General features: G+C 51.9%; 52 protein-coding genes and 1 other annotated feature (2 of these 53 running past the window's edge). Of the genes, 15 read left to right on the top strand and 37 right to left on the bottom strand.

What is annotated here, in order from left to right; genetic code table 11:
- A protein-coding gene (locus tag CBW65_RS01965) for an nSTAND3 domain-containing NTPase (RefSeq protein WP_087455352.1) crosses the window boundary here: on the top strand, positions 1-2,446 show its 3' portion. The gene continues 977 nt to the left of window position 1, outside the view; 2,446 of the gene's 3,423 nt are visible here — the last part of the coding sequence; its start codon lies beyond the left edge, outside the window; the stop codon is at positions 2,444-2,446.
- 195 nt (positions 2,447-2,641) lie between these two features.
- Here CBW65_RS01965 and CBW65_RS01970 read toward each other — a convergent pair whose 3' ends face one another.
- A complete protein-coding gene (locus CBW65_RS01970; protein WP_087455353.1) occupies positions 2,642-2,941 on the bottom strand; it encodes a hypothetical protein in 300 nt (99 codons plus the stop codon).
- Between the two features lie 672 nt (positions 2,942-3,613).
- Here CBW65_RS01970 and CBW65_RS01975 point away from each other — a divergent pair.
- The gene (locus CBW65_RS01975) at positions 3,614-3,853 is read left to right on the top strand and encodes a hypothetical protein (RefSeq protein ID WP_087455354.1); all 240 of its coding nucleotides are present in this window, start codon (positions 3,614-3,616) and stop codon (positions 3,851-3,853) included.
- 187 nt (positions 3,854-4,040) lie between these two features.
- Here the strand turns inward: CBW65_RS01975 and CBW65_RS24505 are convergent, their stop codons facing one another.
- Together CBW65_RS24505 and CBW65_RS01980 are read right to left on the bottom strand one after the other, a co-directional pair.
- Positions 4,041-4,172 carry an FDLD family class I lanthipeptide gene (locus CBW65_RS24505; protein ID WP_198299728.1) on the bottom strand — a complete coding sequence of 44 codons (132 nt, stop codon included), beginning with the start codon at positions 4,170-4,172 and terminating at the stop codon, positions 4,041-4,043.
- A gap of 313 nt (positions 4,173-4,485) precedes the next feature.
- Complete coding sequence (locus CBW65_RS01980; protein WP_087455355.1) at positions 4,486-5,976, bottom strand: recombinase family protein; 1,491 nt, start codon at positions 5,974-5,976, stop codon at positions 4,486-4,488.
- Positions 5,977-6,188: 212 nt separating this feature from the next.
- On the opposite strand from CBW65_RS01980, the gene CBW65_RS01985 reads away from it, so the two are divergent.
- Positions 6,189-7,031, top strand: coding sequence for a hypothetical protein (locus tag CBW65_RS01985; protein WP_087455356.1), 843 nt, complete (start codon positions 6,189-6,191; stop codon positions 7,029-7,031).
- Positions 7,032-7,114: 83 nt separating this feature from the next.
- On the opposite strand, the gene CBW65_RS01990 is transcribed toward CBW65_RS01985, so the two are convergent.
- The 5 genes from CBW65_RS01990 to CBW65_RS02010 form a co-directional block, all read right to left on the bottom strand.
- Entirely contained in the window at positions 7,115-8,041 is a 927-nt protein-coding gene (locus tag CBW65_RS01990) for a restriction endonuclease (RefSeq protein WP_087455357.1), read from the bottom strand.
- A gap of 57 nt (positions 8,042-8,098) precedes the next feature.
- Positions 8,099-9,559: a recombinase family protein gene (locus CBW65_RS01995; RefSeq protein ID WP_232463426.1), complete on the bottom strand. Its 1,461-nt coding sequence runs from the start codon at positions 9,557-9,559 to the stop codon at positions 8,099-8,101.
- 393 nt (positions 9,560-9,952) lie between these two features.
- A complete protein-coding gene (locus CBW65_RS02000) occupies positions 9,953-10,909 on the bottom strand; it encodes a tyrosine-type recombinase/integrase (protein ID WP_087455358.1) in 957 nt (318 codons plus the stop codon).
- 1,144 nt (positions 10,910-12,053) lie between these two features.
- A complete protein-coding gene (locus CBW65_RS02005) occupies positions 12,054-12,449 on the bottom strand; it encodes a hypothetical protein (protein WP_087455359.1) in 396 nt (131 codons plus the stop codon).
- A gap of 24 nt (positions 12,450-12,473) precedes the next feature.
- Entirely contained in the window at positions 12,474-13,556 is a 1,083-nt protein-coding gene (locus tag CBW65_RS02010) for an amidase domain-containing protein (RefSeq protein WP_087455360.1), read from the bottom strand.
- A gap of 343 nt (positions 13,557-13,899) precedes the next feature.
- Between CBW65_RS02010 and CBW65_RS02015 the strand changes: the two genes are divergently transcribed.
- Positions 13,900-15,186, top strand: a complete 1,287-nt coding sequence (locus CBW65_RS02015) for a helix-turn-helix domain-containing protein (protein WP_157721719.1) — start codon at positions 13,900-13,902, stop codon at positions 15,184-15,186.
- 36 nt (positions 15,187-15,222) lie between these two features.
- On the opposite strand, the gene CBW65_RS02020 is transcribed toward CBW65_RS02015, so the two are convergent.
- Positions 15,223-15,399, bottom strand: a complete 177-nt coding sequence (locus CBW65_RS02020; RefSeq protein WP_087455362.1) for an aspartyl-phosphate phosphatase Spo0E family protein — start codon at positions 15,397-15,399, stop codon at positions 15,223-15,225.
- Between the two features lie 423 nt (positions 15,400-15,822).
- Between CBW65_RS02020 and CBW65_RS02025 the strand changes: the two genes are divergently transcribed.
- Positions 15,823-16,404: a helix-turn-helix domain-containing protein gene (locus CBW65_RS02025; protein WP_157721720.1), complete on the top strand. Its 582-nt coding sequence runs from the start codon at positions 15,823-15,825 to the stop codon at positions 16,402-16,404.
- Between the two features lie 18 nt (positions 16,405-16,422).
- Here CBW65_RS02025 and istB read toward each other — a convergent pair whose 3' ends face one another.
- Positions 16,423-17,151 (bottom strand): IS21-like element helper ATPase IstB, encoded by a 729-nt coding sequence (gene istB, locus CBW65_RS02030; RefSeq protein WP_087455364.1) that lies wholly within the window; start codon positions 17,149-17,151, stop codon positions 16,423-16,425.
- Entirely contained in the window at positions 17,148-18,647 is a 1,500-nt protein-coding gene (gene istA, locus CBW65_RS02035) for an IS21 family transposase (RefSeq protein WP_087455348.1), read from the bottom strand. Before istA ends, istB begins: the two co-directional genes overlap by 4 nt.
- 150 nt (positions 18,648-18,797) lie before the next feature.
- On the opposite strand from istA, the gene CBW65_RS02040 reads away from it, so the two are divergent.
- Complete coding sequence (locus CBW65_RS02040) at positions 18,798-19,607, top strand: hypothetical protein (RefSeq protein WP_087455365.1); 810 nt, start codon at positions 18,798-18,800, stop codon at positions 19,605-19,607.
- A 21-nt stretch (positions 19,608-19,628) separates the two neighbouring features.
- Entirely contained in the window at positions 19,629-19,820 is a 192-nt protein-coding gene (locus CBW65_RS02045; RefSeq protein ID WP_087455366.1) for a hypothetical protein, read from the top strand.
- Between the two features lie 174 nt (positions 19,821-19,994).
- Here the strand turns inward: CBW65_RS02045 and CBW65_RS02050 are convergent, their stop codons facing one another.
- The 6 genes from CBW65_RS02050 to CBW65_RS02075 all read right to left on the bottom strand — a co-directional run bounded on the left by CBW65_RS02050 (position 19,995) and on the right by CBW65_RS02075 (position 26,228).
- Entirely contained in the window at positions 19,995-20,393 is a 399-nt protein-coding gene (locus CBW65_RS02050) for a hypothetical protein (RefSeq protein ID WP_198299729.1), read from the bottom strand.
- Between the two features lie 184 nt (positions 20,394-20,577).
- Positions 20,578-22,080: a 23S rRNA (uracil(1939)-C(5))-methyltransferase RlmD gene (gene rlmD / locus CBW65_RS02055; protein WP_332457829.1), complete on the bottom strand. Its 1,503-nt coding sequence runs from the start codon at positions 22,078-22,080 to the stop codon at positions 20,578-20,580.
- Positions 22,081-22,101: 21 nt separating this feature from the next.
- Positions 22,102-22,467 carry a MazG-like family protein gene (locus CBW65_RS02060; RefSeq protein WP_087455368.1) on the bottom strand — a complete coding sequence of 122 codons (366 nt, stop codon included), beginning with the start codon at positions 22,465-22,467 and terminating at the stop codon, positions 22,102-22,104.
- Positions 22,468-22,470: 3 nt separating this feature from the next.
- On the bottom strand, positions 22,471-24,387 hold the full coding sequence (locus tag CBW65_RS02065) for a RecQ family ATP-dependent DNA helicase (RefSeq protein WP_087455369.1): 1,917 nt from the start codon (positions 24,385-24,387) through the stop codon (positions 22,471-22,473).
- Complete coding sequence (locus CBW65_RS02070) at positions 24,380-25,237, bottom strand: hypothetical protein (protein ID WP_087455370.1); 858 nt, start codon at positions 25,235-25,237, stop codon at positions 24,380-24,382. Before CBW65_RS02070 ends, CBW65_RS02065 begins: the two co-directional genes overlap by 8 nt.
- Before the next feature lie 103 nt (positions 25,238-25,340).
- Positions 25,341-26,228 carry a 5'-3' exonuclease gene (locus CBW65_RS02075; protein ID WP_198299730.1) on the bottom strand — a complete coding sequence of 296 codons (888 nt, stop codon included), beginning with the start codon at positions 26,226-26,228 and terminating at the stop codon, positions 25,341-25,343.
- A 164-nt stretch (positions 26,229-26,392) separates the two neighbouring features.
- Here CBW65_RS02075 and CBW65_RS02080 point away from each other — a divergent pair, with 164 nt between their 5' ends.
- From CBW65_RS02080 to CBW65_RS02090, 3 genes are all read left to right on the top strand, one after another.
- Positions 26,393-26,908, top strand: a complete 516-nt coding sequence (locus CBW65_RS02080; RefSeq protein ID WP_087455372.1) for an RNA polymerase sigma factor — start codon at positions 26,393-26,395, stop codon at positions 26,906-26,908.
- Between the two features lie 101 nt (positions 26,909-27,009).
- Positions 27,010-28,422 carry a hypothetical protein gene (locus CBW65_RS02085; protein ID WP_157721721.1) on the top strand — a complete coding sequence of 471 codons (1,413 nt, stop codon included), beginning with the start codon at positions 27,010-27,012 and terminating at the stop codon, positions 28,420-28,422.
- 118 nt (positions 28,423-28,540) lie between these two features.
- Positions 28,541-29,917 carry a hypothetical protein gene (locus tag CBW65_RS02090; RefSeq protein ID WP_087455374.1) on the top strand — a complete coding sequence of 459 codons (1,377 nt, stop codon included), beginning with the start codon at positions 28,541-28,543 and terminating at the stop codon, positions 29,915-29,917.
- Between the two features lie 49 nt (positions 29,918-29,966).
- Here CBW65_RS02090 and CBW65_RS02095 read toward each other — a convergent pair whose 3' ends face one another.
- The 12 genes from CBW65_RS02095 to CBW65_RS02150 all read right to left on the bottom strand — a co-directional run bounded on the left by CBW65_RS02095 (position 29,967) and on the right by CBW65_RS02150 (position 42,662).
- Positions 29,967-30,788, bottom strand: coding sequence for an enoyl-CoA hydratase-related protein (locus tag CBW65_RS02095; protein ID WP_087455375.1), 822 nt, complete (start codon positions 30,786-30,788; stop codon positions 29,967-29,969).
- Between the two features lie 10 nt (positions 30,789-30,798).
- Positions 30,799-31,689 (bottom strand): nitroreductase family protein, encoded by an 891-nt coding sequence (locus tag CBW65_RS02100; RefSeq protein WP_087455376.1) that lies wholly within the window; start codon positions 31,687-31,689, stop codon positions 30,799-30,801.
- Positions 31,690-31,746: 57 nt separating this feature from the next.
- A complete protein-coding gene (locus CBW65_RS02105) occupies positions 31,747-34,479 on the bottom strand; it encodes an ABC transporter permease (RefSeq protein WP_087455377.1) in 2,733 nt (910 codons plus the stop codon).
- Positions 34,476-35,177 (bottom strand): ABC transporter ATP-binding protein, encoded by a 702-nt coding sequence (locus CBW65_RS02110; RefSeq protein WP_087455378.1) that lies wholly within the window; start codon positions 35,175-35,177, stop codon positions 34,476-34,478. Before CBW65_RS02110 ends, CBW65_RS02105 begins: the two co-directional genes overlap by 4 nt.
- A 73-nt stretch (positions 35,178-35,250) precedes the next feature.
- Positions 35,251-36,264 (bottom strand): sensor histidine kinase, encoded by a 1,014-nt coding sequence (locus CBW65_RS02115; protein WP_087455379.1) that lies wholly within the window; start codon positions 36,262-36,264, stop codon positions 35,251-35,253.
- Entirely contained in the window at positions 36,261-36,968 is a 708-nt protein-coding gene (locus CBW65_RS02120; protein WP_087455380.1) for a response regulator transcription factor, read from the bottom strand. Before CBW65_RS02120 ends, CBW65_RS02115 begins: the two co-directional genes overlap by 4 nt.
- Positions 36,969-37,005: 37 nt before the next feature.
- Positions 37,006-37,614 carry a LysE/ArgO family amino acid transporter gene (locus CBW65_RS02125; RefSeq protein WP_087455381.1) on the bottom strand — a complete coding sequence of 203 codons (609 nt, stop codon included), beginning with the start codon at positions 37,612-37,614 and terminating at the stop codon, positions 37,006-37,008.
- A gap of 84 nt (positions 37,615-37,698) precedes the next feature.
- Positions 37,699-38,766 (bottom strand): HD-GYP domain-containing protein, encoded by a 1,068-nt coding sequence (locus tag CBW65_RS02130; protein WP_087455382.1) that lies wholly within the window; start codon positions 38,764-38,766, stop codon positions 37,699-37,701.
- Between the two features lie 78 nt (positions 38,767-38,844).
- Positions 38,845-39,615, bottom strand: coding sequence for an SDR family NAD(P)-dependent oxidoreductase (locus CBW65_RS02135; protein ID WP_087455383.1), 771 nt, complete (start codon positions 39,613-39,615; stop codon positions 38,845-38,847).
- Positions 39,616-39,730: 115 nt separating this feature from the next.
- Positions 39,731-41,086 (bottom strand): lamin tail domain-containing protein, encoded by a 1,356-nt coding sequence (locus CBW65_RS02140; RefSeq protein ID WP_087455384.1) that lies wholly within the window; start codon positions 41,084-41,086, stop codon positions 39,731-39,733.
- A gap of 37 nt (positions 41,087-41,123) precedes the next feature.
- Positions 41,124-41,951 carry a motility-associated ABC transporter substrate-binding family protein gene (locus tag CBW65_RS02145; RefSeq protein ID WP_087455385.1) on the bottom strand — a complete coding sequence of 276 codons (828 nt, stop codon included), beginning with the start codon at positions 41,949-41,951 and terminating at the stop codon, positions 41,124-41,126.
- Positions 41,952-42,110: 159 nt separating this feature from the next.
- Entirely contained in the window at positions 42,111-42,662 is a 552-nt protein-coding gene (locus CBW65_RS02150) for a hypothetical protein (protein ID WP_087455386.1), read from the bottom strand.
- Between the two features lie 99 nt (positions 42,663-42,761).
- Between CBW65_RS02150 and CBW65_RS02155 the strand changes: the two genes are divergently transcribed.
- Positions 42,762-44,357, top strand: coding sequence for a M2 family metallopeptidase (locus CBW65_RS02155; protein WP_087455387.1), 1,596 nt, complete (start codon positions 42,762-42,764; stop codon positions 44,355-44,357).
- Between the two features lie 135 nt (positions 44,358-44,492).
- Here the strand turns inward: CBW65_RS02155 and CBW65_RS02160 are convergent, their stop codons facing one another.
- The 4 genes from CBW65_RS02160 to CBW65_RS02175 form a co-directional block, all read right to left on the bottom strand.
- A complete protein-coding gene (locus CBW65_RS02160; RefSeq protein WP_157721722.1) occupies positions 44,493-45,671 on the bottom strand; it encodes a hypothetical protein in 1,179 nt (392 codons plus the stop codon).
- Between the two features lie 372 nt (positions 45,672-46,043).
- Positions 46,044-47,186 (bottom strand): two-component system sensor histidine kinase NtrB, encoded by a 1,143-nt coding sequence (locus CBW65_RS02165; protein ID WP_087455389.1) that lies wholly within the window; start codon positions 47,184-47,186, stop codon positions 46,044-46,046.
- A 139-nt stretch (positions 47,187-47,325) separates the two neighbouring features.
- Positions 47,326-49,041 carry an arginine--tRNA ligase gene (gene argS / locus CBW65_RS02170; RefSeq protein WP_087455390.1) on the bottom strand — a complete coding sequence of 572 codons (1,716 nt, stop codon included), beginning with the start codon at positions 49,039-49,041 and terminating at the stop codon, positions 47,326-47,328.
- 69 nt (positions 49,042-49,110) lie between these two features.
- Positions 49,111-49,337: a binding site (T-box leader), on the bottom strand.
- Between the two features lie 50 nt (positions 49,338-49,387).
- The gene (locus CBW65_RS02175) at positions 49,388-49,627 is read right to left on the bottom strand and encodes a YkvA family protein (protein ID WP_087455391.1); all 240 of its coding nucleotides are present in this window, start codon (positions 49,625-49,627) and stop codon (positions 49,388-49,390) included.
- 52 nt (positions 49,628-49,679) lie between these two features.
- Between CBW65_RS02175 and CBW65_RS02180 the strand changes: the two genes are divergently transcribed.
- Positions 49,680-50,366: a hypothetical protein gene (locus CBW65_RS02180; protein ID WP_087455392.1), complete on the top strand. Its 687-nt coding sequence runs from the start codon at positions 49,680-49,682 to the stop codon at positions 50,364-50,366.
- Positions 50,367-50,404: 38 nt separating this feature from the next.
- Here the strand turns inward: CBW65_RS02180 and CBW65_RS02185 are convergent, their stop codons facing one another.
- From CBW65_RS02185 to CBW65_RS02195, 3 genes are all read right to left on the bottom strand, one after another.
- On the bottom strand, positions 50,405-51,946 hold the full coding sequence (locus tag CBW65_RS02185) for a fumarate hydratase (protein WP_087455393.1): 1,542 nt from the start codon (positions 51,944-51,946) through the stop codon (positions 50,405-50,407).
- Positions 51,947-52,094: 148 nt separating this feature from the next.
- Entirely contained in the window at positions 52,095-53,393 is a 1,299-nt protein-coding gene (locus CBW65_RS02190; protein WP_087455394.1) for a hypothetical protein, read from the bottom strand.
- Positions 53,360-53,908, bottom strand: a complete 549-nt coding sequence (locus tag CBW65_RS02195) for an RNA polymerase sigma factor (RefSeq protein ID WP_087455395.1) — start codon at positions 53,906-53,908, stop codon at positions 53,360-53,362. Before CBW65_RS02195 ends, CBW65_RS02190 begins: the two co-directional genes overlap by 34 nt.
- A gap of 596 nt (positions 53,909-54,504) precedes the next feature.
- Here CBW65_RS02195 and CBW65_RS24695 point away from each other — a divergent pair.
- Genes CBW65_RS24695 through CBW65_RS02210 form a run of 3 tightly spaced genes read left to right on the top strand, consistent with a single transcriptional unit; the run spans position 54,505 to position 57,225 of the window.
- Positions 54,505-55,032, top strand: coding sequence for a DUF6431 domain-containing protein (locus tag CBW65_RS24695; RefSeq protein ID WP_232463427.1), 528 nt, complete (start codon positions 54,505-54,507; stop codon positions 55,030-55,032).
- 44 nt (positions 55,033-55,076) lie between these two features.
- Positions 55,077-56,432 (top strand): DDE-type integrase/transposase/recombinase, encoded by a 1,356-nt coding sequence (locus CBW65_RS02205; RefSeq protein WP_087455396.1) that lies wholly within the window; start codon positions 55,077-55,079, stop codon positions 56,430-56,432.
- Positions 56,425-57,225, top strand: coding sequence for an ExeA family protein (locus CBW65_RS02210; protein ID WP_087455397.1), 801 nt, complete (start codon positions 56,425-56,427; stop codon positions 57,223-57,225). The genes CBW65_RS02205 and CBW65_RS02210 overlap by 8 nt, the downstream gene beginning before the upstream one ends.
- 305 nt (positions 57,226-57,530) lie before the next feature.
- Here the strand turns inward: CBW65_RS02210 and CBW65_RS02215 are convergent, their stop codons facing one another.
- Positions 57,531-57,671, bottom strand: the final stretch of a protein-coding gene (locus tag CBW65_RS02215) for a hypothetical protein (RefSeq protein WP_087455398.1). 189 nt of this gene lie beyond the right edge of the window; 141 of the gene's 330 nt are visible here — the last part of the coding sequence; its start codon lies beyond the right edge, outside the window — the gene reads right to left on this strand; the stop codon is at positions 57,531-57,533.

Here is a 57,671-nt window from a genome sequence, read left to right on the forward strand (position 1 = left end):
TGAAAAAGCCAGTATTCTGTATAGTCACCTCTACGCCTCATCTTTAGAATATGATTACGTTTATTACCTGTTTACTCAAACGGAATGGATTGTCCATCATGAAAACTATAATCCTAGAGTACTTGCTCTTTTTTTGAGCAACACATCGACTAGTGATCTCTCTCCTGAGGATTATCACGAAGAATTGATTGTCTATTTAGATAATCCAGAAGAGTTTTGGAGATCTATCTTTTTAGACCTTTCAAATGAAGCTCAAATTGTAGCAATGCTTCTGTTAATCTCATCAACCCCAATGCATCTAGAGAGTATGGAACATTGTTATGATAAATACGTCCATACTTGTAACTTTCATATGACGGTGAAGAACTTAGGCGAATGCATATCAGAGCTTGAAAAAACAATGCTTAATACCGTTTTCAGCGAAGATTACGAAGCCATTTTATTGAAGTTCAGTATGCCAGCTGTACAGGACTTTTTGTATACGTACTTACAGAAAAATTGTGAACTCCTTGTACCGAAGCTGATAGAGTGTTGCGTTTACTATAACCAACTACAATTCTTATTAGAACATTTAACTAAGTTCTGTAGCCGAAGGGTTACAGATCTAATCGTTCAGCATTGCATGGTACATTACCACAACTATAGCAGCAGTTTATTGGAGTATGATGGGAGTTGGAACTGGGATGTTCCTCTCCTTGATGAAGACAAAGGACAATTGAGTCGTTTTTTCCATTTACTTCGCTGTTATGAGCTCACGAAACATCCAACACTGTATCGATTTCTAGAATTCGAAATTGATGCCTATTGCACAACCTTGGGAATTGATGACCCAGAAACAAGTTACAGAGATTTACATAACTTCCCTGGGATTATCGTTCGTTGTATAAAGAACGGTATGCGATTTGATAGTGGCCTAATTGAGAAATATTATACGAGTGCATTTAGTATATTCCATTATGTTGAAATACAAAAGTTCCAGAATGTATTCCCCGAAGCATATGATTTGTTTCATGAGACCTATCACGAAACAATCAAAAGGAATGTTAAGAGTACCATCCTTGCTGAGTTGGACTTTCTCTTCGACTACGACATGGAATTTGAAATTGACGTATTGATTGATAATATTCCAGATCTTCTACAGCAATTTGAGCTTGAATATACTGAAAAGTTCAGACTAACAGTCTTGGAAGCTAGCGGTAGAAATCCTATTGTAATTGAAGAGAAGGACCGCTCAAATATGTTAAGCTCTGATTGGGAAGATCATGAACAACATTCCCTGAAAAGCATCAAAGCAGATGCTAGAGATTGGCTCTTTGGCCCTTCTGAGACTTATTTCGAAGATGATGATGAAATCGCCGAATACATTTTGGAAAGTCACCTTAGTTCCGACATCAAAAAAGATTTGATTAAAGTTCTCAACAACGCAACTCCTCAACATATCTATGACTGGCTCCATACCATGGAATCGATAAATCTGCTTTTTGCAACGTTAGACAAGAATCCCTCTCATATCTGGCAGCAAGAAGGTGGGCTTATCTTCTCCATGTTGCGGCACATTGCTCAAGACGATCAAGATATAGCACAAAAATTGACTTTATTTTGTTTTGAAAGTACCCACTCGTTTTTGTATAGTGAAGAACCCATAATGCGGTTACAACATTTCATGGAGAGTGAAGTCTACAAAATGCACTTGGAAAATAACCCCCGACTTTTGGAGGTTGTTTTCGAACACTTACTACTTAGAGACGAACAGTGGATACGTTTTATACATTTGCCACTATTCTTTTTTTGTTATGCACTTGGCATATGTCTTGGGAGCGAAGAAGAAGAATTAGAGACCTGCTATCCTGAGATATGGGGAGCTAACTTTAATAAATTGAAACAAGTTATCCGGCATGGTTCCAAGAAACAAATCAACATTCTTTATGCAGAATCCTTGCCATATTACTTAAAAAACTATGAATGGGAGGGATACTTGTACAGGATGATTGAGGAGATAAATCCATATCATTTTAACCGATATTTTGTTGGTCCGAGAATCAAAAGTTTTCTCAAGAAACTAGGTGATGGCGACGAGAATAGTAAACTGATCAACTTACTATCTCTCAGTAAATTGCAGTTCGCTTATAACACGTCAGATGATCATTTTTTCTCAGCCGAGATGAGTGATGCGATCTGCATGATAGAACATCTGGGAATTGCAGAAATCTGGGATGGTGAATTTCCAACGACTATATTGATGGAGAGATTATTGGAATTGCAAAAAGAGGGCATAGTACACCAATCAGGCGATACATGGAGCTTAATGATATACAAGATTACGAATATTAGGTTGCTGCAGGAACTCGGTGTATATGATGCTGCGATAACATTTCTATCAAATGTAGAAGCCACATCTTCGCGATTTGAAGACGGTGATTACTCACCAATAATTCGACTCTGTTAAGTACGGATATATCCATCACCATCACTCCAAACAACAGCCTCGGCAATTGCCGAGGCTGTTGTTGTCCTGTACAGGATCAAAACTTCTACTTTGCCCTTCTAACAAAAAGAACCGCCAACCATGTGTCAAATAACCTTGGACATTGAATCTGCAATTTCTCGCATCTTATCTGGGGTTATATCTAATTTCGTGGTGTTAGGTCAGAGAATCACTTGACAGCTCCGAAAGAAAGTAGATGTACATCGCAGTTCCTTTTCGATCAGGAGCACTCACGATTTCTCCCTTTTTCATGATCACTTGGCTGGGGAATATGGTCAGTAGCTCCAGCTTGGTTTTGTTCTTAGACTCGAAAATTTGTACAGCTTCATCTACAGACATATATCCATTTTTCTCAGTGTACAGTTCGTCGTAATATTGTTTGGCCGTTTTTGGCTGCTTCACATCTTCAGACCGATCCTTAGTATCAGAATCCCCTGTGAAATGTGGCCTTTTCATATCAATTTACCCCCAAGGCTTGAACGAATGTGTACAACCTCCCCTTGGTAACAACTAGAACAACTAGCTATTCCCGAATAATCTAACCGGATCCTACGGATTGATAGCTTCCTTTGTGTTATAATAATCAGTACTAGTAAGATCATACTTTCAAAGCAGGTACCTATATGTTGCTGGACCTTCGAACAAATCGGTCAGTCCCAATCAACATGTCTAATTTCGTTCGTTTACGATTAGCCGATCTGATAAAGTATAAGGTCCATCCTCAATATGGCTGGCTCTTTAACTGGTCGCAAGAATTCACAAACGGACGGGCAGTCTACGGACTTTTTGTAGCGAACCATCTACAAGGTCTAATCTCAGTTCAACCATTTCCACAACCGGGATACAGATTTCTAAGGATACACCTCTTAGAAGTTGCTCCTCACAACACCCACAATGCTATCAATCAAGTCTATAAGTCTGTCGGTAAACATTTGGTTGCTTTCTCCTGCAAGTATAGTGATTTGTTGAACTTAGACGCCACTGTACAAGTCATAGCAAAGACAAACAAGGTAAAGTACTATGTAGGATTAGGCGGTAAAGCATTTGGTCCTCAATTGGTTATCCTTGAACCGCCAGTTTCAAGAACATTGTACAAAGATTGCGGTTTATAACAGGAGGTGCTTCATTATGGCCCTGAAAAGACATCTTGAAAGCACAGTTAGTGGTTACAAAGTGCTTTTTGAAAAGGAAAGACCTTCCGACGTTTATGATGATAAAGACTTTGATTCTGGCTTTGAAGATGGCATGTATGTTGATCCTGCACATGATGTAACCTATGACTTCAAGGCTGCAATGAAATATTGCAAAGACCACGGTATAAACCCAGAAGACCTATCCGCTACTGAGATGAAGCAGTTCGAAATCTAATCTTAACCGATTAAACGGATTATACAAAAAGGCAGACCCTATTACAGGGTCTGCCTTTTTCGTCTAGGTACCACAAATCTCTCCACAACCAAACCGCTTAACTTCCCTTCATCACCAAGCTTCCGATCTCCAATTTCTACAAAATAAAAAAACCATCACCCGTTAGAAACAAGTGATGGCAGGTTTATTAGTACGCTTCTTCTTCGACGCAATCTTTGACGAAGATCGATTTGAAGCACTCGCTGGACCAATCATCCGGGGTTACCGTAGACGGAGCGATCGAATTCACTTGCACATCGAGATCAAAAAACTTTTCCATGGAAAATTGCCTCCTCATAATTGTAATTCGACATAGGATACATGTCTCGGTTAGTAATTTTATTATATCATATTTGACCAATGAATTTCTAGTAAAATTAAATATAGATTACTCAGTAACAAATGATTGAAGTCGATAATGTTGTTTACCATTTTTACATCGAGTCTGAATCACTCTCGGTTCAATGATATGTGTGCAGATAAAAAAGCGCCTTTTATTGAAAGGCGCTTTTCCTATAAGACTACATCACCGAATTAGTCTTTTCTCACGAGTAGTGACACACTCTCCACATGTGTGGTGTGTCGGTCACTACTCAACTTGCCTTATAAAAAGGGTCTGCGAATCGGTACTGCACTGTGATTTCCCGATTCTCACCCACGTCTATTCTCTCCACCAAACGGTGCAAAAGTTCCTCGTTCAGATCATTCATTTCCAGTGCCTTTTCGAAGTGCTTAAAGATCGCCTGCATCGTTGCCTTCTGGCTGCCTTGCATTTCAGCACCCTTCTTTGCTTTGACAATCTCTCGTTGGAGTTCTTCAACCTTGTTGCGATTGAACTCGGTGATCTCCTTGTACTCGTCTTTCGAGATCGTGTCATCCGCCAGCAGTTTCAGGAACCTGCGGTTCTCAGCCTTTAGCTTCTCGATCTCCTTCTCCAACTTCTGTACCCGCTTCAACTTTTCCTGACTCTCCTTTGTCACATTTAATTCAAGTCGAGTCAATACATTCGCACGGTCTACACCTGCATTCACCAGTTCCCGAAGTTCGCTCAAAATCAGTTTCGTCAAATGATCTTCCTTCATGGAATGACTTGTACAAGCGTTTTGCCCATGCTTCTTAAAGCGTCCGCAGACATAAGCTTTTCGGTTTTGGAGATACCAAAGCGCTGTTCCGCAATCGGCGCAGAACAGGTAGTTTGTGAAGAGGTGCTTCTTCGCCTTGGGCCGTTTCACATATCGGCTCTTCATAAGTGCTTGGACGGCATCAAAGTCTTCTCGGGAGATGATCGGATCATGTGCATCTTTGATCACGATCCATTCATCCTGCGGCAGCGTATCCCTCACCTTGCTTGTGACACTTCTGGTTTGGGTTCTGCCTTGTACAAGATCACCGACATAGTGCGGGTTCTGCAGAATCAACTTGACGGACGTTCCCTGCCAGTACACTCCAGCATTCTTACGCCCAGACACTTGACCCGGCGTTGGGTAGCCGCGAGCATCCATTTCCTTAGCAATCGACTCGATGCCCTTGCCTTCAAGATACAGTTGGAAAATCAACCTGACCGCTTCTACAGTCTCGTCATTCCGCTTGTAAAGGCGTTTTTCATGCACGTTGTAGCCGTATGGGGGGATCGAACCTTTGAACTCTCCCCGTTTGGCCATCTGGCGGAACACCACTTTGATCCGCTTGGAAATGCGACGGCTCTCTTCTTCATAGAGCCAGGCGTACAGACCAAACTTGTCAGTGTTGCCTTCTAAAGTATTGATCGCTCCATCCAATGTAATGATGTGAATACGGTTTTCTTCCAACACTCGACGGATCTTGTACGAAAGCTCCCCGTTCCGGGCAAGTCGAGATAATTCTTTTGCCAAAATGCAGTCAAACTTCTTCCGCTCTGCATCCTCAATCAGCCTTTTCAGGCTATCCCGCTTGTCATGCGTCCCTGTCTCAACATCAATGTAAAAATCGTGCAGATCCCAACCTTTTTCCGCGATGAAGCTATAGAAAAGCGACATCTGGTTGTCGATACTGGTTTTCTGTTCCTCTTTGTCGGTAGAAACGCGAAGATATGGTGCGCACCTCATGATTCGGAATCCTCCTCATGAGATGTGGCCTGAAAAATTGGTTGTGTACCCTCTATTATACAAAAAAAGATTCTATGTACTAACAGTTATAAATATTCGATATTTCATATTGATAATTATATAACCACATAAACACCCCCTTGCAATCAGTGAATAATCATCGATATTCCGGATAAATATATAAAGATGTTATACAGAGAGGGGTTAATTTTATGACAGAAAAGGCGCTTGTCAAACAACTTTGCATTTGTTGTGGGGAATCAGGAAAGGCAACAAATAAGGAGCATGTGTTTCCGCAATGGATACTTAAAAAAACTAATACTTTCAACAACCCCATTAGCGGCTTGTTTTCCGACAAAAAACTACCCGGTAAAAATTGTGTTATCCCCATCTGCATTGAGTGCAATTCGGAATTAGGATTAAACCTTGAAGCACCTGCATCCCAAATTTTCGAAAGAATTGAAAGTGGTGCAGGTTTTAACGACCATGAAGCAGAGATTCTCGTACGTTGGCTCTGGAAAATCACAGGGATGTTTTACTGGATTAATCACTCGACCGATAAAGATCAGTATGGATTTATTTCACTGAAAAATAAAGTACTAAAACCCATTGAATCACCTAGAGACCGAATTACTTTAGCAATAACTTTAACAGAAGATGAATTTGAAGAAGATGTAGATTCCCCTATGGGTATAGATGTCTTACCTAGATTATCTAATGTTCTTGCAGCTGGTGTGTTTTCTAAGACAGCAATTATAGTAACCAACACCGATTTTGCTGGTTCGATACCCGATAATTACACTAAATATACCCTTTCATCAGTTCCCATGATGATGTCCCCTAATTATAAAATCCATCCTAAAGTTGGATTTCAAACAGGGACGGAAGCAGTAGGGATAACAATTACAACTGCGATGAGTTTATTACACCCGCATGAAATGTATGCGGCAAATGAATGGCTGAGCTTTATTCGGTTAACTAGAGAAGACTCAACCTTCTTGCCAAATGAATTCAAAGATTACACGCGAAGAGTAATGATGAAAGATAGAAATTGAGTAGTCCATTATAACAAAATCGCCGATAGTCAAAGAAAAGCCTCTTTAAGTGACATTTGACAGTCACTCAAGAGGCTTTGTTACTAGAGATATGGGAGTGAGATTAGCGTCCTAAATCTCTCAATCTGTTCTTCCGACTGCTTTCTTACTACTAATTGTGAACTTCTCAAAATAAATTTCTTCAATTCTTCATACGCCACATTAGAATACTCGTCGTCTTTATCACGTAGGCGGTTCATGATTGACATAGTCCATCTTAAAAAGTGACTGGGTATTAAAATATCCGGAATATCTTCCCATCCAGTTACTAATCCTTTTGACAAATAATATTGTTCGAGCGATTCATCGCATACTCCCTTACATGCCCAATACACATGTTCGATTTTCTCAGGGTTTTCTGTCTCAGGGTCGAATACTAATGCGATCAGCCCGCTGCGGTCTGCTAACAAATCTTTCCCGCAAAATTTACACGGCAAAGGCTCATACTGACTAAATATATTTGCTGGTTCGTTATTTGACATTTCCCAAGCAGAATAAGATTGAGGGAAAAATCGTCTTGCCAACTCTCTACCAAACTCGCTATCTAATAGAATTTTTTCGATTTTTTCATGATCGAAATAATACACTTTTATCTCCCCGGTATCCTCTAATCGTTTGAGTTTCCGGTTCAATGCAGAACTAATTATTGTTGAATAAAAGCCCATGAATCCTTCAGCCCCATGAGATTTTACCCGATCTGTAATATCGTTTTCATCCGGATCTTGAACTGATTGACCGGAATGTGCCTTATGCTTGCAACTGACCAACCACCTCGTCTCCGTAATCCCAATAATACCCTCTCTTTTTTCAATAAGGATTAGGTCTCTCCCATCATCTTGACCGCGATCAGGACCAACTTCTACCTCAAATCCCATTAATTCAAAAAAGTCACGAGCAAACAGTTCAAAAGTATCTTGATGCCCATTAGCCAAGTTAGCTTGCGGAATTTCTTTAAAGTTCAGAACTGGCATCCTAATTCCTCCTTGATCATTTTGTAATTCAATACTAGACTACTCTACACGACACTTTTACACTGGGTCAGCAAATCTATACTGTACAGTGATCTCTTGATTTTCCCCAACATCAACTCTTGCTATCAAACGCTGCAAGATCGCCTCATAAAGTTCATCCAATTCCAACAACTTATCCAAGTGCTGCATAAAGGCTTTCTGGCTCACTTGCATATTTGCAAACTTTTTCGCTTTGACTGTTTCTCTTTGGAGTTCTTCAACCTTATTCCGATTGAACTCGGTGATCTCCTTGTACTCGTCTTTCGAGATCGTGTCATCCGCCAGCAGTTTCAGAAACTTACGGTTCTCAGCCTTTAGCTTCTCGATCTCCTTCTCCAACTTCTGTACCCTCTTCACCTTTTCCTGACTCTCCTTTGTCACATTTAATTCAAGTCGAGTCAATACAGTCGCACGGTCTACACCTGCATTCACCAGTTCCCGAAGGTCGCTCAAAATCAGTTTCGTCAAATGATCTTCCTTCATGGAATGGCTTGTACAAGCGTTTTGCCCATGCTTCTTAAAGCGTCCGCAGACATAGGCTTTGCGGTTTTGAAGGTACCAAAGTGCTGTTCCGCAATCGGCGCAGTACAGGTAGTTTGTGAAGAGGTGCTTCTTCGCCTTGGGCCGTTTCACATACCGGTTTTTCATAAGTGCCTGGACGGCTTCAAAGTCCTCTCGGGAGATGATCGGCTCATGTGCATCTTTGATCACGATCCATTCATCCTGCGGCAGCGTATCCCTCACCTTGCTTGTGACACTTCTGGTTTGGCTTCTACCTTGTACAAGATCACCGACATAGTGAGGGTTCTGCAGAATCAATTTGACGGACGTTCCCTGCCAGTACACCCCAGCATTCTTACGCCCAGACACTTGACCCGGCGTTGGGTAGCCGCGAGCATCCATTTCCTTAGCAATCGACTCGATGCCCTTGCCTTCAAGATACAGTTGGAAAATCAACCTGACCGCTTCTACAGTCTCGTCAGTCCGCTTGTAAAGGCGTTTTTCATGCACGTTGTAGCCGTATGGGGGGATCGAGCCTTTAAACTCTCCCCGTTTGGCCATCTGGCGGAACACCACTTTGATCCGCTTGGAAATGCGGCGGCTCTCTTCTTCATAGAGCCAGGCATACAGACCAAACTTGTCAGTGTTGCCTTCCAACGTGTTGATCGCTCCGTCCAGAGTAATGATGTGAATACGGTTCTCTTCCAGCACTCGACGGATCTTGTAAGAAAGCTCCCCGTTCCGGGCAAGTCGAGATAATTCTTTTGCCAAAATACAGTCAAACTTCTTCTGCTCTGCATCCTCAATCAGCCGTTTCAGGCTATCCCGCTTGTCATGCGTCCCTGTCTCAACATCAATGTAGAAATCGTGCAGATCCCAACCTTTTTTCCGCGATGAAGCTATAGAAGAGCGACATCTGGTTGTCGATACTGGTCTTCTGCTCCTCTTTGTCCGTAGAAACGCGAAGATATGGCGCACACCTCATGATTCGGAATCCTCCTCATGAGATGTGGCCCTGAAAGCAATTTGTTGTGTATCTCTATTATACCTGAAATCGGTAGTATCTTGGGAAGCCATACATTTTTTCAACTCTGATTCAATGTATGGAAATAGCGCATCCACCAGTTGTTGAGTCCCGTTGAACCGTCTTTTGATCATGTCATTCCCTCCTCTCAACAAGCAGCGCAAAAGTATCTGTATCGGGTGATAACGGCACCCCTCCCGGTCGTCTCGGCAAAACATAGCTGGGAGACGGCAACCAGCCTTAGAAAATAGAAAAGCCCCTAGAAACGGCTCACCAGCCGCTCCTATGAGGCTTTTTACACGATCTATAGATAGGTGATGGTTCCGATCTGGAACACCAACCATTGCTTACGTCTTTGTATAAATCCTTGTCACATCATCACGACCATGCCCTAAAAGGGCGGCTACTTCCTGCCGCGCTTCGCGTTGTGTAAACCCGGCCTCAACACGAAGTTCGTACTGTTCTCTCGCATAAGAGTGCCGTAAGCCGTGATAAGTCAAATCAGGACGTTCGTCGATCTTCATCTGACCGGCATACCCACTATCGAGGATAACCCGCTCTTGGAAATGCTCGCGATTGTTGTAAATCCAATTTTGTATGCTTTTGAAGGCTTGATGGTGCGTCCTGCCATGCCGGACAAAGACACGTTCCGAGCTGTTAGGTACTTCAAGGATTTCACGAAAAATCATCCGTACCGGAGCAGCCAATGGTACGTCCCGTGGAATGCCCCCTTTTGTGACACGTAATGTGATATACCCTTTTCGGAGTGCATCACGTATTTGGGTTTTCGAAAGTGCTGTGGCTTCCTCGATCCTCAAGCCTCCGTACCGGGCGATCCCCAATGACCAAGCTACATCATATCTTCCCGAGCTGCGAGCTAATGCAATTGCATTCCTCACTTCTGAATCACGCCAGGCACGATCTACGCCGCGACTTGATCTTTTCTCGTGATAACCGATCCCCTGATTGTCACTCAATTTGTACCTTGTTCGATCTACTTTCATATGAAGTTTGCGAATAGCTGCAAGGTCGGTTTTGATCGTCTTCGTTGATACGCCCGCTCTTTGTGATGCGCCGATGAAACTCTGCAAATGCTGATCCGAGATATTGCGGAAATTCTTCGAGCCGTAATGAATCGCAAGGTATTTGCAAAATGCTCGTAACCCTTCCCTATAACGTTCTGTTCCTCTAAATCCTTGATCGTGGTTCCGATAGTTAAACAACTTCTCGACCTGATGCCAAAGGTTCTCATAGATTCGTTTTTGCTTTTCTGTCATGGGCCAGTCACGTCGCTTTCGTCCCATCTCGCACCACTCCCTTACTTAATCGGTCATCCTGTCCGAATTTGGACAGACTTCACCCACCGGCATTCACTACCGTCTCACACCTTTCTCATGCCATTTTGGGCTGCCAGAGGCGAGCTTGCGAGGTTTTTCGCAAGCCGTCTCATTCCAACGCAGCTACCGCTTGCGCTCGAATGAGACGGCTTGCCAAGCTTGCGATCCAGCGATGAAGTTGTGCATGTCCGTTAAGTACCAGCGCCATCCACCTGCTGCCGCAGGTGCAACCTAGCAGGTTGCTATGGCATCGCGATCTACCCGACATCGGGCGGGATATCCCCTATCGCATGTACGAGAGTGGAAACGAGTGAGTGTACAACGCTCATTCGTCCGGACTGTTTCTAAATCCCCGTCCAAGGGATCGGCTGTATCGGTGCCTGCATCCGTTACGCTTACAGTACAAAAGCCCCCAGCCAGGGAGGTCACTCGACCACACCATAACTCAGAGGCTTCACAAACTACTTGACTGCAATTTTGAACACAGCCCTTCTCCCTCACTCCATTTCCCATTTGGAATATCTATAAAAATAAAAAGGGCGCAGCAAGTCCGATTACTTTCAATCAGACGAACTACACCCTTGTAATTGATTCTTTCATAAAATACTACCAGTGATAAAATCCACTGCACCAGAACTCCATCTAATGCGTGCATGTGCTGGAACATGCGACACGCTTGTAGCTACTAGTTCGAGGTCTTCGCAAGGTTTTACCCGTATTACCTCACGACTTAGGCACATCCTCGACGGCCTGCTGAAACCAATGTGTCATCAATCGGGTTGGCTAACTTGGATTAGCCCGGAGTCGATGAAACTCCGTTTCGTCCGTTCCATACTCGATGAACAGTTCAGCGCTACTACCGAAACTGAACTCTCTCATGGAAGTTCCTTGCATCCTCTCAGTTCCCAGTAAACTTCGTAGAGAAATGCATCCAAATTTTCTTTCAAATATTATATCACATCACCTCATTTGGAATCAATACCCATTTCTATACACATACTTCAGTCAGTTTGTCTATGATTGGGCTGGAGTCCTCTTCAAAAAAATAATATGCCCTACTTGTTTCTCAACAAGTAGGGCATATTGCCGCAGGACAGGACAGGGCAATCAATCATGGGGTGGGATCAATTTTCGTATGCGGAAAACTAAGAAACCAACCTTCCTCTTCCTTCTGCACATAGAACAGATCGGTGCGTACCTGACCCTCTTCTTCTGCCGCCAATGTCACCTCATAAATTTTCGGCGAAATTGTCTCTTGGTTGATCTCAAAAGAGAGCTGCTCTTCATCAAGTCCGCCAAACTCCTGCAGTCTGCTTTCCAATTGCTCCTCTGTGCTCGTCGTCAAGGATAGCTTTTCTAATTGGGCGAGGTCTTTCGCTACTAGAGCCTGACGATAACTAGACAACAGTTCCTCTTTGGAAGCCATACCCTGATCAGGCCATAATGCTAAAACAAGCACCAAGGCAACCAAAACGAAACCAAATCCAAGTAGCACTTTTTTCGTCAACCGTCTCCCTCCCCAAACATATACTTATCGAGCCATTTTCCAAAAGTAGAAGGTTCCACTCGGATAGTTGGATTTAATCAGGGACAAAGGTTTGTCCAGTGAATTACTCGTATGCTGGCTAATGTAAATATTGCCGCTCGCATCAATTGCTGTAACGATCGTCGTGTGATCCACAACACCGTCACTCGTGAAGTCGATTTGTATCACATCACCAAGGCGCAGGTTGGATGTCGAGGAGGTATAGCTTCCCCGATCTGTGTATGACAGAAGCCAATAGTGATCCTCTGCATTCACCCACGTGTAGGTTTGAGTTGTGTCGTTGTACCACCAGGCTAGTTCGTCCTGATACCAGCCATCAACATATGGTAATCCACCTTTCTTTTCTGCCTGTGATACGAAGTTTGTACAGTCCTGAGAAAAACTTCTGTAATTCCAATTATAATTGATTGCATACTGTCTTGCATAATTTGCTGCAGCAATACCATCCCAATAAAGCTCTGGGGCGATTACTGCGTTGTTTTCCACCGGATGATCGACCTTACCTACATAAGAGGGCTTTTTTTCTCTTGCCTTTTCTAAAGCCTTCATTGTGACCGGGGCCGACTTGCTCCCATTAAGAACTTCATCAGCGACGATTACCCAGTTTCCTTCCGAATCTTTTTCCAGGACTATTTGGTGCGTTTCTTGATCGACCGTAAATTCAGGAATAGAGGTATCGCTCGGGTTAGATACGCTTTGCAGATAATATTTCACCAACTCCCCTACCTCGACTACAGCAAGGTTTCCATTCAATTCAACTTTGTTAAACGAAAGCTCAGTGTTTTGTTTTTTATACTTCAAGCCAGCATCTTTGAGCCCTTTCAAGTCTTGTGCCAAATCCTTTTGGTACTTCTTAATAACATCCATCGAGAATTCCGATCCTAAAGTAGTTTGGACATCGGACAGATATCGATCATTTTTCTTTTGAAAGGCGTGTTTTACAAACCCCTGCAGACTTTTTTCGATGTCCGCCTTGTTCTGATCCCCTACGTTTGCAGAAGCATTTCCGCCAAGACCCACAGTAAGCATTGTGACAGCGATCAATGAAAGTACAGCAAGTTTTTTCAAAAAGAATCCCTCCTTGGATATTATACAAATAATCACATTCCATAAGAACAAAAAAACACCTTCTTTTGTAATCTGTAAATTACAAATAAAAATAATCTCCTATATTCCTTCCACAATCCCATCTACCTCAGTTCCACATCTAACCCATATGTATCTTTGTATAGGCGAAATAAAATCGCATCTACAAAACACGCCCTAACTTAATAAATTTATTACACGTTTATTGTTTATCCCTATTCAGGTTAAGATTGTTGTATATAAAATCATCCGATGCTACTGCCAAAAGAAACCTAACAGTTGTGTTGGCTTGATTTACCTATTACAACGATCGGAGGGCCTTTCATTGAAACTCGGTGAACGCATCAGAGAACTTCGAATTACAAAGGGACTGACGCAAATTGATTTGGCAAAAGGTTTAGTAACGCCAAGCATGATCTCCCAAATTGAATCCGGCAAAGCAAATCCGTCTTACCACGTATTAAGCGAAATCTCAAAAAAACTAGAAACCCCCCTCGAAAACTTCCTCACTGATATTGAAGATCAGATGAATCAACAAAGCGTGATGAAAGTGGCCCGAGCTTTATTCGCCTCCCAAAAATACAGGAAAGCCGCCAGCATGTTTCAGTCACTTCTCAAATATCCATCTTTCTCTTTAGAGCAGGCAGCCGCACTACGACTTGACCTGTCGGAATGTTACCTCCATGAGGCTCAGTTTGATCAAGCAGAACATCTTTGTGACGAAGCTTTTGAAATGTACAGACGGCAAAACAATGCAGTTGGAATGATTCGAACTCTCCATCTTCTCGGCCAGTTAGAGTTTCAGCAGAAAAGGTTTCACGTTGCGATCTACTACTGGCGGAGAGCTCATGAGCTATTCGGCCAGGTAGAGTTTTTAGATCCATTCGCCCAGTCAGTCGTACTTCTCGATCTCGGCAACGTCTATCTCCAATACGGTGATCCTGCTCTTGCAACTAAGTATTTTCAGCAAGCCGATGAGTTACTTTCTGACACTACCCACGTTGAACAAATCACAGAAGCATATTTAGGAATGGCGAAATCAGCCCTAAAAGCCGGAGCTTTTGAAAAGGCCTGTGAGTTTGCTGACCATTCCACATCACTTGCAACTGCAAGAAGACACATAAAAGCTTCCATAGATGTGAAAATGAGAGTCGCAACAGTCCAAGTTCAAGAAAATCTCGACGAAGCCCTTTCCTTACTTGCAGACTGCGTGAATCGTTATCAAAAACACAACTTCAAGGTGGAAGCAATCGACGCAACCGGTAAGATTGCAAGGTTACATCTGCAAAAAGGGGACTTCGAAAAGTGCTTCGAGCTCTGTGAGCATTGCATTTCTGAGTTGCCAAAAAACACCCTGGCATTGGCATCCGTAGTAAGGACGAAAGCCATCGCAGATGCTGCAACCGGGCAGATCGACCGCGCTATCTCTGAAATTGATGCCTCTATTGCAATGTTTCAGACTCATGAGGTTTGGTCTGAGGTAGCGGAGACCTACTCAATACTCGGGGATCTGTACCACAAGCAGGGAGAGCATGACAAAGCAATTCTAGCCCTGCATCAGATGAAAAAGTACATTGAGCAAAATTTGAAAAGCAGAGGCATTATTCTTTGACTTTACTCTACCTAAAACAAACAGGATGCGGCTTGATCATGTTTCAAGCCGCATCCTGAGTTGTTGTTTTACAAGAAACTGGTCTAAATCCTGACTTGCCCGAACGACCCGTTCATTGACGAGATTACCAGTCTCTTCAGCTAGACGGTGCATCTCATTCCGTAAGGTTTCAATCGTGTCTTCTAAGCTCATGTTTTCGTTTTCGTGTTCCACAAAAACACCCCCGGTACAAAAAAACAAGGCAGCAGAGCGCTACCTTGTGACAATGAGTGTCCACAGCATGAAAACCACACACAGAACGTGATGCGATCCCCTGAGAGTGTTTCCGAAATGGTTCGTGCTTGACACTAGGGAGGCCATCAAAAAATGAGACGCAGCAACTTTTTGATGGTCAGTGAAAGGGACACCAACATTTCAGCGAAATCCTACCCTCGGCCGTTTAGCTGTTGTTTCCCTTACAAGGAGATCATAACAGGGTGTTTAACACAACATCAACTATATAAAATATTTGTTACTATCGACCGACTTTTATACACAAAACCCTTGAGTATCAACCAACAATTCCACACAAGAGTATTTATTAACAATATATTTTGTTATAATTATCACAGAAAACCTTACCGGGAGGACCAGTCGATGAAATTAAATGTTAACATACAAAAGCTCGGAAACAAGTTGCGAGAGTTACGAGTAGAAAAGGGGCTGTCACAAAGAGAACTGGCAGGCGCAATTTGTTCTTCATCCACAGTTAGCCAGATCGAAAACGGTACATATCCTAGCATCCCCTCAGTCGAAATATTAAATGGACTCTGTGAAAAACTCGGTACTACCCTCGGTGAGCTTTTCGTAGATGCAGATTTAGACAGTGAAGCCCTTGAAAATGACGTACTTATTGATATCCTAACTGTCCTATTGCATCGGGGAGAGTTTGATGAAGCGCAACGAATCCTCAATGAGTTGGATACTCGACAGAACCTGCTTGTATATCAGAAAAACAAACTAATGATCTGCCACGGTGACTATCTATTAAAGCAAGGCGAATATCATCAAGCGGTAGATTACCTGACCAACTTTCAGCATCAGTTGGAATCAAAACGGGAAACAGATGGACATTTGCTAACAAATATCTATAACAGGATTGGCACAGCATGGTATTTGCTTGGCAATATGTGTTTCGCAACTAAAAAGTGCAGAGTGTCGCGGCCATTTTGTGCATAGCACCGCCAACACCGAAATTTATGAATTTACGCTCGATAGAGCATGGCGCAAGCGATAACTCTCGCCCGTGAAGCCCAGAATGTGCGCGTGGTGAACCAATCGGTCCACCAGCGCTTTGGTCAATCGTGTATCACCGAACACGCTGTTCCACTGTCCAAACTCCAGATTGGAGGTCACGATGAGACTTCGCTGCTCGTAGCATTCCGAGATGACGTGAAACAGAAGTTCAGCGCCCGTTTGGTGAAACGGTACAAAGCCCACCTCATCCAAAATCAACAGGTCACACTTCATCAGTTCCTTATGAAATCTCGTCAAAGTCCCGCTTTCATGTCTTTCCAGCAATTTTCCAACCAGCTCCGAGACACGGTAAAACCTCACGTTATGCCCCTGCCTACAGGCTTCCATTCCTAAAGCAATTGCCAGATGGGTTTTCCCAGTTCCCACCTTGCCCAACATCAAAATGTTTTCTTTATGTTTCAGAAAGGCGAGTTCTCGTAACGACTGCTCCGTGCAATGATTTGGAAACGTGACTTCCTCAAAGTTGTACCCTTCAAACGTTTTCAAATGCGGGAAATTGGCGCGTTTCAACAGTCTTTTCATCTTGCTGGACTCACGTCCTTGGATCTCCGACTGCAGGATTGCCAGCAAGAAGTCAATCCGATTCTCGAACGGAACCGAATCGTAGTTGCTCATCACATGCGCCAGATGGAGCGTTTTGCACGCCTGCGCCAACATCTCTGTATTCATAGTGTCACCCCCAGCAGGTCGTTGTAATTAGCCAAGTCACCGGGATGATAGCCTTGAATCTCTGTCGGGGTGTGTAGCTCTTGGAACGGTTCAGGATGAAACTCAGGATGCCGTTTCTTGTACAAGGCGTGCTCTAGAGCCGTTTCAGCGCGAGAATCCCAAGGCATGAGTTCGTGCAGGCCATCGGCGATCTCCTCCATCGAATAGTTCTCCAACAAACGTCTCACAAGTGACAGGCGTGCCTTACAATTCTCCGACTCCACTTCCCTCAAGAAGCGTTTCAGGGTCTCGGGCATCATCGACACAAAGGTCGAGTATTTGACGGAACGGGGGCGCCGCTTGAGCCCGTCCAAAACGGCTCTCCACTCGACTTCTATCGTCTTGTCCGTATAGGGGCGCGGAAACTCGAAGATCTTGCTGTAAGATTCGTCCAATACCTCAATCCGATCCCACTTGACCTTGAGCAACACACGCTGCTCCGCTTTGCATTGCGGGAGTGGATACTTGACTTTCTCGAACGACAGTTCACGATATTTGTTTAATCGGCCTATATCCAGGCGAAAGACTTCGAGCGGTTCTAATGGCAGGGAGTAAAGCATTGTCTGCTCCTGTCGCCATAGATCGTCCACCTTCTCCTTCTTCGCATAGTGAATGCGTTGACGATCCTCCCTAGATTCCTTTTCCAGATGTTCAGCCAATTGGTCGAGCGATTGAATTATGGGGATTGGGACACACCAATTCCTCCTGCCGTAACCGACCTTGTTCTCTACATTTCCTTTCTCGTTGCCACTTGCCACATTGCAGAAGACTGGTTCGAAACGGTAATGAGCACAAAACCTTGCGAACGCATCAGTCGGCTTTCGGTCACCGTTCTTCTCAATGGATGCAACCGCTGCCGCGAGGTTGTCAAACCAGATTCGTCGCGGTACACCACCTATTTGCTCAAAGAGGCGCTTCAAGGCTTCGAGGAAGCACTCGCTATTTTCCGAAGGAACAGGGAATGCGAAAGCAGCGTTGCTGAATGGGAAAGACGCTGTAAGAATCTTGCGCTCCACCAACTTCCCATTCTGCGAAACATGCGCGGTTCCAAAGTCCACCTGGGCTTCGCCACCTGGATGCTCCAGCCGTTCGTAACTCTTCGCTCGTTCATGGGCGTAAGCCGCCCGCCATTTGGACACGTACTCCTGTACCGTTCGTTCGCCGCCATTAAATCCATGCTCTGTTTTGAGACGGTGGAAGACCCGCCGAGCGGTGTGGCGCTGTTTGCGTGGAAGAGCCTCGTCATCCATAAGCCATGTATCTATGATTTCGAGAAACGGACCGAGAACCGGATAACGTCCGAATCGTTTTCCAGTCGTCTCGTTCCAATCGTCCTTGTCCGCATATTTTTTGGCAGTTCTCCAATTTATGTCCAATCGTTCTGCAATTTCGGTAATCGAACACCCTTCGTGTTCGCGCAAAAATTTGATATACTGTTGCTCAGGCACTTTCAACATCCTCTCGATCCCCCTTGGTCGTCGCAAACCGTAGGGTAAGATAGTAGATCGATGTTGGCAAGTGCTTTTTTAATGCCAAAATGTCGCGGGCAAAGTCTGCACTTTTACGCCGCGACATTCTGCATTTTCATTATGCGATAAACAGGCAATATGATAAACGCCTACAACTACTACTTCAAAGCATACCAACAGTGCCTTCTGCTTTCTGAAAATGACATGTTAACCGCCAAGGTTTCGTACAATTTAGGAACTGCTTGTAGGTGGCTGCGATTTGACACTCATGCAAAGTCATTCCTAGAACAGGCAAAGCAAGTTTTCGATAAATTTTCTGATCAACGTAGCGTTGCCGACACCTTGTATGTACTCGGCATTGTTCATAAAAATATGAAGGATTTTAAGATTGCAGGCGAGTATATCAAACACTCATTGGCGATCTACGAATCCCTTGAAATTATTGATTGGGCACAGATCGCAAAACGAACTTACGCATATGACATTCTCGGAACCGATAGACCAAAGGAAGCGATCAATGTTTTAGTCGAGTCGATCCCCACTCTCAAAGAGAACAAAGATTATAAAGAACTTGCTCTAACCTACGCGAGAATTGCTCAACTACACTTAGAACTCGGTGAATTAGAACAATCGTCATTTTTTATGAATCTCGCTGAAGAAATCTATCAAGACGAGATCACTGTAAAATCACCACTGGTCAATTCTTATATTCTATTGACCCATGCACGTTACTACCTAAGAATTAAAAAGTTTGAAAAGTCCGTTCAATATGCGTTCAAATCCTCTGCCATACTTGATAAAATGAAACTGCATAAGGAAATGGCAGACTCACTGCAAATTGCTTATCAAGCGTACAAAGAGGCCGGAGATTTTCCGAAGGCTTTGGCAATCTCAGAGCAAATAATGAGTACGTTACGAGAAGCCGTTGAGTCCCTTGCTAATCCTTAACCAGAAAGGAGGGTGAGCGGAATGCGGAAACTACTAAGCCTTGTAGCTGCACTGAGCATTATTATCGGAGGCGCACATTACGCTTCTGATCAAATCAAACTTTCATATTATGACGATCCTGGCCCCAAAACAGTCATTCGGATGGCGTTAGATAACACTCCAGAGCCCAAAGGTATTGTAGTCAACAACACAACCACACTCGTCACTCTTTAAGCGCATAATTCGTGTTCATATTGAACTGCCTCAGACGACAAATAGGAGGCAGTTCAATTGATTTTCAGATGGAAAGATAAAATCGAGAGGCACCGACATGAACAGCTGAGACGAACGCTCTCATAATTGCACAAAAAGAAAAAGACTTGCAGTTATCTGCAAGTCTTTTATGTATTAATTCAACCTGAAAATAATACGGTAGGTCACTTCGCTGTCCTTTAGATTGTCGCTAAGTTCCTTTTCATCAACCGTAGATCCCATTTCTCTTCTAGCCATAAGCTCTTTTGATCTAAAGTGTTGAGGTCTGGATAGACACATCAAGTAATACTTTTCCTGGTATTCATTCGATAAGTTGTTCATCTCGATTTTTTGAATATCAGGATAACAGAAAGTGATCTTCTTATTATCGTCCTTATCAAGGAGTTCGAGAACTAACAATAAGCCAGTTACAGTCTCATAGGTGTGGGCACCTAGAACATCATAAATTTTTTCATTTTCAGGAATCTCAGGTCTGAAGCTCAATTGAACTTTCTTATGATCTTTCAGTCTTGCAAAGAAAAATTCTCTATCCAACAATTCATTGACCTCCTTATCAAATTTACTCTATTGTAACATCATTCACCAACTTTTGTATACATTACACAATTGAACAATTGAATGTAAAGTGATAATATTTCCTACAATAGGAAACCTGATAAATACAAAAAAATCCCCCTTCGCAGGGGGATCACACAACAAAGCTACAAGGCCACACCTCTTAATTGTCCTTCCTCACGAGTAGTGAGCAACACTCCACATGAGCTGTCTGCGGGAACATATCCACAGGGGTTACTTTCTTAATCTCATACTTCTTTCCCAATTGCCCACAATCTTTCCCCAATGTGGATGGGTTGCAGGACACATACACGATCCGCTTCGGTGCAGTTTTCAACAGGGCTTCGATCAGATCCTGGTGCAGGCCGGTACGTGGCGGGTCGACCACTACCACATCGGGACGCAACCCTTGCTTCATCCAGTCCACCAAAATCTTCTCCGCTGCACCTACGACAAAACGGGCGTTATCCACACCGGACATTTTGGCGTTGCGCTTGGCATCGGCGATTGCTTCCGGGGTGATGTCCATGCCATGGACTTCTTTTGCCTTGGGAGCCAGCCAGAGGCCGATTGTCCCCACGCCGCAGTAGGCATCTACAACGACTTCTTTGCCTGTCAGCTCGGCTGCATCAGCAACAAGGTTATACAGCTTCGGCGTCTGCTCGGGATTCAGCTGGAAGAACGCTCTTGGGGATAACGAGAACTGCACGTCGCCCAAACGCTCCTGGATATCCCCAGTTCCCCACAGGGGGATGGTTTCATCGCCGAAGATCAGCGAGGTTTTCGCTGGGTTCACGTTTTGCATGATCGAGGTGATCTCCGGAATGCGCTCGACAATCCGCTTTACGAGATCGTTTTTACGGGATAACTCCCGCGTTCTTGTCACCAAGGTCAGCTGACATTGACCCGTCTCAAAACCGACGCGGGCCACAACTGTGCGTAACTCGCCTTTATGTACTTTCTCTTGGTAGAGAGATATCCCCAGCTCTTTTGCGATGTCGCGCACTTCCTGCACGATGCGGTTGGTCATCGGGTGCTGTACTGCGCAACCGCTCACATCGACGATCTGATGCGATCCTGCCTGAAACAGCCCTACCACCACTTCGCCTTTGTGCTCGACAATCGGCAGTTGCGCCTTGTTCCGATAGCCCCACGGGTCGGCCATGCCTACCGTCGGCTCCACGGGCGGCTTTTTCAGGCCGGCGTAGCGGGACAGAGGTTCGCGCACCAACTCGCGCTTCATCTCCAACTGGGCTTGGTAACTCATATGTTGAAGCGTGCAGCCGCCGCACTGGTCATAAACAGCACATGGCGGCTCGACGCGGTCTTTGCTCTTTTGCTTCACTCGGATCAACTTACCCACAGCATGGCGTTGCTCGACCTTCACAACTTCTGCGACCACCTGCTCGCCGGGCAGTGCGCCGGGCACGAAAATGACTTGGCGCTCAGCATAGCCGATGCCCTCACCATTGATCCCCATGCGCTTGACTTCGATATCCACAACTTGTCCGACGCGCAGTTTGATCCCCGGCTGGTTGCCTTCTTCCCGCGCCTGCACACGGCCGCCCGGTTTGGCACCGCCTGGACGAGCGCCGCCTGCGCCAAAGCTCTTTTTCCCGTACCCGCCGCCTTGCTTCTTCCGCTCTTTGCTGCCTTGGTTATTCACAGCCTGACCTCCATCCACAAACTAATCCACACGACGCACAACGTCTGCTGGAAACCGTACCTCATTTTTCTCCTGTTTAGCTTGAACCGCCTCGGCCAGATCAATACCCAGCGAACGGCAAAAGCTTAGCATGAAGATCATCACATCGGCCACTTCCATGCGGATCTCATCCATTTTTTCCGGGCCGAGCTTCTCCGGCGTGTAGTCTTCGCGGTCGCCCCATTGGAAATGCTCCATGATCTCCGCCGCTTCAATGGCGATCGACATTGCCAAATTCTTTGGCGTGCGTTCGCGATGCCAATTGCGGGCCACCATGAAGTCTTCCACATACTGATTCAGTTCGCCAACGGTCGTCGCCTGATCCGAAAACTTTTTATCCACAGCCATTGTCTAATACCCCTCTCCCCAGGTCGCCAGCATCTGGCGAGCTTGTCTGATGTTATAATCTTTCTCCTCACGCCGCAAAAGGGCTGCCACCGCAGGCACACAGCGGCGGTCTCCGATCTTCTCCAGCGCCTTTAACGCATACTGCCGCACCTGTGGATTGCTGTCCTGCAGCATCGGCAAGAGATAAGGCGCAGCTTGCGGCGCACCGATCTTCCCGATTGCCGAACACGCCATCCGGCGCGTCGTTACCGATGGGGACTGGAGCAGTTCATACAGTCTCGGCAGCTCGTCCAAGTTTTTCTGCTGCCCAACGCGGTACGCCTCTTCCCCTTCGGTCATCGACAGGGAAATGCGTGCGGCCATTCGCGGGTCGAGCACATCTTCCGGCAGCAAATCATCCAAGATCCGCTGCCAGTCCAACGCTCCAAGCGTGGCGTCGATCAGTGTCGGGTTGAGCTTCAGCTCGGCATTGCACACATCGCAGCAGATGTCTGGACGCACACGCAGGTGCTCGCCGAAATAGCTCAAGATCCCTTCGCGATGGCACACTGGCGCACGGAGCAGCTCGACCATGCGGTTCAGCTTGCCGAAGCGGCGCAGTTTCAGGCGTTCAATGGCATGCATCACATCGAGACGGCGGCTGCGAATCCGCTCCAGATCGACGCGGGCGATCACTGTGTCGCCCGTGAAGTCGATCATCTCCAAGCCGCCGATGTTCTCCCAGTGGTGGACGAGCAGGGACAGCTTGTCATCGTCCAGTCCCGGCCAGCGCAGCATTTCACGCCATGAGCCGCGGAACAGGCCGTCTTCGCCGATCCCGGCGTGGAACATGTGGCAGGCCGTGTCAAATTCACGCTCGGTCGGAAACTCCCGCTTCATAAAGAAATGGTGAATCGCCCGGTCCTGCTCGTTGTAGATCGTCATGCATAGCGACGGCTTGCCATCACGCCCGGCACGGCCTGCTTCCTGATAGTAGCCCTCCACCGAAGACGGCACATGCAAATGCAGCACGAAACGGATGTCCGGCTTGTCGATGCCCATGCCAAATGCATTGGTCGCCACGACGATGCGAATCCGCCCCTGCATGAACCCGTCCAGCACCTGCTTGCGTTCCTCCGGATACAGCCCGGCATGGTAAAAAGCGACCGGGTCGTCAGGCAACGCCCGCTGCAAGAAGCGCGCCACTTCTTCACACTCGTTGCGCGATGAGCTGTAGATGATCCCGGCGCCGCGCTGTTTCCGCAAAAACGCCAACGCCTCGCGGTATTTGTCCTCCCGCGTCGCTTCGCATTGGAAGATAAACGTGATGTTCGGGCGGTCGAAACCGGTCACGAACTGCTGGCAGTTCTGCATCCGCAGGTGGATCAGGATGTCCTCCTGCACCTCGCGTGTTGCCGTCGCGGTGAGTGCGAGCACCGGCACGTTGCCGAGCTTTTCCCGCACGACGCCGATCTGCAGGTAGTCGGTGCGGAAGTCGTGGCCCCATTCTGAGATGCAGTGCGCTTCGTCGACGACAAGCAGGGAGATCGGAATGTCGTGGAGCAGCTTTAAGAACTCCTGGCTGCGCAGGCGTTCCGGGGCGACATAGACGATTTTATACCCGCCGACGCGCATGCCTTCCATGCGGTTGCGCACTTCGGAAGGGGGCAGGGAGGAGTTGATGAAGGTCGCTTCGAGCATCCCGCGGCGGTGCATCTGGTCGACCTGATCCTGCATCAGCGCGATCAACGGCGAGATGACCAGCGTCACACCGGGCAAAATCATCGCTGGCAGCTGATAGCAGAGCGATTTGCCCGCGCCGGTCGTCATGATCCCCAGCACGTCTTCCCCGTCCATCAGCGCCTCGATGATCTCCCGCTGCGCCCCGCGAAAGTCTTCAAAGCCAAACAGTTTCTGCAACGTTTCCTGCAAATCAACCATCTGCCTGCTCCTCCTCTCCGCCCATTTCCAATGTCATCCGTGCGCTAACCAGCGCGACAGCAACCCGTTCTGATTCTGAAAAAAGCGACTCGACCTGCTCCGACGCAGCCACGCCGAACCGATGGAATGCCTGCCGGATACGCAGTTCTAACGAAGCCGCCACATAGTTTCGCAAGTCAAAATCAGCCTCTGCGCCGGCCGATTGCAGCAATGCTTCAACAGCTTCGGCAGAAAGTGCGCTCAGCAAAGCTTCCTTATCAGGCAGCACGGCAAGCGGTGCTGCTTCTACGGAACGGCCATCTTCGGACGAAACCAAAGTCTTCTGACGCACAACAGCAAGCGACGATCCATCTACAGAACGATCAGCTTCAGACGCATCGCCAGAATCCATCTGCTGGCCTGCACGACCTCTTGCGCCTGCGCCCGCCTGTCCCTTCAAAAACGCCAACAGCGGAGTCCACTCCGATACCAGTTCACCAAGCCTAGTGTACGCTTCACCTTCCCATGCGGCGATCTGGCCGACAGCCACACCAAGACTCACCGCCAGGCGCTCCGCCGTGTAACCGCGCCGCTCAGCGCCGGGCAGCACACACAACAGTGCAGTCGCCAGCTGCGGTTCCATGCCGCCGAGCAGTTCCATCAGCTCGGCGCGCAGTTGCAGCCCCAACTCTTTGCGCCGCTCCCACAGCGGACCGCCTGCGAACTGCTCCAGCCACGACGCGACCAGCCCTGCATGCATCGACTCACTCTGGCGTTCGCTGGCACCGCGCCGAGTTGTTTCCTGCTCCACCGCCTCCGCCAACAACTGCAAAGCCGAAGACGCAACGCTTGCAAATTCCAGTTCACTCATCCGTTCATCACCTCTGCCTTCCACCTTACCATTACTCGCACTCAATAGAAAAGACCATCAAGCAACTTCCTTGATGGTCTTTTGCGAAATGTTGTCCAGACCTCTACCCGACCTGCACCAGACGCTCCAGATTCGCCACGAAGCGGTTCAGATCCAGCTCTTTCAGCTTTTCCTTCGCCGTCTCCATCTTGAAGGACAGTTGGCAGTCTTCCACACTGTGCACCATCGGCACGTCGGTGACGATCGTCGCCAGCTTCTTGCTGAGCAGGGCGATCTCCTGATGCTCTTCGATCTTCTCCTTCATCTTGCCTTTCAGCAGATGGCGGTTCTCGATCAGGTTCTCCACCGTGCCATACTCCAGCAGCAGCTTCTTCGCCGTTTTCTCACCGATGCCCGGCACGCCTGGGATGTTGTCGCTGGTGTCGCCCATCAGGCCTTTCAGGTCGATGATCTGCGACGCCGTCAGTCCCCACGACTCAAACAAGGAAGCCGGCGTGTACATCTCCATCTCGGTGATGCCTTTTTTCATGATCGCCACGGTGATGCCGCTTCGCACCAACTGCATCGCATCGCGGTCCCCGGTCAGCACCAGCACTTTGTGCCCGGCGTCGGCCGCCTGATGGGCCAAGGTGCCGATGATGTCGTCCGCTTCGTACTTCTCATCGAAATGCTGCGGCACACCTAGCGCCGCCAAGACTTCCTTCATCGTTTCAAACTGCGGGTGCAGCTCGTCCGGCAATTCGCCGCGCGTGCCTTTATACTGCGGGTACAGCTCGCGGCGGAACGTATCGCGCGACACGTCCCACGCCACAAACAGGTGGGTCGGCTGCATCTTCTCCACCGCGCTGAGCATCATGTTCAGAAAACCAAAGACGCCGTTCGTATATACACCGCTCTTCGAACGCATGATACGCCCGGAAAACGCCGAAGCAAAATAAGCCCGTACCAGCATCGAGCTGCCATCCACGATCAAAAAGTTCGAGTTTTTCAAAGTGATTCCCTCCGCTCTCTTATTCCACTTCATTATAGCACAGACGGCACCCAATCAACTTTTTTACAAATATTGATCCGGCTTGTAACCGCTCCCTGCTCCCCTGCGTCAGATGGTATGCTACGATCAAGTACGACGCATTTGATAGAAAGGGGGCCCGCCCCATGGATGAAATCGTAAAACGCGCACTTCACGACGCCAACGCGATGTCCGACCTGCTCGATGAGCTGGAACCTTTTGTGTTCAAAGTCTCTTATTCGCTCACCCGCCATCAGCAGGACGCCGAAGACCTCGCTCAGGATGTCCTCTATAAAATCTGTACCAAATTATCGAAATTCCGCGGCGACTCCTCGCTGCAAACATGGGTCTACAGCCTGATCATGAACGGTTATCGCGATGCCTTGCGCAAGAAGAAGATCCGCCAGACCGAACCCTTGCCCGACCAGACGCCGGTCTCCTCGTTCGAAACGGCTGCCGACGCGCGCCTGATGCTTGAAGAAGCGTTAAAAGGGCTGCCGGAGACAGACCGCAATATCTTGATCCTCCGCTTCCAAAATGACCTCTCCGTGCGCGAAGTCGCCGAGATCATGAACTTGTCCGAATCGAATGTCAAAACGCGGGTCTTCCGCATCAAAGACCGGCTGAGAAGCTTATTCCTGCAGGGAGGTGAAGTGCTGTGAAATGCGAAGACGTGCAAAAATCGATCTGGTCCTCCTTGCTCACACCTGACGACAGCGCCCACATCCATACTTGCAAGGCCTGCCAAGGAGAACATGCCCTGATGGAAAAAATCGTCCGTGACCTGTCCAACATCGACTCGCCCCAGCCGTCCAAATCGCTCAAGCCGAGCCGTGACGTGATTGAAAAAGCGGTGCGCAACAACAAACGCCTGCCCTTCATTCGCTGGACTTCAATCGCAGCCAGCCTGGCGGTGGTGATCACCGCAGGAACCCTGTTCGCCCAGCAATTCGGCACCTCCCCGAACGAGCTGACCCCGGCAACGCCAACGCAACCGGCGCCTCAAGAGCCGGTGACGCCGTCGGACCAGGAGCCTGTCGAGAAAGACACACCTGTCGCGAACGATCTGAACGTGGAATTTCAGCTTGAGTTCAAACCGAGCGCCGAGAATGCTGAGCTGGTCGAGGCGCTGCAAAGCTACATTCGAGCCAAAGCCGACCCGACCCTCGCCAACCGCTTTACCATCGTCAACATGGAGCTCGCCCCCGAGTCTGGCATCGACAACCGCATCGTCGCCTATGTCAGCATGGAGAGCAGCCACACGAGCGGCCAGACGAGCAGCAACTTGCCGTTCCCGACCGGATCTTCTTACGAAGTGATTCAGTTCGCGCGTCAAAACGACGGCACGATGGCTGTCGACACGTTTGCAGAACATTACCGGAGCGATGACGCCGTGCAGACGGTCGATTACTGGGCGCAAAGCCTGCGCGACCGCAATGCCGTGCTGCAATGGGCGATCTTGCCCCCCGAGCGGCAGAGCGAGATCTTCAACGAATACAAAGCGGCAAACTGGACGCTGGCCGCGCAAAACGAATTTGGCAAAGAGGTCAAGAGCTGGGACGTTCTCGGCAAGGACCCGAAGGTTCCGGATGCCATGCCCGAATATGAAGTGCAGCTCTGGTTCGACGACGCCAAGACGGACGGCGAAGTGGCCCGCGTGCAGTTGGTGCAGGTCGGCGGCTTCTGGCGCGTGAACAGCTTTGTGACCAGCTTCCCGTCCCCGAACGACAAGCCGTCGGCGTCAGGTCGCCGTGAAGAAGGCGTCGTGTTTAGTTCCTCGACCGCTAAAGTCGGGGACAAGGTCGGCACGATGACGCTGAAAGACCTGCAGGTGACCGATAACGCACAGCTCTACGCCGTGCTGGCCGCCTTCAGCGGCCGCGTGACGGTCACCGGCAGTTTCCAGGTCATGCATCCGGAAGAGGAGGGGGCAGGCGGTCGCATCTACTTCCTGCCCGACCGCGAGTCGGCCAAACAGTTCCCGCTGCTCGCCCGCGACATTCGCGGCGGCCTGCAACTGCAGTTCCGCAATGAAGAGGAAGCCTCCCGCTTCTTGGGCGAACCGGGCGCAACCGGCGTCGCCACGATTGAAGTGGAAGACTACACGATTCAGTACATGCCCAAAGACGTGTGGGATCAAGTGACTCTGGTCAAGGTGATCTCCGTCAAACAATAACTTCTGCGCCAGGCGGTGTGACATCGCCTGGTTTTCTTTTCGCTACTTTTTATATATACAGTTATAAAAAGTATGTGTTATAATTTGGATACTACTTTCCAGATCAAGGAGTGATCTTATGTATCAAGCAGTGCGTTACGAAGAGCAGTTGGAGACCTTTTTGGCAAAAATCGAAGCGGGCAGCGCCGATGACGCCGGGCGGTTGATCGCAGAACTGCAGGCGGATGGGCTGAGTGACAATGGGATTTACCTGCTGTTTGCGCTCGCTTCGGCGCGCTGGATCGACCATCACGGCCCGTGGATCGGGCATGGCACATTGAACATGGGGCCGATGATTCACGCGTCCGCCCTGATGGATGAGCGGCACAAGCGGCTGGCGATGATCCAGGCGGCGCTGTATGTGTTTGACCTGTTCCATGCGCCCAACTACGGCCCATACATCCAGCCGCAGATGAAAGGCGTGCAGCGTGCGACGGCGGAGGAAACGCTGCGTGATCTGCTGAAAAACTTTGAGGACGGGACGTATCAGAATCTGTCGGAGAATCTGTTTGTCGGCTTGTATCGCCAGACGGGCGGGGATGTGCGGGATGTCATTTTGCGCATGGGCATTCAGGAGTATGGGCGCAACGAGCACAAGCTGCTGATCGCGCTGCGGACGCTGGATTTGCTGGCGGTGGATGATTTTGCCCAATACGGCGAGACCCTGCTGCGTCCGGCTGTGCAGTATCTGGCGTCGCTGCCGAAGAACTCCGTCTACTGGGATCGCGTGCAGGCTGCGATTTCTACGCATGGTCTGGCTGATCATCCGATGAAGTGGGAAGGTGAAGTCGATGCGGCGTATGTGGAAGTGTTTGCCGCGCAGCTGATCGAGGCGGAGCACGGCACCGAGCCTGACCTGTTTGGGGCGCAATTGGCAGCCGGGGTGAACCTGCCGACGCTGTATGAGGCGCTGGCGATTGCGTCTTCGCAGATTCTGCTGCGGAGCGGTTCGTATGATGAGCATATCGTGACCGGCATTCACTGCCTGCTGAACATCCTGCGCGACGAAACGGTGCCTGCCGAGCTGAAGCGTCCGGCGCTGCTGATCTCCTTGGAAAGCTCCCGTACGCGCAGCTTTAAAGGCGACCGTGAAGCCTGGCTTCCGCGGCCGGCAGTTGCGGCGGTGCAAGGGCAGTCTGCAAGCGACATGCTCGATGCGATCCTCGCCAGCATCCACCGCGATGCGACCGGGCTCGAAGCGGCGTCGCTGACCGGAGCTTATCTGCAGCAAGGTTTCGACCTCGATGCATTGACCCAGACCCTGATGCACGAAAGCTTGAAAGTGGGCGGCCCCTTCCGTGCCCTGCATATCACCAAAATGATCTGGGGCATCTGGCTCGAAACCAAGCATTCCACCCACCCTTCCCGCTGGCATCACCTCGCCGCCGCGTCCGCCGCCATCGCCCGCGCCTACAACCAGCGCGAGCATGCGCAGCGCGCTCTGCTGCAGTGGTAGAAACGCAAAAAGACTTCCCATCATCCGATGGGAAGTCTTTTCTATGTTCTTATTTTCCTTTAAAAACACCTTGCCGCTTTTCAAACATTGCCTGCATCGCTTCCTGATAATCTTCCGTCTCGGTCACAATCGCCATATGCGATGACACAAGATCCAGCGCGGTGCGCAGGTCGGCCGTAGCGCTCTGGTACGCCGCCCGCTTGATCAATTGCACGGCAACCGGCGGCTGAGCGGCGATTTTGCGGGCGAGCTTGTAGGTCGCTTCCATCAACTGCTCTGCCGGAACGACACGGTTGACCAGCCCGATGCGCAGCGCTTCCTCCGCATCGATCAAGTCCCCGGTCAGCAGCAGTTCCAGCGCCTTGGGCATCCCGACCAGACGCGGCAGGAAATACGCCCCGCCGTCGCCTGGCACGATGCCAAGCTTCACATACGCCTCGGCAAAACGTGCCGTATCGGCCGCCACGCGCATGTCGCACATCAGCGCCATGTCACAGCCTGCCCCAATCGCATCGCCGTTCACCGCCGCGATCACCGGCTTGTCGACCTGCTCGAGTGTCAGCGGCACGCGCTGGATCAGCTTCCAGAGCGAATTTTTCCGCGCCAGTCCCGTGCTGTGCGTATCCTGCTCCGACTCGCCCGGCTCCAAAAAGCCCCGCCCTTCGCGCATCGCCTTCACATCGCCGCCCGCACAAAACGCCTTGCCGTTCGCCGTCAGCACCACCACGCGAATGTCCTCGCGGTCGCGGCACTCCTCCAGCGCTTTCACCCACGCTTCGATCATCGGGATCGAAAACGCATTCCGAGCCTCGGGACGATTCAGCACGATCGTCGCCACGCCTTCCTTTACTTCAAACAGCAAATGCTCCACACAAAACACCTCACTCCAGCTCGTTCTGTACATTCTCCGGCACAAAATAGATCGCCAGCGGATTGCCCATTTCCTCCTCGGGAATCCACCGCCCTTCGATCCCCAGCGCCCGCGTCGTCGCTTTCAGATGCAGCATCGCGATCCCGCAGCACAAGCGGCTCGAGTTCGGCGCGCCCGGATAAACCGGCTTCTTGTCTTTATACTCCTCCACACTGGACAGCGAAATGCGCCCGTCCTTGTGGTAAAACACATGCCACGGCTGCTTGTTATACGATGACGGCGCGACCTGCACCGCTTCCAGCCCGCGGTCAAACCAACGCGGTGGCACGACATCTTCCAGATAGGAGATCTTCCCCAGCGGTTTGCGCGCCCCGCGCTTTGTCCCGAACTTAAACAAGCCCTCATACAACGAGCTCATCCCGTCCTTCTTCGCAAAGCCGACCGGAGACACGGCCAGCACCCGCTCGCCTTTTTCCAGACCGATCATACTCGCCGCCGTTTCCGGTCGGAAAAACCCGCCGATCCAGCACGTGTCAAATCCAAGCCGGGTCGCGTACAGCACACACTGCTCGCCCATATACCCGGCCGCCTCATAAAAATACGGATCGTCCACATTGGCGATCATGCAAATCATCGCCGGCGCGTTCTGCACCGCGCCGTAACTGCCGAGAAAGCCTTTGAAAATCTTCGACGTCACATCGGTGCCTTCCAGCAGCACCACCCGCGTCCGGACGCCCGGATACGGCTCCCAGCCGTTTTGCAAAAACTGCAAGAGCTGCTCCCGCTCCGCCTTGGGCAGCGGTTCTCCTGTATACGACCGCACCGAATGCCGGTGTTCGATCGCCTCATATAGTTGAATCGCGGTCTCCCGCGTCATTTGTCCTGTCATTGTGCCTGCCATCTCCTGCTGACTCCTCTCGTGACTTACCCCCTTCCCCTAGCATATCACAAAAAATCCCTAGCCCAAATATTTCGTCGCTTCTGCCGGCGGCAATCGAAACGCCTGCCAGGCCGGAAGCATCGTCCCGATCAAAGCGATGACCAGCGTGCCGCCCACATACAAACCCAGCTTGGCATACGGGAACAGGAGCGTCACCTGCTCGCCTTCCATAAACAGCTCGATCATCATCGCGCCAACATAGCTGCCGATCCCCGATCCGATCAGGATGCCCAGCACGCCGATCAGTGCGCCTTCGACCATGATGCTCCAATAGATCAGCCCCGGCCGCACCCCGATCGCCCGCAGCATCCCGATCTGCTGACGCCGCTCGCGAATCACCCGCATCATGATGATCGTCAAGCCCCCGATCCCGATCAAAGCGGCGAGCAGGGAGAAGCCTTCAAAGATCGTAAACAGCATCCGTGAGAAGGAACTGTTCAGACTAAGCTCTTCCTGCACCATGCGCAGCGGATAGATGCCTTGCAGCGTCAAAGCTTTTTCAATCCCTTTGACAGTCTCCACACCTGCGTTCTCGTTTTGCAGGCGGATCAGCAATTCACTGGCGATTTTCTTCGGATCAGACGTTACATGCACCACTTCGCTTTGCTTGAGAAACACGCCTGATGAAGCCAAAAAAGATGCGCTGTCCACGTCATACGCCGCCACGCCGATGATCCGCTTCGGAATCTTCACCCACTGTCGGGCCTGCTCCGAAACGATCATCACGCCCGGATCGTTCGCCACCGCCAGCCATGCCTCCCGGTCGCTCGCATACGCCGGGTCGCGCTCTTTCAGCTTCAGCGTGGTCTGCCCGGCAAACACCGCGTCAATCCCGTTGATGTTCGGGTACTCTTTCCGCTCAAATCCCGGATCGTTTTCCCCATACAACGCCACTTGCCACACCGCCGCGACAGACTCCACGCTGCTTGACTCCACATGCGGCGATTCCATCAGCGCTTGCTTCGCCTGCTCCGTCGTCAATTGCTTCCCTTCGACGTCGGCCACCAGGTCATAGCCGCCGGTGAGCTGACGAGCATTGCGTTCCCCAAACTGCGACACCAGCGTTTCGCTGAACACCCCGGACATCGAGGTCAGGAAAAACACCAGAGCAAACATCAGCACCAAAAGTGTCGTCCGCCGCTTCTGCAGCATCGGATAGCGCAGCGCCATGCGCAGCACCGCCACCAGCCGCCCAAAAGGAGCGAGCGTCTGATCCAGCCCCTCCGACAGCGGTTTGAAAAAGGCGGTCAGCAACAGGGCGCTCGCAATCGTCAGCCCAAACCCAATCGCAAACAGCCAGAGCGGAAACGTCCCGGAAAACGTTTCGCGCAGCCCTGTACGAAACGAATCGGTCAGCGTCAGCAAAAACAGCCCTGCCGTCAGCACCGCCGTGACCATCCGAACCGCCGTGCGCGGCAAGGACAGCTTGCCTCTGCCAATCCTTGCGCTATGCTGTTCTCCGGCCGCATACAGCGCCTCGACAATCGTGATGTCTGCCGCCTGTTTTGACACCCGCCACGAGCAGAGCAGAATCAACAGCGCCCCGATTGCACCGCCTTGTACCAACGGCTTCAGCCCGATGAGCAGTTGATACTCCACCTGCAGCCCGTCTAACTGTGCAGACGCGCTGGTAAACAGGTCGCCAATCGACAGCATCATCCCATAGGCCAGCCCAATTCCAACGACGATGCCGAGCGCGCCGGAGAGCAGCGCATAATACGCGCCTTCCAGCCGCAGCAGCCCGCTAAGATCTGCGCGTGTCATGCCCAGCGCCCGCAGCACGCCAAGCTCTTGTCTGCGCTCTTCGGCGATCATTTTGAAGATGTTGATGATCAGCATCATCCCAATCGCAATCGCGTTCCACGAAGCGATGGTGAAGATCGGCAACAGCTTCATCGTCCGATCAAGACTCCGCTCCGCCTCGCCGCGCACCGCCGTGTCCTGCAAGCCGATGCCGGTGCCATACAACACGGGTGCCGTACTACCGATCCGCCCCGAGCCAAACAGGTAAGTCTGGTAGGAGAGCAAGATGTTGGTGTAAGACCCGTCCGGCGCCCCAGCCAGTTTTCTTGCCGTGTCCAGCCCCGCCAGCGCGGTGCCCTCGCCCTGTCCGACGCCGCGATACCCGGTCAGCCCCTGCTCCGGCACCACCGCTTTCACGGTGAACGAAGCATCCCCGCTCATCACCTTGCCGCCAGCGGAAACTTCCAGCCGTTTAGCCACAGGTGCGGACAGCACGATCTCATCCGCTCCGATCTCCGGCACACCTTCCATCGCTGACTCATCAAACGCCCGCGCCTGTTCGTGATCGAAGCCATAGAGGTAAATCCCCGGCTGCATCACCAGCGTCGCGCCCGCTGCATCGGTGGTGTGCAGTTCGGTGATCCGCCCTGCCGTCGGCAGCAGGCCCGTCACGTCCCCCACTTGCCCTTGCTCCACCAATTTGCGCAGGTCGGCCACCACCTGTTCGTTCACAAAACCAGACCCGGCGTGCGCATCATACCCGATGCGGCCAAACTGGCGCTCCAGCATGCCATCTCCGCTTTGCTCCATCGAATACTGAAACAAAAGCGCCGACGTGATCAACGCCGTCCCGATCATCGCGCCAAGCACGGTCAGTGCTGTCGTCGTCTTGTGCAGTGCGAGATTGCGCCACGCCATCCGCCGGAGATGCGGGGCTCGCCTAGCGGTCTGGAACAGTTTTCTAAACATCCAGAGCACAGGCACAGCCAGCAAAAGGGTCACGATCATCTCGGCTCCCCCTTCCCCCGCTTCGTCACACGCTCCTGCACGATCTGGCCGCTGTCTATGTAGATCACGCGGTGTGCGCGCTCCGCCACTTCCGGGTTGTGCGTGACGATGACAAACGAGATCCCGTCCACCCGGTTCAAATGGTCAAACAGATCGAGCACCAACTCGGTCGTCACCCGGTCCAGCGCCCCGGTCGGCTCATCGGCCCAGATCACTTTTGGCCCGTTGACGATCGCCCTCGCCAACGCCACGCGCTGGTGTTGGCCGCCGGACAGTTCACTAGGACGATGGTGCTCCCGCTCCTGCAGGCCGACGCGGGTCAGCGCTTCCTCCGCCCGCTTCCGTGCGGTACTCGCCGGCACGCCTTGGGTCAGCAGCGGCAGTTCCACATTTTCCACCGCCGACAACACGGGGATCAGGTTGTACGTCTGAAACACAAATCCCATCCGCTCCGCCCGGTACCGGTCGCGCTGCACCTCGCGCATCGCCTGCACATCGTGCCCTTCGATCCGCACCGTTCCTGCTGTCACAGTGTCGATGCCCGACATGCAGTTGAGCAGCGTCGTCTTGCCACACCCGGACGGCCCCATCACCGCGATCATCTCGCCCGGCGCCACCGTCAGCGACACCTCGCGCAACGCTTCGACCTGCGTTTCACCTTTGCCGTACACTTTCCAGAGCTTTTGCACTTCAATCATCACCCTGCACCTCCTTTCCTTCCACAGTAGCAAAGAGGTTTGCACATCGTTTCAGGAAGATATCAAGAAGTTGTCAAGACGCCGGAAAAAGCGGCAGGGTCAGCGTAAACGTCGTCCCTTCGCCCAGCTCGCTTTTCACGATCAGCGACCCGCCGTGCGCCACGGCAAACTCCTTCGCGATGGCTAAGCCCAGCCCCATGCCGCCGGACTGGCGGCTGCGCGAACCTTCCACGCGGTAAAAGCGCTCGAACAAATACGGCAAATTCTCCGGCGGTATCCCCGGCCCGTTGTCGCGGACGGCGACGTGCAGTTTCCCTTGCCCGCGGCGCACGCGCACATCGACCCGCCCGCCCTCCGGCGTATAGCGGATCGCGTTGCCGATCAGATTGATCAGCACCTGCTTAATCCGTGCCCGGTCGCAGTACACCTCTTCCTGCGCATACCCGCTCACATCGAGCGTCGTCCCTTTCAGCTCCGCCTCCAGTTCCAGCACGCCGGTGATCTCCTGCAGCAGCTCCACAAACGGCACCCACGTCCGCTGCAGCGGCAGCGCCCCCGCCTTGGCCAGCGACAACTGCTGCAAGTCCTGCACCAGCCGCGTCAGCCGCGCCGTCTCATCGAGCATCGGCAAAAGCTGCTCGGTTGCCAACTCGACTTTTCCTTCCAGCATCGACTCCAGCTGTCCGCGCAAAATGGCAAGCGGCGTGCGCAGCTCATGCGCCACATCGGCGACCAACTGATCCCGCGAGTGCGAGCCGCGCGACAGTTCCAGCTCCATACTGCTTAACAGTTCCGCCACCGGCGCCAGTTCGGCCAGCCCGTCCGCTTTCCAGCCGTCTCGGACCTCCTGCGCGGCACGCTTCCCTTCCGCTTGCTCCGCCAGCGCTTCCACCGGGCACGCGCTCCACAGCGCCAACAGATACACGCCTGTGATGCCAAACATCCACAAGACCAAGACCAGCACAAACAGCAGATCCTTCCCGCCGTTCGCCGCTTGTCCTGCACCATAACCCAGCCAGACCGCCGCCAGCACGCCTGCCGTAAACAGCGCACCGTACGCCTGCATCAACTTCTTCCGGAGCCTCATGTCAGCTCCCCAAACTTATAGCCCACGCCAAAAACGGTCACGATCAGCTCCGGCTGGCCCGGGTCGCGCTCGACTTTCTTGCGCAGGTTGGAGATGTGCGTGTCGATCGACCGCTCATACCCGGCATACTCTTCGCCTAGGGCGATCTCCAACAGCTGCAAGCGGCTGTACACCCGCCCCGGCGCAGACGCCAGCGTGACGAGCAGCTTAAACTCGGTCGGCGTCAGCGTCACCGGCAGACCATCCAGCAGCGCCGCATGCCTGGCCAGATCGACCGTCAGCCGCCCGCGCACCAACTGCTCTTTGTTTTCCGGTACAGCAACCGCTTCGCCTTGCGCTTTCTGCAGCCGCCGCAGCACGACGCGAATTCTCGCGGCCAGCTCGCGCATCGAAAACGGCTTGGTGATATAGTCATCCGCGCCAAGCTCCAGCCCCAGCAGCTTGTCCAACTCCTCCGTCTTCGCCGTCAAAAAGATCACCGGCACCTCCGAAAATTCGCGCAGCTTGCGGCAGACGTCCAACCCGCTCATCCCCGGCATCATCCAGTCGAGCAGCACCAGATCGACTGCCGACCGGCGCAGTTCGGCCAGCGCCTCCGCTCCGTCGCTCGCTTCCAAGACGGCATAGCCTTCCTGCTCCAGATAATTGCGCACGATCCCGCGCAATGTCTCTTCATCATCAACGACTAAAATCGTTCCGGACATCCCGCTCACCTCCTTCGATCAAACTTTAGAGCAAACGTTAGAGCAAACTAATGCCCAAATACACCGCGCTGACCAGCATGATCACCGCCGACACGCGGCTCAGCACCGGCAGCAGTCTCGGGTTGATCTTGCCAACCACGCGCCCCGCCATCGCCAATCCGGCAAACCACAGCCAGGAGACCAGCACGCACGACACGGTAAACCACACCTTCTCCGCCCCGTCATACTGCAGCGAACTGGTGCCGATCACGCCGATCGTGTCGAGGATCGCATGCGGATTCAACAGCGACACCGACGCCGCAAACACGATCTGCTTCTGCCATGTCATCGCCGCCCCGCTTTGCCCGTCCTCGGCGACCGCCGCCTTGTCTGCCCCGCGCCACGTCATCCAAGCCATGTACAGCAGGAACAAGATCCCGACAACCAGCAGCACATACCGCACCATATCGATCTGCAGCACCAGCACCGAAACGCCAAGCACCGCCAGCAAGATCAAAATCGCATCGCAAAAGGCTGCCATCGCCACCGCAGGCAGCGCCCGCAGATAGCTCTTTTGCACCGCCCCTTGCGTAAAAATAAACACATTTTGCACCCCAAGCGGCAAAATCAGCCCAAGCGCCAACAAAAAACCATGCCAAAATGCCAACCTGCATCCGCTCCCTTCCCAGCAAAAAAGCCACCATACCGGTGGCCTTTCCAACTGCTTCCATCGTATTCCATACGTAGGCAATTATTCCTGCAATACCTTTTTAATAAAAACGGTCGTCTCCTGCGCCAAATCGACTTCTTTGACGTTGTGGGATTCCCATTCGCCGTCCTCTTTCGTAAACACGCGGACGACAGGGCGCGTCGGCAGCCCTTTGTGCTGGCCGACGACGACGCCGACCTGGCCGGTGTCGAGACGCACCGACATTCCGGTTGGGAACACCGCCACGGCGCGCAGGAACTGAATCACCACTTCACGGTCAAATTTCTTCCCGGCGAGGCTCATCAGCAATTCGGTCGCTTCGTGCGGCAACATCGGCATGCGGTCTTCATCGCCGGAGATCAGCTTGTCATACTCGTTGGCGACAGCGACGATCTTCGCAAACTGATGAATCTCGTCGTCCTTCAGACCGCGCGGATAGCCCGTCCCGTCCAGACTCTCGTGATGCTGCAGCGCACAGTGCGCCGCCACGATCGAGATGTCATTTTTCTTGCGCAGGCGCTTATAGCCCCGCCATGTGTGCTTCTCATCTTGTGACAAGCCATTGGGCAGGTCCGCTTCTTCCGATTTCTTCACCGACTCCGGCGCTTCGACCTTGCCGATGTCGTGAAACAGTGCGCCGATCGCTAAATCGGCCAGCTGATTGCGGTTGAAGCGCATGTTGATGCCGACGACCAGCGACAGGATGCAGACGTTGAGCGAATGCACAAACAAACGATTGTCCACCGTGCGAATGTCGCTCAAGTTGACGAGGACATTTTTGTTCTTGATCAGTTCGTCGATGATTCCGCTGGTGGTCTGCGACATCACTTTCGTATCGAATTCTTTGCCGCCCTGAATGCATTGCACGGCAACGGCCAGATTGCCGAGCGCCTCGCGCCTCGTCTCTTCCGACACGACCTCTTCGACCACGACATCCTGGAAACGCTTATCCTGTATGTACATCATCGTCACGCCGAGGCGGCGCAAGGTGCTGAGCATTCCCACCGTCAGCTGCACGTCTTTATTCAAAAGCGGACGTCCGTCAGCTGTGTAGATCGATCTTGCGAGCACGTTGCCGGGCTGCACCATATCAATCGGCACATGGCGCATAAGAGTCTCCCCTTTTTACGTTCCTAAATCATCTTCATAATACGACAAAATTCTACTATTCTTAATTTACCACAAACCTTAGCGTCGTGCTACCTTGCCTGCACCCGCCTGATCGGTCGGTTTGACGATGATCGCGTCGATGTTCACGTGCTTCGGACGAGTCGCCGCAAACACCACGCAGTCGGCGATGTCTTCGGCCACCAACGGGGTCAGACCGGCGTAGACCGCATCCGCTTTCTCCTGATCGCCGAGGCGCACCACCGAGAAGCCGGTGTTGACGAGGCCCGGGTCGACGGTCGTCACGCGCACCGGTTGGCCGAGCAGTTCTTGGCGCAAAGCATCGGTGATCGCGCGCACCGCAAATTTCGTCGCGCAGTACACCGCGCCGCCTGCATACGCTTCACGCCCGGCGATCGAGCCGAGGTTGATCACATGGCCGTTGCCGCCTTTGATCATATGCGGAACGGTCTCGCGGGTCATCAGCAGCAGGCCTTTGACGTTGGTGTCGATCATCTGATCCCAGTTCTCCGCATCTTCTTCCTCGATCACCGGCGTCACGCCTTTCGCGAGGCCCGCGTTGTTCAGCAGAACGTCGATGCGGCCGAACTTCTCCGCCACGGCCGAGACAAATGCTTTCACGTCCGCTTCCTTACGCACATCCAGTTCCATCATAAACGGCTTCACACCGCTCTCCGCTTCGATCGCCTGCGCCACATCGGCGAGCTTCTCCGTGTTGCGTGCGCCCAGCGCCACTTGAAAACCTTCCCGTGCCAGCGCAATCGCGCTCGCCGCTCCGATCCCGTTCGACGCCCCGGTGATGACCGCTACCTGATCTTTGAATCTGCTCATGTTCTGATTCTCTCCTTTGCTTCTATCCCTCTCTATGATGACCAATTCGCGTCGAAAACTGTGATTCCTTTTCCTAAAAAAAGAACCCCTGCACCAAGCAGGGGCTCCTCAATTTTTACAGGTCTTTCGCCAGCCACTTCACAGTGTTCACCGCGAGCTTAGCGTGGCCATATTGCGGCCAGGAGTTGTAGTTGGCTACCGAAGTCAGACCGGAGCCGTCGTTGAACGGCGAGGAGTCGCCGATCGCCGAGACGCGGCCGCCGGACGGCACTTGCGATGCCACCACGTACGGGCCTGCCGCCGTGTTGGTCAGGTAGACGAGGCCTTGCGCATACGCGGAGTTGGTGATCGTAAACGTCGCGCCGTTCCATGCCGCCACGCCCGATACGCCGGAGGTGATCGCGTGCGGGCGCACGTCGGTCATCGGCTCTTGCGTGATGTCATTTTCGTTGACGCGGAAGCCAAACGATTTGCCGATCCACTCGTTGGTCGAGCTGTACTGGCCTTGCAGATAGCCATTGAAGATCTCCACCGAATCCCAGCCGTCGTTGTTGCGGTCGGAGATGATGTGGTCAGAGATGATATACAGGCCTTTGCCTTTGTTCAAAACAAAGTCGTTGATCGCCGTCTTCTCCGACGAGGAGAAGTTGGTGTTCGGCTCCGGCAGCACCAGCACGTCCACGCCGGTCAGCACGGTCGACGTGATCGACGAAGTGTTTTCGCGCACGGTGTAGCCCGCATTGCGCAGCGCCGTGGCAAAATCGGAGTAGGCGCCGTTGATCACCCAGTCTGCATTGCCGCAGGTGTTGCAGTGCGCGTTGTCAAACAGCACAACTTTGTCGGTCGTGGTCGGCGGAGGCGTCGTGCCGCCACCGTCGCCGCCGCCCGTGTCGCCGTCGGTGCTGATCGAGTTTTTCGCTTTCGGGGTGCCGCCAAGCACCGTCGATTGGCCCCAAGTCGCTTGCGACGTCGAAGTGCCGTCTGCCGATTTTCGCTCCAGCGAGTAGCCGTTGCCATTGCCGCCCCAAGCGGAGGTGAATTCGAAGCCGTCGATCTTGTCTGCAGAAGACCATTTGCCGTCATGGTTGCTGTCGCGCACCAGGTGCACGCCGTCGCCGGAGTTGGACAGCGCCGGACCGCTTGTCGTCCATTTCAGAGTTGCTGCAGAGGTGGAAGCGCCGATCGTCAAATACCCGCCCGCCGGGATCGTGGTGCCGGACGGAATCCAGTATTCGCCTTCCCCGGTGTCGTAGCCTTCGTTGTCGGAAAGCAGGAGCCCGGAGACGTCGATCGCGGAAGACGTCGGGTTGAACAGCTCAACCCATTCGCCGCCGCTGGTCTGGTTCCACATCACTTCATTGATTACGATGTTGCTCGCGGCATTTGCCGTGTTGCTGCCGATCGGAAGTGCTGCCGACGTGACCAGAACGGTTGCCAGCATGGTTGCGCTAAAGACTTTATTCATTTTCATGTTAGAGTGCCTCCCAGAATGTTGGTGTGTGGAGCTCTTACAGGTCTTTCGCCAGCCACTTCACGGTGTTTACCGCGAGCTTGGAGATGCTGTATTGCGGCCAGGAGTTGTAGCTGGCCACCGAAGTATAACCAGACCCGTCGTTGTACGGCGAGGAGTCGCCGATCGCCGAGACGCGGCCGCCGGACGGCAGCTGCGAAGCGACAACGTACGGAGAGGTGTTGTTAGTCAAGTAAGCGACGCCTTTTGCGGAGGTGGAGTTCGTGATGGTAAAGGTTGCGCCGTTCCAAGCTGCGATCGAAGTGACGCCGGTGGTGATCGCGTGTGTGCGAATGTCGGTGATCGGCTCTTGCGTCACATCAACTTCTTTCACGCGGAAGCCAAATTTCGCGCCGACCCATTCGGTGGTCGACGAGTAGTTGCCCAAGGTATAGCCATTGAAGATCTCAACCGAGTCCCAGCCATCGCTGTTGCGGTCGGAGTTGGCATGGTCTGCAATCACGTAGAGACCTTTGCCGCTGGACAGCACAAAATTGTTGATCGCCGTTTTTTCAGTGGATGTGAAGTTCGTGTTGGGCTCCGGCAGAATCAGTACGTCCACGCCGGTCAGGATCGTGGAAGTGATCGGGCTTTTGTTCTCCACGACGTTGTAACCCGCGCTGCGCAGCGCCTGCGCAAAGTCGGAGTACGCGCCGTTGATCACCCAGTCTGCGTTGCCGCAGGTGTTGCAGTGCGAGTTGTCAAACATGACAGTCTTGCCCGCCGCCTGTGCTGTGTTCGGCTGCGCAGTTTCTACGCCGGTGAACAGAGTCAGTGCAAGTGCAGCAGCAGTTGCGGTGATCAGGAAAGAACGATTCAGTTTCATTTAGGAACAGCCTCCATCTACGGTAAAGGTTTTCGAACCAAGATTTATTATATATCAGGTTCGGTGAAATATCATTAAGAAATTATTGACGTAATTTATATAAACAGGAGGTCAGACATCTGACCGGGTCGTTAAATACAGAATAAAAAAAGAACCCGCCTATCGCGAGTTCCCCACGTCTTCAATCGTTTCCAAAGAGGTGATAAAGTGCTCCAAGAGCGGCACGACGTCCTCGATGTTGTCTTCATCGATCTTGCCTTTAAAATACAACGTGATGCGGTACATCCCGTCGGGCGTTTCTTCCCGCTTGCGCTGCTCCGGGTTGGGTTCGAACGGCGACAGGCGCTCATGCACCACGTCGGCCACCTCACCCCACACCGCTTGAAAATGCTCATCGAGCGCCGGACTTTGCGGCACCATCCGCTCCGGCAGTTCGAACGATAAGGTCAACAGCGAGCCCGGCACTTCATCGGCCAGCCGCATGCGTCTCAGTTCCGAGGCAAAATCGACCAAGGTGGAGGACAGTTCCATTTTCGCCACACAGGTCGCGTTTTCCGGCTTCTCCACCTGCATCACAAAGGAGCGCGACATCGTGGCGAGGTTGACCAGATCGTCGCGCCCTGTGATCAGGATGCGTCCGGCGCGGTCGAGGTCGTACAGCGCCCCTTCAAAGACCACTTTCAAATTATCGTAAATCGTGGGATCGAACACCTTGCCGTCCCCTCCTTTTTTCCTGAAAATTCCCTGAAAAATCGTGGTACAATAGGATATCACTTCTACAGATTCTAATTATATAGAGGGGGATATACATTGAATACCGAAATGCAAAATTTTCTTGATCGTGTGATTCCGAAATACCGCCAGCTGACGATCGACTCCAACCTCGCGTACTGGGATGCGACAACAAAAGGCGATGCGGATGCCGAAGCACGCTACAGCGCGATCAAAGCGGAACATATGAAGCTGCTCGCCAACCGCGAAGACTTCGCGGAACTGAAAGGTTTGAAAACAAGCGGCGGCGTGACCGACCCGCTGCTCGCCCGTCAGCTCCTCGTGCTGTACAACCAATACGAGCAGCAGCAGATGGACGATGCCGACATCGAGAAGCTCGTCGCGATGGAAACGGAAGTCGAAGGGATCTTCAACACCTTCCGCGCCACGATCGGCGGCGAGAAAAAGTCGGACAACGAAGTCAGCGACATCTTGCGCCAAGAGAACGACAATGCGAAGCGCCAAGAAGCGTGGGAAGGCTCCAAGCAAATCGGCGCGGCTGTCGCTGACAAAGTGCTGGAAGTGGTGCGTTTCCGCAATGGCGTGGCGAAGAAGCTCGGCTATGACAACTTCTACACGATGAACCTGACCCTGCAGGAGCTGGACGAGACCGAACTGTTCAACCTGCTCGGCGATCTGGAGCGCCAGACGTTGGCTCCGTTTGCGGAGATGAAGCAGGAGCTGGATGCGGAACTGTCGCAGCGCTATGGCATCGATCCGTCGCAGATGCGTCCGTGGCATTATTCCGACCCGTTCTTCCAAGAGGTGCCGGTCACGAATGACGTTGATCTGGACAAGTACTTCGAAGGACACGATGTGGTGGCGCTGACCAAGGCGTATTTTGACAGCGTGGGCCTGACCGATATGCAGAAGATCATCGACAACTCCGACCTGTATGAGCGCGAAGGCAAATACCAGCACGCGTACTGCACAAACATCGACCGCGAAGGCGATACCCGGATGCTGTGCAACGTGCGCAACAACGACTACTGGATGTCCACGATGCTGCACGAAGCGGGCCATGCGGTCTATGACTACTACAACGATCCGAGCCTGCCGTACGTGCTGCGCGATGCGGCGCACACGCTGACCACCGAAGCGATCGCGATGCTGTTTGGCCGTCTGACCAAGAATTCGGACTTCCTGATTGAGATCGCAGGCGTGCCGGCAGAAGAGGCCAAAGCGCTGGAAGCGATGTTTGCCAAGCAGTTGACCTATAACATGCTGATCTTCGTGCGCTGGAACCTGGTCATGACGCATTTTGAGCGCGATATGTACAAGAACCCGGATCAAGATCTGAACACGCTGTGGTGGGACTATGTGGAGCGCTTCCAGCTCGTCACCCGTCCGGAAGACCGCCATCTCCCCGATTGGGCGTCGAAGATCCACCTCGCTGTCGTACCGGTCTACTACCAGAACTACATGCTGGGCGAGCTGACCGCTTCGCAGCTGCAAGCTTCCATCCAGCGCGACCTCGGCGTCTCCTCCATCGTCGGCGACACCCGCATCGGCGAGTGGCTGACCACCAAGTTCTTCAAGCCCGGCGCACGCTGGTCCTGGAACGACAAGATCGAAAAAGCGACCGGCGAGAAGCTTACTCCGAACTACTTCGTCACTCAATTTGTACAAGCGTAACAACAAGCGTAGAAAACAAACGTACAATACAAGAAGGTTGGGGATCGCTCCCCAACCTTTTTTGTGTACTTGGAATCAAAAACACGCGATGTGCTTAGTTGCTGACCGTAACGGCCCTCCGAGTTCAAGATTGATTTATGTGTTTGATTCCAAGTTACCTTGCTCAAGGTCGATCCCTGTCTGCACATGGCTTTCAATCAGTTGGCAGATCGCTTGCGCAGCCACCAGCATCTGATAGGCCTGCCCCACATCCACCTTGTCCGGAGCCGCCGCCGTCAGCACTTTCGTCTCCACGACTTTGTCTGCAAAAACGATCTGCGCGTTCGCATCATACAGCTTCGACAGGTACCATGCATAATCGCTGCCCCCGGCTGTTTCCTGCTTCACAAACGCTGTCGTCTTTTCAAAAGCAGCGAGGACTTCGCGTCTTAGTTCTGCCAGTTCGGTAAGCGGGATCTCCTGCTGGTTGCTGGCTTGCGTTCCGACCCGTTCGAGCTGTTCTGCGGTACCATAATCCGCTTGTGCCGACAGATAGAGTTCCAGCGCATAGGCGGTGTGTCCGAGCTTCAATTCCTGCAAGGCGTACTCCGCTTGCGAGACGGCGTTATGCGCAGCGCGGTAGCCTTGATGCACGTCGCCCGGATAAGCGGCGACCTTTTGCTCCGCCTTCGCCTGCAAAGCTGGAATCTCGCGCTCCAGCCAAGCTCCGACTTCGTTTCGCACGTCGCCTGTGCCCGGCTTCGCGGGTTGCGCCTGCTTCAGCAGCAGATCGACCCGGTCCCGCTGGTACTGCAGATTGCCGAGATTCATAAAGGTGGTGAAGATCTGATGCGCATCCTCTTCCTGCAGCGCCTTGTCCCAAGACGCGCGCGTATCCTGCAGCAGACTTCCGCCCAACTGCTTTTCCAAAACGGTCAGCAAGGCGAACGTCGCATAGTCGGAAGCAGACCTGTCCAACTGCTCAACTTGTGTTTTTTGACGGTTGAGGTCCTGTTCCAGTTCTGCCAGCAATGCGGTTGTCTGTTGCTTGGTCTGTTCAGCAGATGCCCGGAAGTCCAGGTACTTCTGCATGCCAAATGCATACGTTTGGGCATTGGTTGCGGTCACGACCGCCTGCGTCAACGCGCCTGCTTCCATTTTTTCATGGGCGGTGGTCAGTTCTTGCTTCATCCGGCCATGAACGTTGGTCAATTCGGTTGGAAAATCAGACTGGTTCAGCGCCGCCGCCATCTTCTCCGCTTGTTGAACCAAGGCGGAAACATAATCGGCCGAGTACAACTCATCGACTGGCAGAGCCGTTGGCTTTTCAGCCAAGATGTCTTCCTTCGTGTCAGTTGGCTGATCAGGTGCCGGCATTTGCTTGTCGGGCACCACCGGTTCCGAGCAACCTGCAGTTCCGATACACAAAGCCGCCAACAAGAACCCCGAAAGCATCATTCGTTTTTGACTCATTCTTCAACTCTCCATTCACGATGAATCAGAAGCATACAATCAATCTATACACTTATTGTATTCACCTTATTAAATAAAATCAAAATGACAGCACCTTGAAATTCAGTAATTTAGAGAAAGAAAGCGAGTATCCTGCCGAACTCTCCAATTTCCTCTTTTTTCTAATTTTTTAGCATTTTTATAAAAAACCATAAAAAAACCTTCCCTGTGACCAGGAAAGGTTTTCTTGTTTCGTTATTTCGGCAGACGTATTGTAATCGTCGTCCCGACGCCTTTTTCCGATTGCACGTCGAGCTGGCCGCGGTGCTCTTTGATGATCTTCGAGGAGACGGTGAGACCAAGCCCCGTGCCTTCCGTTTTGGTGGAGTAGAACGGACTGCCGAGGTTCTGGATCTCTTCGTCGGTCATGCCGATGCCGGTGTCGATCACCTGCAGCATGACATACTTGTCTTCCTCTTCTGTGCGGACGGTCAGCGTTCCGCCGACGTTCATCGCTTCTAACGCATTTTGCATCAGGTTGAGCACGACCTGCTGGATCGCTTCCTTGTGCATCAGCACCGGCGGCAGCTCACTCAGCTCCGTGTTCACTTGGATGTTGCGCAGGATCGCCTGGTTCTGCACCAGCACCAGCACCCGCTCGATCACCGTATCCAGCGAGATCGTCTCGCGGATCACATCGCTTGGCTTGGTCATCAACAGGAAGTCGCGGATGATCTTCTCCATCCGGTCGACCTCCTCGACCATGATTCGCGTATATTCCTTGATCTCGCCTTCCTGCTCCATCGTCTTCAACCGGTGCAAGAGCTGCAGGAACCCTTTGATCGATGTCAGCGGATTGCGAATCTCATGCGCCATCGCAGCGGCCAACTGGCCGACCACGGCGAGTTTCTCCGACTGGATGATCTCGCGCTGGAACTTCTTCTCCTCCGTCACATCGCGGAAACACAAGACGCCACCCACGCGTCCGCCCTCTTCGTCATACAGCTCCGACCATTCAAAATCGCTCAGGATGCGCTCGCCAACTTTCAGCTCGATCGCGCCCCGCTGCATGATCTTGTCCAGCAAATCCTGCGGAAGTTCCGGCTGCAAACGCCCCAGCACTTCCAGCATCGACACGCCTTGCAGTTCCGCTTGCGTCCCTTTCAGCCAGTCGCGTCCCTTTTGGTTGATCTCGACCAGCGTCAGATCAGGCTGGAACAGCAGGATCGCCCGCGGGTCCGCCTCGATCACATAATGGTAGCGGGCCTGGAGCAAAGCCCCTTCCTGCTGCGCCCCGCCCTGTTTTGCAAACGTCCGTGCTCTATTGAAAAAATACGCAGCTGCCATCAAACACACAACCGCAATCGCCCATTGCACACCGGGTATTAAGAAGTCCATCGAATCCCTCCCAGAAGCGGGGAACGTGCTCTCTATAAAGCCCCCGCATTAAAAGACATTCGGCATATTTTACACGAACTCCTTTGTTATTCTAAATTTCGTATACAACGGATGAACGCGGTTTCCATATTTTAAAAGTCTACATTTCCGCCGGCGCTTCCAGCCCCAGCAGACGCAAGCCTTCCTTGAGCACGGTTGCCGTCGCCGCGACCAGTTGCAGGCGTGCCTGTTTCACCGCTTCATCTTCGGCCAGCACGCGGACGTTCGCGTAGAACTTGTTGAACGCCTGGGCGAGGTCGATGATGTACTTGCCAAGCGCCGACGGGTCGAAGTCTTCGCCTGCGCGTTGAATGATGTTCGGGAAGTTCAAGAGCAGCGTGACCACCGCCCACGCTTCCGGACCTTCCAATGCCCCTTCCGGCAAGGTGACGCCGGCGTTTTCCACATAGCCTGCCTTGCGCAGGATCGAGTTGGCGCGCGCATGCGTGTATTGCACGTACGGGCCGGTCTCGCCTTCAAAGGTCAGCATCTCTTCCAGCGAGAAGTTGATGTCGTTCAGGCGGAAGTTCTTCAAGTCGTGGAAGATGATCGCGCCAACGCCAACCTGCTCGGCTACCTTGTTGGCATTTTCCAAAGTCGGGTTCTTCTCGGCGATGACTTTCTTCACGTCATCGATGGCGTTTTGCAGCACTTCGTCGAGCAGGATGACTTTGCCTTTACGGGTCGACATCTTTTTGCCGTCTTTGAGCATCATGCCAAACGGGATGTGGTGCATCTCTTTAGCAAAGTCATAGCCCATCTTCTCCAGCACTTTGAACACTTGTTTGAAGTGCAGACGCTGCTCGCCGCCAACCACATAAAGAGCTTTGGCGAACTGATAGCTGTCCTGGCGGTAGAGCGCCGCTGCCAGGTCACGGGTGGCATACAGCGTCGCGCCGTCCGACTTCTTGATCAGGCACGGCGGCATGTCGTACTCGTCGAGCTTGACGACCATCGCCCCTTCGTCTTCCACGAGCAGGCCTTTTTCCTCCAGCTCTTTGACGACGCGGTCCATCTTGTCGTTGTAGAACGCTTCACCGTGCAGGGAGTCGAATTTGATCCCCATCAGTTCATAGGTCTTGTTAAATTCTTTCAAAGACTCGTCGCGGAACCACTGCCAGAGCTGTGCCGCTTCCTCGTCGCCGTCTTCGAGCTTTTTGAACCATTCGCGGCCTTGATCTTCCAGCTCCGGATGCTCTTTCGCTTCGTCATGAAACTTGACGTAGAGGCGGAGCAGTTCCGGGATCGGGTTCGCGCGCACCGCTTCTTCGCTGCCCCACTTTTTGTAGGCGACGATCAGTTTCCCGAACTGGGTGCCCCAGTCGCCCAAGTGGTTGATGCGCACCGGGTTATAGCCCAGCTTTTCCAATATATTCGCCAGCGCGTTCCCGATGACTGTGGAACGCAAATGTCCCATCGAAAACGGTTTCGCGATGTTTGGCGAAGACAGGTCGATCGTCACGTTTGCACCGCCGCCGAGGGAGCTGTGTCCGTACTGTTCCTTTTGGGTCAGGACCGCTGCGATCACGTCGCCCGCCACCGCCTGCTGGTCGAGGAAGAAGTTGATGTACGCGCCGACCACTTGCACGTTTGCGACCGGCACACCAGCTTCTTTCAGCGCCGGAGCGAGCTGTTCCGCCACTTCAGCCGCGATCACCGGCGGGGCTTTGCGCAGCGTTTTCGCCAGTTGGAAGCATGGGAACGCGAGGTCGCCCATCTTGGGGTCTTTCGGGGTTTCGAGCATTTTAGCTACAGCTTCCAGATCGAGATTGACGATGTTCGCAAGCTGTGTTGCAATCGTATGTTTGTAGGGCATTGATTTCATCCACCTTTATTTATCAGAATAGTCCAAGCAAATAAAAAAGCTCTCGTCTCTTTTCAAGGAAAAAGAGACGAGAGCGTTGCTCCCGCGGTGCCACTCTTGTTGCCCGTGTCCTGCACGAGCCAACTTATGCGTCTGCTGTAACGGGCAGACCCGGCGCGCCCTACGATCGATCACGTTCAGGCGGCGTCTCCGAGGTGCGCTTCTCCACATGCTTCCCTGTCAGGCTTCCACCCTCCCTGACTCGCTGGCGTTCCGCAGATGGATACTCTCCTCATCACTGACCTTATATTTCCTTTTATTATAGCGTCAAGATATGCAACCTGCAACTCGGACGTGTTTAGCCGACGATGCGGTTGCGTTTCATGTAGCGGTTGTATGTCTTGTAAAACAGCGTGCCAGTACCGACCAAGCAGGCAAAATCGTCGGTGTAACCTACGATGAACAGAAAATCAGGGATCAGGTCGATCGGCGAGATCAGATAGACCGCACCGCCAATGATCAGCAGTTTGTCCCGCAGCGGAGTGTACTTGTCCCGAAACATGCCGGATACATTTTGGAAAAAATTAGGTTTGTTCATCTACGCACGCCCTCCTTTTTCTGCTACCATTATAACCAAGAGGAGGGAGTGTATGAAAGACCCTGCAGCTTTTTGGAAATTTTTATTCATGATTGGTCTGTTGGTGGCCGGGTTCTTTATCTTTTTCCCGGCGTTCAGCGAGCACGAAGCAGAAGTGTTCGCCACTGTGCAGAACCTCGGTGAAACCTATCTTGATCAGGACGTGCACAACATCTTAGCCCAACTGCCTCCGGCGCGCTATTATGTGCGGGATGTCAGACTCTCCTACCTGCCTGACGGCACTGTTCGTGATCTCTATGTAGACCTCTTATCACAGCCAAATGCACAAGGCGGGCATGTGAACGCCCAGATTCATCGTTCTAAAGGCTCTAATTTGTACCGGGTCACCTATCGGGACACAAACAACCTGAGCCTAAACAGCGAATTGGATTTTGAAGATCTGTCAAAAGTGTTCACACCCGACGTGATCAAAGGCCTGGCTCCGAAAACGCCTTTTGCCTATATGCAGGTCAACGGTACGCCGCGCTTGACCGACTTGGACCCGCATGGTAAACATCACTACTATACGTTACAAGCGGATTATAAGATGCACCACTTTGAACCCGTATTGTACACAGGGACTGGGTATGCATATGACAAGCAAGCCGGGTATCTCTTTGATGTCTACGTGATGCAGACTTATCGTGACGGCCACGATGGCGGAGTAGGCAAACGCTTTCTGCTTCGACCTTATCAATGAAAAATACCTTCTCCCATTGGGAGAAGGTATTTTTGCTCTTAGAACACTTTCTCTGCAAAATCGGAGAGTTTGTTCAGGGAGTGGGTATCGATGTCGGCATGCAGGGAGTTACCGTGGGAGTCCATGGTGACGATCGCTGCGAAACCTTCGACTTCGAGGTGCCACATCGCTTCCGGCACGCCGAACTCCATCAGGTCGACGCCTTTGACTTTTTTCACGCAGCGCGCGTAGTACTGCGCCGCGCCGCCGATCGCGTTCAGGTAGACCGCGCCGTGCTCCTGCAGGCCTTTCAAGGTCTTCGGACCCATGCCGCCTTTGCCGATGACGGCACGCAGGCCAAACTTCTTGATGATGTCCGCCTGGTACGGCTCCTCGCGGGAGGACGTGGTCGGGCCGGCCGCTTTGACGTGCCATTCGCCGCTGTCATCCTGCAGCATAACCGGGCCGCAGTGGTAGATGACGCCGCCGTTCAGGTCGACCGGGGAGGTGTGCTCCAGCTCAATCATGTATTTGTGGAACGCGTCACGGCCGGTGTGCATCTCACCATTGATGATTACAACATCGCCGACTTTCAGATCGCGCACTTGCTCTTCGGTGATCGGAGCTTGCAGCACGACGGTGCGGGTGCCTTCATCGCCGGTGCCTGCTGCCGCCTCTTTCTTGGACAGGTCGATCGGGTCGACCACTTCTTTGAACTGCCAATCCTTGATCGCGCCCGTATCCGCATCGAGCACGACGCCGAGGCGACGGAACGCCCAACAGTTGTACGCGACAGAGACGTAGAAGGAAGCCGGGAGACGGTTCATCACGCCGACCTTGCAGCCGAGCAGGGACACTTTGCCGCCAAAGCCCATCGTGCCGACGCCGAGGTGGTTCGCCGTCTCCATGATGTAGTCTTCCAGCTTCGCGAGGTCCGGGTTCGGGTTCACATCATCGGTGCGGCGGAACAATTGGTCTTTCGCCAGCGTGTAGCCGGACGTGCGGTCGCCGCCGATGCCGACGCCGATGAAGCCTGCGGAGCAGCCTTGGCCTTGCGCCTGGTACACCGCGTGCAGGATGCACTTGCGGATGCCGTCGAGATCGCGGCCGGCCTTGCCGAGGCCTTCCAGTTCGGTCGGCAGCGCGTATTGGATGTTTTTGTTCTCGCAGCCGCCGCCTTTGAGGATCAGCTGTACTTCGATATCATCTCGTTCCCACTGTTCGAAGTGGATCACCGGAGTGCCCGGGCCGAGGTTGTTGCCGGAGTTCTCACCGGTCAGCGAGTCGACCGAGTTCGGGCGGAGTTTGCCCATCTTGGTCGCCTCGATCATCGCTTCTTTGATCTGCTGCTTCATGATGATCTGATTCGCGCCCACCGGCACGTGAATGTGGAACGTCGGCATGCCGGTATCCTGGCAGATCGGCTGCTCTTCTTCCTGCGCCATGACGATGTTTTCCGCGATCGTGTCCAGCGCCAGCGAGGAACGGTTGCCCAGTTCCTCTTCCAGGCGCGCCTTCATGACCGCTTTGCGGACGTCGGACGGCAGGTTGGTCGAAGTTTCGATGATCAGTTTCAGCATGCTATCTTTGAACTGTTGCATATATCGAGATCCCCTTTATCAGCGGTTATAAATCAGACAACAACTTTATTATAGAAAAGTTCCTCCAATCTTGCATCCCTTTCCCTGCAATTTCCTAGAAAAAACACCCCTTCTGCGTCCGAAGGGGTGTTGACTGTTATTGTTACTGCTACTGCTCTTGCTTCACGGGCAGCTCTTTCACTTCATCGGTCTTGCGGTTGACCATCAGTACCCAGTCGTAGCTGGACTCCGCTTTCAGCTGAATCCAGTCCGGCTGTTCCTTTGCAGCCGTGACGGGGAGTTCGAGCAGACGCCGGTCGGTGTACGGCACGTCCGCTTTCTCCCACAGCTTTTTCGGCGCTTGCCCGTCCAAGCCGACTTGCCACAGCTCCAGCACCCCATAGCGCATCGCGGAGGAAGTGAGCGGCTGATACGGCTCATTTTCCTTGAAGACGGAGATCAGATAGCCGTTGTCGCTGCTGCCCGGCCGGATGATGTGCTGCTCCCCGCCCGTCGCCAGGATCTTGGTTGCTTTCCGCTCCCGGATGTCGTACCGGTACAACGCTTTTTTGTCGGTGTAATGCAGGAAATCGCTGTCGATGCCGTACGTTTGCAGTGCGCCCTCCTCCGAGCGGGCGATTTCCCGCCAGTGCCGCCCTTCGCCGTCCTCGACGAGCAGTTTGATCTCATACCCGTTGTCGATCGCCACCGATTGGTAGTAAGGCATCGCATGGTTAAAATAGCGCTCGTTCGTTTCGAGCAGCAGATCAACCCTCCCGCTCTTCCACTCCACCGACACGATCTGCTGTTTGCGGCTATGCAAGTCGAGCTGGGCGAAAAGCAGTCTCGCCGGCAGCACGTTCCAGTCCAGTGACCACATCACATCGCCGATCGTGTCGATCTTCTGCACCTGCAGGGTACGGTTGTTCACGATGTACAAGTCATCCTGATCATCCGCAACCGCGAAGTTGTTTGACGTGACGTTCAGCGCCGTGTACTCCCCGTTCTCAGCCAGGTACGCAACCTCGTCATCGCTATTGATGTCAAACAGCTTCGTGCGTTTGTCATGCTGGATCGCATACGCCGTGTTGTCGTTGTACACGAAGTCGAGGCCGGTCTCCAGATTCAGATTGGTCACCTCAAAGCCCAGCGACCGGTAATAGTCTGCTTTTTGCTCATACGCGTTCTGCGAGTAGGTGAACGGCGGCGCGACCTCTTTCGGCTTGCCTGCCGTCTGCCACTCGCTGATCTGCACCGGGATCAGCACCGCCAAAGCTGCGACCGCCACTCCGGCAAGGCCGGCCGCAAACGGCTTCCATTTTTCCAGAAACAGCCCGCGCCGTCCCTTCTGCCGGACCGTCTCCCAAGCGGCCGCCCGCTTCTTGGTCAACTCGAAGTCGCCAGGTTCGCTTTTCAAATGCTCAAACGCTTTTTCTAAGCTTTCAGGTAGTCCGACTCGATCTTGCATGCCTTTTCTCCTCCCCGCTCCCAGATTTCCCGCAGTTTGATGATCGCGCGATGGGTCAGCACGCGCACCCTCGACTCCTTGGTATTCATGATGATCGCCGCGTCGGCGACCGAAAAGTCATGTATGTAGCGTAAGACCATCACTTCCCGATAGGCGTCTGACAGCTGGGCCAGTGACGCATGCAGATCGGCGGTGAGGATGCGTTTTTCCCACTCGTCATCCATCGCGTACGCTTCCGCCGCGAGATCCTGCTCATACTGCTCGGCGATCTGTTTGCGCCGGAAGAACTTGCGCCACATCGAGTTGAGCTGGTTGTGGGCGATGGCAAACAGCCAGGTCTTGTAGCCGCACTCCCCTCGAAATTTCTCAAAATTGCGATAGGCTTGGATAAAAATATCTTGAACGAGATCTTCGACCTCTTCTTGCTTCTTCACCGACTGCATCACGAAGCGGTAGACATCCCCGTAGTGCTCGTTGTACAGATCACGGAAGATGCGTTCCGTCTCACCTTTCACGCCTTCGCCCCCTCTCTCTGTCTATTGGTGGTCGCGTCCCGGACTTTCGTTTCACCGGCTAGTAGCCTGTTTTGTAACCTGCCAAAAAAACGACCGCCTGTTCATCAGGCGGTCGTTGACGTAAGAATGAGCCTAAGCACCATACTCTCCCATCCGCTTCATTGATACCGACCCTGTTCACTTAGAGTGCGGAGCTCGGTAATTGACCGAACTTGAAAATATCAAGCGAATTATGGAAATAAGAAGAAAATGTCCAATCTCCCTAAACATTTGACAATCCCCGTAATATTAAAAATTGGCGAAACCCGCGACACTCCTTGAGTTATTGCTTCTGTTCTTGTATTTGCCGTACGCATGGCCGGTTCCTTTGCCCGGGTCTTTGTCTTTCGTAAGCGTAAAACAGCCCCCACTGTTACAGCCGATACTAAATGACCAAAAGCTGACGCTATTGCCTGTCCAAAAATTGACGGATATAATGACCACGTACACATTCAAAAAGGAAAAAGACGACTCTGTATGATGTGCCGCTGCTCTAACAGTTGCACCAGAGTCGTCCCCAAAAAATCACATGATCAGTTTATCAAATTATTGGCTCGATGAAAATAGAGAACGTGGTGTTTTTCGTTAGGAGTGCAGAGCAGCATATCTGCCCTGTTTGTGAGCATGAACTGTTCGTGATCGGTAGCCGGAGTCGCATTGGGCGTAAGCCAACCAGTGAACGGGTCACCTATATCATTCGTCGTTTGCGTTGTAAGGGTTGCGGGAAGATCCATCATGAGTTGCCGGACCTGCTCGTTCCTTATAAACGTTATGAAGCCGAATGCCTTGAAGCAGTCTTGTCTCAGGCGCAGACCCCGGACGTTGCCGCTGATGAATCAACCCTGTACCGCTGGCACATTTGGTTCAAGGCGTGCTGGCAATACTGGGTGAATTGTTTATCAACGATTGCGGCGCGTACAGGAAATCCGGTGGAGCCATTGTCCGTACCTTCACCGTCTGCACTCCAAAGGATCGGACAATACGTTGGACAAGAGGCAGGTTGGCTGGCGAGAGTTGTCCGACCCATCGTTCATTCTCAATTATGGGTACATACCCGTTTCGCCTTCTTGTCCGCGATTCCCTAAGGTATCGTGAATCTACATCCTATTGGAAAGGACTGTAGATTCCTATGAATAGTGAAAAAAGGGCAGAAGAGATCGCCGTCGAACGGATGCAACTGATCTCTCCGCTCTTGGCCGATGGTATTGACCCTGGAAAAGCCAAAGAGCTGAAGAAAGTCATTTGTGAGCAAACCGGCTTATCCGAGCGAACCCTCCGTCGTTACCTATCTGCCTACCGAACCGAAGGTTTCGCCGGACTTCGACCTCAAGGGAAGGGTCAAAGGCAAACAGCCGAAGCAATCACCCCCTATCTCCTGGAGCAAGCCATCCTGCTTCGCCGAGAAGTTCCCAGCCGCAGTGTTGCACAGATCATTCAGATCTTGGAGTGGGAAGGCTTAGCGAAGCCTGGTGAGATCAAGCGCAGCACCTTACAGGGAAAATTGATGGAGCGCGGCTACAGTACTCGCCACATGCGACTATACTCAACCTCTGGCCTTGCGGCCAGACGCTTTCAACACAAACAGCGTAACCAACTGTGGCAAGCTGACATCAAATTCGGGCCGTATCTACCGATTGGTGAAGGCGGAGCCAACAAGCAAGTCTATCTTGTTGCATTCATCGACGATGCAACTCGTTACGTGTTGCATGCGGCTTTTTACCCAACACTCGATCAAACGATTGTGGAAGACTGTTTCCGTTACGCGATTCAAACAAATGGCGTACCTGATTCTGTCTACTTTGATAACGGCAAGCAATTTCGAACCAAAAGTATGACACGCACATGTGCCAAACTTGGCATACGTCTTCGTTTTACGAGACCTTATGCAGCTGAATCCAAAGGGAAAATCGAGCGCTTCAACCGGGTCATAGACAGTTTCCTAACGGAAGCTGCGCTTGAAAAGCCCCAGACACTCGACCAGCTCAATCTGTTGTTCCAAGTTTGGCTCACCGAATGTTACCAGACCAAACCCCATTCCGCACTCGATGACAAATCTAGCCCGCAGGTGGCATTTCGAAGCGACTCGACGCCGCTCCGGCTCGCCGAGGAAACTCTCATTGCGGATGCGTTTTTACACAGCGAAACGAGAAAAGTGGACAAGGCTGGCTGTATTAGTTTTATGGGGAAGAAATACGAGGTCGGGCTTTCTTTCATTGGACAAAAGGTTGAAGTCGTCTACGACCCGCGTGACATCTCGACGATTACAGTTGAGTATGGAAGCCATACACCGTGGCAGGCGAAAGAACTGATCATAGGTGAATGGGCAGGAAAACGCCCCTCTATCCCGTCGACGATTGAACCGCTTACAGTCGAAGGTTCACGGTTACTGGACGCTGCGGAGAAGAAGAATCAAGTCAGGAAAGAACGTCAAACACGCGCCGTCTCATTCCGCAAAATTCGGGAGGAGGCGAACCGAGATGTTTGAGGCGTTTTATGAAATGGCGAGAACCCCTTTTTCTCGTGATATGCCTACTCATGAGCTGTATGCGTCGGATGTTTTGGAAGAAACGCTTGAGAGATTGGAATATACGGCCGAAAGGCAATGGTTCTCCGTTGTGACCGGTGATTGCGGGACTGGTAAAACAACGACCATCCGCCGATTCGCGGATGTGCTCGACACATCGAGATTTAAACTGTTGTACCTATCCGATTCAAAGCTAACGCCACGCCATTTTTACAAGGGATTGCTTGAACAGTTGGGGTGTGAGGCGAAGTTTTATCGAGGGGACAGCAAGAGACAACTGCATCGGGAAATTGAGCTGATGCGGGGGATTCATCGCTTGCAACCAGTCGTGGTAGTCGATGAAGCGCATCTGTTAGACAAAGAAATGTTTGAAGAAGTGCGGTTTCTGCTGAACTTCAAAATGGATGCCCAAAGTCCAATGGCTCTGATCTTGGTCGGACAAAATGAACTGTGGGATCGCCTTCAACTTCAGATGTTTACGGCCATTCGACAAAGGATTGATCTACAGTGCAAACTGATTCACTACGACCGCGCACAGATTGGGGCGTACATAGCTCGTCATCTGGAATATGCGGGCGTTAGCCGTGACATTTTCACGGATGGTGCGGTCGATGAGATCTATCGTTATTCAAGCGGTACGGTTCGATTGGTGAATAAGGCGGCAACACATAGTCTGATCTATGGAGCAGCAAATAAGCATCGAATCATTGACGACCACATGGTGAAACGGGTGATCGCGGGAGAATTGACTTGATTCTCCCGTTTTTTCTTTCCTGTTTAACACCGCTCACGCGGTCATCTTCTCCGTCAATTCTTGGACAGTAGAGACTGTCAAATTACGGACATTATAGGGCAGTAGTAACACCCCACCTTGTCTCACGTTGCGATGGGTGGGGGCCGTTGCAATCATAACATAGAGAAAGCACGAATAGCCTTGGCCTTTTAGATGGTTGGATGGTATAAAGAAAAACCTTGATTGAGTAGCATCCCTCGTTCAAGGTTTCAACGTCTACAAAATTACAATCTCTTCGCAATCAATCCGTACTAACTCGGTATCCATTATGATTGAGGGAACATCTCCAAATATGTTTCGTACCAATCAGGGCGTTGCGCTTTGAGTAAGGAAAGCACCTCTGTCAAAGCAATACCATTTAGATAAGCTAACTTATCATAACTTATCTGCTGTGTAGAAAGCCAAAT

The sequence above is a fragment of the Tumebacillus avium genome (genome assembly GCF_002162355.1).
In the GTDB taxonomy this organism is placed as follows: Bacteria; Bacillota; Bacilli; order Tumebacillales; family Tumebacillaceae; genus Tumebacillus_A; species Tumebacillus_A avium.

Excerpts from the sequence above, each read along its gene's own strand:
- CBW65_RS02025 (WP_157721720.1), top strand. The coding sequence starts at position 15,823 with ATGAAATTAAATGTTAACATACAAAAGCTCGGAAACAAGTTGCGAGAG.
- CBW65_RS02100 (WP_087455376.1), bottom strand. The coding sequence starts at position 31,689 with ATGGCAGGCACAATGACAGGACAAATGACGCGGGAGACCGCGATTCAA.
- CBW65_RS02190 (WP_087455394.1), bottom strand. The coding sequence starts at position 53,393 with ATGCAAGATCGAGTCGGACTACCTGAAAGCTTAGAAAAAGCGTTTGAG.
- CBW65_RS02210 (WP_087455397.1), top strand. The coding sequence starts at position 56,425 with ATGTTTGAGGCGTTTTATGAAATGGCGAGAACCCCTTTTTCTCGTGAT.
- CBW65_RS02105 (WP_087455377.1), bottom strand. The coding sequence starts at position 34,479 with ATGATCGTGACCCTTTTGCTGGCTGTGCCTGTGCTCTGGATGTTTAGA.
- CBW65_RS02120 (WP_087455380.1), bottom strand. The coding sequence starts at position 36,968 with ATGTCCGGAACGATTTTAGTCGTTGATGATGAAGAGACATTGCGCGGG.
- istB (WP_087455364.1), bottom strand. The coding sequence starts at position 17,151 with ATGAATACAGAGATGTTGGCGCAGGCGTGCAAAACGCTCCATCTGGCG.
- CBW65_RS02085 (WP_157721721.1), top strand. The coding sequence starts at position 27,010 with ATGGAAAAAATCGTCCGTGACCTGTCCAACATCGACTCGCCCCAGCCG.
- CBW65_RS02000 (WP_087455358.1), bottom strand. The coding sequence starts at position 10,909 with ATGGGACGAAAGCGACGTGACTGGCCCATGACAGAAAAGCAAAAACGA.
- CBW65_RS01990 (WP_087455357.1), bottom strand. The coding sequence starts at position 8,041 with ATGCCAGTTCTGAACTTTAAAGAAATTCCGCAAGCTAACTTGGCTAAT.
- CBW65_RS02185 (WP_087455393.1), bottom strand. The coding sequence starts at position 51,946 with ATGCAACAGTTCAAAGATAGCATGCTGAAACTGATCATCGAAACTTCG.
- CBW65_RS02040 (WP_087455365.1), top strand. The coding sequence starts at position 18,798 with ATGATAAACGCCTACAACTACTACTTCAAAGCATACCAACAGTGCCTT.
- argS (WP_087455390.1), bottom strand. The coding sequence starts at position 49,041 with ATGCCCTACAAACATACGATTGCAACACAGCTTGCGAACATCGTCAAT.
- CBW65_RS01985 (WP_087455356.1), top strand. The coding sequence starts at position 6,189 with ATGACAGAAAAGGCGCTTGTCAAACAACTTTGCATTTGTTGTGGGGAA.
- istA (WP_087455348.1), bottom strand. The coding sequence starts at position 18,647 with ATGTTGAAAGTGCCTGAGCAACAGTATATCAAATTTTTGCGCGAACAC.
- CBW65_RS02140 (WP_087455384.1), bottom strand. The coding sequence starts at position 41,086 with ATGAAAATGAATAAAGTCTTTAGCGCAACCATGCTGGCAACCGTTCTG.
- CBW65_RS02205 (WP_087455396.1), top strand. The coding sequence starts at position 55,077 with ATGAATAGTGAAAAAAGGGCAGAAGAGATCGCCGTCGAACGGATGCAA.
- CBW65_RS02060 (WP_087455368.1), bottom strand. The coding sequence starts at position 22,467 with ATGGCTGTGGATAAAAAGTTTTCGGATCAGGCGACGACCGTTGGCGAA.
- CBW65_RS02090 (WP_087455374.1), top strand. The coding sequence starts at position 28,541 with ATGTATCAAGCAGTGCGTTACGAAGAGCAGTTGGAGACCTTTTTGGCA.
- CBW65_RS24695 (WP_232463427.1), top strand. The coding sequence starts at position 54,505 with ATGAAAATAGAGAACGTGGTGTTTTTCGTTAGGAGTGCAGAGCAGCAT.
- CBW65_RS01970 (WP_087455353.1), bottom strand. The coding sequence starts at position 2,941 with ATGAAAAGGCCACATTTCACAGGGGATTCTGATACTAAGGATCGGTCT.
- CBW65_RS02145 (WP_087455385.1), bottom strand. The coding sequence starts at position 41,951 with ATGAAACTGAATCGTTCTTTCCTGATCACCGCAACTGCTGCTGCACTT.
- CBW65_RS02175 (WP_087455391.1), bottom strand. The coding sequence starts at position 49,627 with ATGAACAAACCTAATTTTTTCCAAAATGTATCCGGCATGTTTCGGGAC.
- CBW65_RS02130 (WP_087455382.1), bottom strand. The coding sequence starts at position 38,766 with ATGCGCCATGTGCCGATTGATATGGTGCAGCCCGGCAACGTGCTCGCA.
- CBW65_RS02115 (WP_087455379.1), bottom strand. The coding sequence starts at position 36,264 with ATGAGGCTCCGGAAGAAGTTGATGCAGGCGTACGGTGCGCTGTTTACG.
- CBW65_RS02135 (WP_087455383.1), bottom strand. The coding sequence starts at position 39,615 with ATGAGCAGATTCAAAGATCAGGTAGCGGTCATCACCGGGGCGTCGAAC.
- CBW65_RS02045 (WP_087455366.1), top strand. The coding sequence starts at position 19,629 with ATGCGGAAACTACTAAGCCTTGTAGCTGCACTGAGCATTATTATCGGA.
- CBW65_RS02080 (WP_087455372.1), top strand. The coding sequence starts at position 26,393 with ATGGATGAAATCGTAAAACGCGCACTTCACGACGCCAACGCGATGTCC.
- CBW65_RS01980 (WP_087455355.1), bottom strand. The coding sequence starts at position 5,976 with ATGAGGTGCGCACCATATCTTCGCGTTTCTACCGACAAAGAGGAACAG.
- CBW65_RS02180 (WP_087455392.1), top strand. The coding sequence starts at position 49,680 with ATGAAAGACCCTGCAGCTTTTTGGAAATTTTTATTCATGATTGGTCTG.
- CBW65_RS02165 (WP_087455389.1), bottom strand. The coding sequence starts at position 47,186 with ATGGACTTCTTAATACCCGGTGTGCAATGGGCGATTGCGGTTGTGTGT.
- CBW65_RS01975 (WP_087455354.1), top strand. The coding sequence starts at position 3,614 with ATGGCCCTGAAAAGACATCTTGAAAGCACAGTTAGTGGTTACAAAGTG.
- CBW65_RS02110 (WP_087455378.1), bottom strand. The coding sequence starts at position 35,177 with ATGATTGAAGTGCAAAAGCTCTGGAAAGTGTACGGCAAAGGTGAAACG.
- CBW65_RS02070 (WP_087455370.1), bottom strand. The coding sequence starts at position 25,237 with ATGAGTGAACTGGAATTTGCAAGCGTTGCGTCTTCGGCTTTGCAGTTG.
- CBW65_RS02065 (WP_087455369.1), bottom strand. The coding sequence starts at position 24,387 with ATGGTTGATTTGCAGGAAACGTTGCAGAAACTGTTTGGCTTTGAAGAC.
- CBW65_RS24505 (WP_198299728.1), bottom strand. The coding sequence starts at position 4,172 with ATGGAAAAGTTTTTTGATCTCGATGTGCAAGTGAATTCGATCGCTCCG.